This is a genomic window from Paenibacillus sp. JT22N12, assembly GCF_056269365.1.
Map to the genome: position 1 here is coordinate 747,549 of NZ_JBWDNU010000001.1, position 57,671 is coordinate 805,219.

General features: G+C 53.1%; 45 protein-coding genes and 1 pseudogene (1 of these 46 only partly in view). 13 read left to right on the forward strand and 33 right to left on the reverse strand.

Features of this window, described 5'->3' with window-relative positions; all coding sequences use genetic code 11:
- The 5 genes in view from AC0YOA_RS03105 to AC0YOA_RS03125 are tightly spaced (at most 30 nt apart) and all read right to left on the reverse strand, a layout consistent with a single transcriptional unit that may run on beyond the window.
- Positions 1-1,069, reverse strand: the 5' portion of a protein-coding gene (locus AC0YOA_RS03105) for an AMP-binding protein (RefSeq protein WP_475785355.1). 614 nt of this gene lie to the left of the window's left edge; 1,069 of the gene's 1,683 nt are visible here — the first part of the coding sequence; its start codon is at positions 1,067-1,069; its stop codon lies beyond the left edge, outside the window.
- Between the two features lie 30 nt (positions 1,070-1,099).
- Positions 1,100-2,881, reverse strand: coding sequence for an acyl-CoA dehydrogenase family protein (locus AC0YOA_RS03110; RefSeq protein ID WP_475785356.1), 1,782 nt, complete (start codon positions 2,879-2,881; stop codon positions 1,100-1,102).
- A gap of 25 nt (positions 2,882-2,906) precedes the next feature.
- Positions 2,907-4,091: an acetyl-CoA C-acyltransferase gene (locus AC0YOA_RS03115; protein ID WP_475785357.1), complete on the reverse strand. Its 1,185-nt coding sequence runs from the start codon at positions 4,089-4,091 to the stop codon at positions 2,907-2,909.
- A gap of 29 nt (positions 4,092-4,120) precedes the next feature.
- A complete protein-coding gene (locus AC0YOA_RS03120) occupies positions 4,121-6,517 on the reverse strand; it encodes a 3-hydroxyacyl-CoA dehydrogenase/enoyl-CoA hydratase family protein (protein WP_475785358.1) in 2,397 nt (798 codons plus the stop codon).
- A 29-nt stretch (positions 6,518-6,546) separates the two neighbouring features.
- A complete protein-coding gene (locus tag AC0YOA_RS03125; RefSeq protein WP_475785359.1) occupies positions 6,547-8,724 on the reverse strand; it encodes a heterodisulfide reductase-related iron-sulfur binding cluster in 2,178 nt (725 codons plus the stop codon).
- A 169-nt stretch (positions 8,725-8,893) separates the two neighbouring features.
- Between AC0YOA_RS03125 and AC0YOA_RS03130 the strand changes: the two genes are divergently transcribed.
- From AC0YOA_RS03130 to AC0YOA_RS03150, 5 genes are all read left to right on the forward strand, one after another.
- Positions 8,894-9,478 (forward strand): TetR/AcrR family transcriptional regulator, encoded by a 585-nt coding sequence (locus AC0YOA_RS03130; RefSeq protein WP_475785360.1) that lies wholly within the window; start codon positions 8,894-8,896, stop codon positions 9,476-9,478.
- A 41-nt stretch (positions 9,479-9,519) separates the two neighbouring features.
- Entirely contained in the window at positions 9,520-10,287 is a 768-nt protein-coding gene (locus tag AC0YOA_RS03135; RefSeq protein WP_475785361.1) for an electron transfer flavoprotein subunit beta/FixA family protein, read from the forward strand.
- Positions 10,287-11,267 (forward strand): electron transfer flavoprotein subunit alpha/FixB family protein, encoded by a 981-nt coding sequence (locus AC0YOA_RS03140; RefSeq protein WP_475785362.1) that lies wholly within the window; start codon positions 10,287-10,289, stop codon positions 11,265-11,267. The genes AC0YOA_RS03135 and AC0YOA_RS03140 overlap by 1 nt, the downstream gene beginning before the upstream one ends.
- A gap of 4 nt (positions 11,268-11,271) precedes the next feature.
- Entirely contained in the window at positions 11,272-12,126 is an 855-nt protein-coding gene (locus AC0YOA_RS03145; RefSeq protein WP_475785792.1) for an SDR family oxidoreductase, read from the forward strand.
- Between the two features lie 164 nt (positions 12,127-12,290).
- Positions 12,291-12,758 carry a hypothetical protein gene (locus AC0YOA_RS03150; RefSeq protein ID WP_475766015.1) on the forward strand — a complete coding sequence of 156 codons (468 nt, stop codon included), beginning with the start codon at positions 12,291-12,293 and terminating at the stop codon, positions 12,756-12,758.
- A gap of 100 nt (positions 12,759-12,858) precedes the next feature.
- Here AC0YOA_RS03150 and AC0YOA_RS03155 read toward each other — a convergent pair whose 3' ends face one another.
- A complete protein-coding gene (locus AC0YOA_RS03155) occupies positions 12,859-14,289 on the reverse strand; it encodes an MFS transporter (RefSeq protein ID WP_475785363.1) in 1,431 nt (476 codons plus the stop codon).
- Positions 14,290-14,502: 213 nt separating this feature from the next.
- Between AC0YOA_RS03155 and AC0YOA_RS03160 the strand changes: the two genes are divergently transcribed.
- Entirely contained in the window at positions 14,503-14,868 is a 366-nt protein-coding gene (locus tag AC0YOA_RS03160) for an ArsR/SmtB family transcription factor (RefSeq protein ID WP_475785364.1), read from the forward strand.
- Positions 14,869-15,264: 396 nt separating this feature from the next.
- Here the strand turns inward: AC0YOA_RS03160 and AC0YOA_RS03165 are convergent, their stop codons facing one another.
- On the reverse strand, positions 15,265-16,620 hold the full coding sequence (locus tag AC0YOA_RS03165; RefSeq protein ID WP_475785365.1) for a PDZ domain-containing protein: 1,356 nt from the start codon (positions 16,618-16,620) through the stop codon (positions 15,265-15,267).
- Between the two features lie 236 nt (positions 16,621-16,856).
- Between AC0YOA_RS03165 and AC0YOA_RS03170 the strand changes: the two genes are divergently transcribed.
- Positions 16,857-17,366: a Crp/Fnr family transcriptional regulator gene (locus AC0YOA_RS03170; RefSeq protein WP_475785366.1), complete on the forward strand. Its 510-nt coding sequence runs from the start codon at positions 16,857-16,859 to the stop codon at positions 17,364-17,366.
- On the opposite strand, the gene hmpA is transcribed toward AC0YOA_RS03170, so the two are convergent.
- The 3 genes from hmpA to AC0YOA_RS03185 all read right to left on the reverse strand — a co-directional run bounded on the left by hmpA (position 17,363) and on the right by AC0YOA_RS03185 (position 21,992).
- On the reverse strand, positions 17,363-18,619 hold the full coding sequence (gene hmpA / locus AC0YOA_RS03175; RefSeq protein ID WP_475785367.1) for an NO-inducible flavohemoprotein: 1,257 nt from the start codon (positions 18,617-18,619) through the stop codon (positions 17,363-17,365). The two genes, AC0YOA_RS03170 and hmpA, sit on opposite strands and share 4 nt — an antisense overlap.
- An 86-nt stretch (positions 18,620-18,705) precedes the next feature.
- Entirely contained in the window at positions 18,706-19,599 is an 894-nt protein-coding gene (locus AC0YOA_RS03180; protein ID WP_475785368.1) for an NAD-dependent epimerase/dehydratase family protein, read from the reverse strand.
- A gap of 2 nt (positions 19,600-19,601) precedes the next feature.
- Complete coding sequence (locus AC0YOA_RS03185) at positions 19,602-21,992, reverse strand: glycosyl hydrolase family 95 catalytic domain-containing protein (protein ID WP_475785369.1); 2,391 nt, start codon at positions 21,990-21,992, stop codon at positions 19,602-19,604.
- A gap of 230 nt (positions 21,993-22,222) precedes the next feature.
- Here AC0YOA_RS03185 and AC0YOA_RS03190 point away from each other — a divergent pair, with 230 nt between their 5' ends.
- A complete protein-coding gene (locus tag AC0YOA_RS03190) occupies positions 22,223-23,095 on the forward strand; it encodes a helix-turn-helix domain-containing protein (RefSeq protein WP_475785370.1) in 873 nt (290 codons plus the stop codon).
- 286 nt (positions 23,096-23,381) lie between these two features.
- On the opposite strand, the gene AC0YOA_RS03195 is transcribed toward AC0YOA_RS03190, so the two are convergent.
- From AC0YOA_RS03195 to AC0YOA_RS03275, 17 genes are all read right to left on the reverse strand, one after another.
- The gene (locus AC0YOA_RS03195; protein WP_475785793.1) at positions 23,382-24,590 is read right to left on the reverse strand and encodes an MFS transporter; all 1,209 of its coding nucleotides are present in this window, start codon (positions 24,588-24,590) and stop codon (positions 23,382-23,384) included.
- A 250-nt stretch (positions 24,591-24,840) separates the two neighbouring features.
- On the reverse strand, positions 24,841-26,451 hold the full coding sequence (locus AC0YOA_RS03200) for a response regulator transcription factor (protein ID WP_475785371.1): 1,611 nt from the start codon (positions 26,449-26,451) through the stop codon (positions 24,841-24,843).
- An 18-nt stretch (positions 26,452-26,469) separates the two neighbouring features.
- A complete protein-coding gene (locus AC0YOA_RS03205) occupies positions 26,470-28,212 on the reverse strand; it encodes a sensor histidine kinase (RefSeq protein ID WP_475785372.1) in 1,743 nt (580 codons plus the stop codon).
- 24 nt (positions 28,213-28,236) lie between these two features.
- Positions 28,237-29,820 (reverse strand): ABC transporter substrate-binding protein, encoded by a 1,584-nt coding sequence (locus AC0YOA_RS03210; RefSeq protein ID WP_475765980.1) that lies wholly within the window; start codon positions 29,818-29,820, stop codon positions 28,237-28,239.
- 129 nt (positions 29,821-29,949) lie between these two features.
- Positions 29,950-30,351, reverse strand: coding sequence for a GNAT family N-acetyltransferase (locus AC0YOA_RS03215; protein WP_475785373.1), 402 nt, complete (start codon positions 30,349-30,351; stop codon positions 29,950-29,952).
- A gap of 271 nt (positions 30,352-30,622) precedes the next feature.
- A complete protein-coding gene (locus tag AC0YOA_RS03220) occupies positions 30,623-31,201 on the reverse strand; it encodes a cupin domain-containing protein (protein WP_475765976.1) in 579 nt (192 codons plus the stop codon).
- A gap of 67 nt (positions 31,202-31,268) precedes the next feature.
- The gene (locus AC0YOA_RS03225) at positions 31,269-32,111 is read right to left on the reverse strand and encodes a sugar ABC transporter permease (RefSeq protein ID WP_475785374.1); all 843 of its coding nucleotides are present in this window, start codon (positions 32,109-32,111) and stop codon (positions 31,269-31,271) included.
- Between the two features lies 1 nt (position 32,112).
- Complete coding sequence (locus tag AC0YOA_RS03230; RefSeq protein WP_475785375.1) at positions 32,113-33,417, reverse strand: sugar ABC transporter permease; 1,305 nt, start codon at positions 33,415-33,417, stop codon at positions 32,113-32,115.
- Between the two features lie 87 nt (positions 33,418-33,504).
- A complete protein-coding gene (locus AC0YOA_RS03235; RefSeq protein WP_475785376.1) occupies positions 33,505-34,842 on the reverse strand; it encodes an extracellular solute-binding protein in 1,338 nt (445 codons plus the stop codon).
- Between the two features lie 343 nt (positions 34,843-35,185).
- Complete coding sequence (locus tag AC0YOA_RS03240) at positions 35,186-36,253, reverse strand: undecaprenyldiphospho-muramoylpentapeptide beta-N-acetylglucosaminyltransferase (protein WP_475785377.1); 1,068 nt, start codon at positions 36,251-36,253, stop codon at positions 35,186-35,188.
- 78 nt (positions 36,254-36,331) lie between these two features.
- Entirely contained in the window at positions 36,332-37,321 is a 990-nt protein-coding gene (locus AC0YOA_RS03245; protein ID WP_475785378.1) for an LLM class flavin-dependent oxidoreductase, read from the reverse strand.
- Positions 37,322-37,423: 102 nt separating this feature from the next.
- Entirely contained in the window at positions 37,424-38,071 is a 648-nt protein-coding gene (locus tag AC0YOA_RS03250) for an HAD family hydrolase (protein ID WP_475785379.1), read from the reverse strand.
- A 39-nt stretch (positions 38,072-38,110) separates the two neighbouring features.
- Positions 38,111-38,674: a 5' nucleotidase, NT5C type gene (locus AC0YOA_RS03255; protein WP_475785380.1), complete on the reverse strand. Its 564-nt coding sequence runs from the start codon at positions 38,672-38,674 to the stop codon at positions 38,111-38,113.
- A gap of 334 nt (positions 38,675-39,008) precedes the next feature.
- Positions 39,009-40,214 carry an MFS transporter gene (locus AC0YOA_RS03260; RefSeq protein ID WP_475785381.1) on the reverse strand — a complete coding sequence of 402 codons (1,206 nt, stop codon included), beginning with the start codon at positions 40,212-40,214 and terminating at the stop codon, positions 39,009-39,011.
- A 71-nt stretch (positions 40,215-40,285) separates the two neighbouring features.
- A complete protein-coding gene (locus AC0YOA_RS03265; RefSeq protein ID WP_475785382.1) occupies positions 40,286-40,567 on the reverse strand; it encodes an ArsR/SmtB family transcription factor in 282 nt (93 codons plus the stop codon).
- 90 nt (positions 40,568-40,657) lie between these two features.
- Positions 40,658-41,893, reverse strand: a complete 1,236-nt coding sequence (locus tag AC0YOA_RS03270; RefSeq protein WP_475785383.1) for a winged helix-turn-helix domain-containing protein — start codon at positions 41,891-41,893, stop codon at positions 40,658-40,660.
- Between the two features lie 161 nt (positions 41,894-42,054).
- Positions 42,055-43,182 carry a stalk domain-containing protein gene (locus AC0YOA_RS03275; RefSeq protein WP_475785384.1) on the reverse strand — a complete coding sequence of 376 codons (1,128 nt, stop codon included), beginning with the start codon at positions 43,180-43,182 and terminating at the stop codon, positions 42,055-42,057.
- 238 nt (positions 43,183-43,420) lie between these two features.
- Here AC0YOA_RS03275 and AC0YOA_RS03280 point away from each other — a divergent pair, with 238 nt between their 5' ends.
- A complete protein-coding gene (locus AC0YOA_RS03280) occupies positions 43,421-43,699 on the forward strand; it encodes an ArsR/SmtB family transcription factor (RefSeq protein ID WP_475785385.1) in 279 nt (92 codons plus the stop codon).
- 332 nt (positions 43,700-44,031) lie between these two features.
- On the forward strand, positions 44,032-45,201 hold the full coding sequence (locus tag AC0YOA_RS03285) for an MFS transporter (RefSeq protein ID WP_475785386.1): 1,170 nt from the start codon (positions 44,032-44,034) through the stop codon (positions 45,199-45,201).
- Positions 45,202-45,340: 139 nt separating this feature from the next.
- On the opposite strand, the gene AC0YOA_RS03290 is transcribed toward AC0YOA_RS03285, so the two are convergent.
- A complete protein-coding gene (locus AC0YOA_RS03290) occupies positions 45,341-46,801 on the reverse strand; it encodes an MDR family MFS transporter (protein WP_475785387.1) in 1,461 nt (486 codons plus the stop codon).
- Positions 46,802-46,940: 139 nt separating this feature from the next.
- Here AC0YOA_RS03290 and AC0YOA_RS03295 point away from each other — a divergent pair, with 139 nt between their 5' ends.
- Positions 46,941-47,498: a PadR family transcriptional regulator gene (locus AC0YOA_RS03295; protein WP_475785388.1), complete on the forward strand. Its 558-nt coding sequence runs from the start codon at positions 46,941-46,943 to the stop codon at positions 47,496-47,498.
- A 219-nt stretch (positions 47,499-47,717) separates the two neighbouring features.
- Here AC0YOA_RS03295 and AC0YOA_RS03300 read toward each other — a convergent pair whose 3' ends face one another.
- From AC0YOA_RS03300 to AC0YOA_RS03320, 5 genes and pseudogenes are all read right to left on the reverse strand, one after another.
- Positions 47,718-48,935 (reverse strand): MFS transporter, encoded by a 1,218-nt coding sequence (locus AC0YOA_RS03300; RefSeq protein WP_475785389.1) that lies wholly within the window; start codon positions 48,933-48,935, stop codon positions 47,718-47,720.
- Between the two features lie 397 nt (positions 48,936-49,332).
- On the reverse strand, positions 49,333-51,837 hold the full coding sequence (gene uvrA / locus AC0YOA_RS03305; protein WP_475785390.1) for an excinuclease ABC subunit UvrA: 2,505 nt from the start codon (positions 51,835-51,837) through the stop codon (positions 49,333-49,335).
- 243 nt (positions 51,838-52,080) lie between these two features.
- Positions 52,081-52,951: pseudogene (locus AC0YOA_RS03310) on the reverse strand (AraC family transcriptional regulator).
- Positions 52,952-53,260: 309 nt separating this feature from the next.
- On the reverse strand, positions 53,261-53,872 hold the full coding sequence (locus tag AC0YOA_RS03315; protein ID WP_475785391.1) for a GNAT family N-acetyltransferase: 612 nt from the start codon (positions 53,870-53,872) through the stop codon (positions 53,261-53,263).
- 319 nt (positions 53,873-54,191) lie between these two features.
- Positions 54,192-55,073, reverse strand: coding sequence for an SDR family oxidoreductase (locus AC0YOA_RS03320; RefSeq protein ID WP_475785392.1), 882 nt, complete (start codon positions 55,071-55,073; stop codon positions 54,192-54,194).
- Between the two features lie 97 nt (positions 55,074-55,170).
- On the opposite strand from AC0YOA_RS03320, the gene AC0YOA_RS03325 reads away from it, so the two are divergent.
- A complete protein-coding gene (locus AC0YOA_RS03325) occupies positions 55,171-56,079 on the forward strand; it encodes a helix-turn-helix transcriptional regulator (protein WP_475785393.1) in 909 nt (302 codons plus the stop codon).
- Between the two features lie 72 nt (positions 56,080-56,151).
- A complete protein-coding gene (locus AC0YOA_RS03330) occupies positions 56,152-57,105 on the forward strand; it encodes an alpha/beta fold hydrolase (RefSeq protein ID WP_475765938.1) in 954 nt (317 codons plus the stop codon).
- Positions 57,106-57,671 lie beyond the last annotated feature (566 nt).

Genomic DNA, 57,671 nt, shown 5'->3' on the forward strand with positions numbered 1-57,671 from the left:
TCAGCCCGTAGCCTTCAATGAGACGCCCGCCGGACATCTCCTCAAAGCGCTGCTGGACCTCATGCGGCAGGGAGGCCGCGCCGCTGATGCACATATTGATCGAGGACAGATCGTAATTATGAATCCGGCTGTGATTAATAAGCGCAATATACATGGTAGGCGCTCCCGGAAATACGGTTGGCTTCATCCTGGAAATCAGCGGCAGAAGCTGGTTCACATCGAAACGCGGTACGAGAATCAAACTGCCTCCAAGCAGGACGGACTGGTTGAGCAGAACCGTCAGGCCAAATACATGAAAGAATGGAAGCGCTGCCAGGTAGCGTTCTTTGCCGGGCTTGCTCCGGTAAGCCCACAGACTGGTTTGGATCGTGTTGACGATCACATTGTAATGCGTAAGCATGACGCCCTTCGCCAGCCCCGTCGTCCCGCCCGTATACTGGAGCAGGGCCAAATCATTCTCGGCATCCACATCGGTATGCACGGGCGATCGGGAGGAATCATGCATCAGCTTGACGAAGGAATGGACCCCGTCTTCATAGGCGACATCGAGATTCATTCCGTCCTTCTTCGCCTTGAGCGGGTACAGCAGATTCTTCGGGAACGGCAGATAATCCTTGATCGATGTGATGATAACATGCCGAAGCCCCGTTTGCGGTAAAATATCCTTCACCTTCCGGTGCAGCAGATCCAGCGTCAGAATGACGGAAGCGCCGGAATCCCGCAGCTGATGCTGAAGCTCCCGCGGCATATAGAGGGGATTGGTCATCACCACGACGGCTCCGGCCAGCAGAACGCCATAATAGGCAATAACCAGCTGGGGACAATTGGGCAGCATAATGGCCACCCTGTCCCCCCGTGCGACACCCAGCTTGCGGACGACATGAGCGAACCGGTACGCCCCCTCGAGCAGATCGGCATATTTCATGTCCTTCCCCATAAAATGCAGCGCCGTATGATTCGGATAATTGGCCGTTGACTGAATGAGAAAGTCGGCCAGATTTTTTTTGGGATACGGATAGGTTGACGGTACTTCCTTCGGATAATGAGACAACCACGGTCTATGTGCCATGCCCCTTCACCTCATTGGTATGGAATCGGGTTAATGCACGTAGCTTTCTGACTGAATGACCAGGGCTGCGATCTGACGTTTCTCCTGAATGGTGTTCAGGGATGTGCGGCGCGTCAGCTTCTTGAGAACCGAGAGCTGGGTGCGGAGCATATCTCCCACCTCAATGGCGGACAAGGTTTCCTTGGCATAACCTTCAATCGCCTGGAAAGCCTCGTGAATAAAGATCCGGGTCATCCGGATTGCCGCGGCCGACTTCTCTTCGCCTCTCCTGGCGATTCTCTGCTGCGTCCGAAGAAGCGCGCTTTCCATGGCATAAAGCTGAATCATGATATCCGCCAGATGGCTGAGCACCTCCTGCTCCTCCTCGAGCTTCATCTGAAACTTCTGAACGGCCGCTCCGCCTGTCATCAGAAAAATTTTCTTCGCCATGGAGAGCAGATGGACTTCCTCCCCAAGGAGACTATCGAACATTTGTCCCGGCACCAGCTGCAGCAGCTCCGCTTGAAGCGCCTGCGCCTTCTGGAGCAGTGGAAGCTCGCCCTTCATCGCCCGCTTGATCAGCGTCCCCGGAATCAGCAGACGATTTATTTCATTCGTGCCCTCAAAAATGCGGTTAATGCGGGAATCGCGGTAGATGCGCTCGATGGCATATTCCTGAATGAAGCCGTAGCCGCCATGAATTTGTACGCCTTCATCCGCGATTTGATCCAATGTTTCGGAACCGAACACCTTGTTGATCGAATACTCCAGCGCATACTCGGCAATGGCTTTGGCGGACTGGACACCGGCTTCCGGGCTGTCGTGATCGATTTCACTGAGTCCGGCATCCATCAAGCCTGCGGTCCGGTAAACCATGCTTTCCAGCACATAGGTTCGGATATTCATCTCGGCCAGCTTCTTGCCGATCAGCGGGAAAGAGGAAATCGGTTTGCCGAACTGCGTGCGCTGATTGGCATATTGGGCGCTGATCTCAATCGCCTGCTTGCATGCGCCGAGGCATCCGGCTGCCAGCTTGAAGCGTCCGATATTCAGAATATTGAAGGCGATCAAATGGCCTTTGCCAACCTCCCACAGCAGGTTTTGGACCGGCACATGCACATCCTCCAGAATAAGCGGACGCGTTGACGAGCCCTTGATGCCCATCTTCTTCTCTTCGGGACCGAAGCTGACACCCTCCATGGTGCGCTCCACGATAAAGGTGCTGAAATCCTTGCCGCTTACCTTCGCATAGACGATGAAAATATCCGCAAAGCCGGCGTTTGTAATGAACTGCTTCGTGCCGTTCAGCACGTAATGAGTGCCGTCCCCGGACAAGCGCGCCGTTGTTTTGGCGCCAAGCGCATCCGATCCCGAGGAGGGCTCAGTCAGGCAGTAAGCGGCGATCTGCGTGCCCGCCGCCAGATCCGGCAAATATTTCTTCTTCTGCTCTGCCGTACCGAAGTAGACGATCGGCAATGTTCCGATTCCCACATGGGCGCCGATCGTGAGCGCGAACGATGACGCCTTGGACAAACGCTCGCTGATCAGCGTGGAGCTGACCTTATCCAGGCCCAGCCCCTCATAGGCTTCCGGCACATCCGCGCCCAGCAGGCCGAGCTCGCCGGCTTTTCGCATCAGCTTTACGGTCAGCTCGTAATCCAGCTTTTCGATTTGACCGTCGACCGGAATGATCTCCCCCTCCACAAAATCGGACGTCGTCTGCGCGATCATGCGCTGTTCCTCCGTCAGCTCATCCGGGGTAACGATCAGGTTGTAATCCAGATCGTCAATGACGAAGCTGCCGCCTATCACTTTCTTGCCTGTTTGTTCCATCTCTTTTCACATCTCCCTTCTATGGTTATTCGGGATACACTTCAAATACGCCCGCCGCGCCCATTCCCCCGCCAATGCACATGGAGACCACGCCAAATCCGCCTCCGCGGCGGCGCAGCTCATAAATAAGGCTTGCTGCAAGCTTCGTGCCCGTGCATCCCAGCGGATGGCCAAGCGCGATGGCTCCCCCGTTCACATTGACCAGCTTCTCGTCAAGCTCAAGCTCTCTGATTATATGCAGGCACTGCGATGCGAAGGCTTCATTGATTTCAAATAAACCGATATCCGATGTGCGGAGTCCTGCCCGCCGGAGTGCTTTCGGAATAGCCTTCACCGGTCCAACTCCCATGATTTCAGGGTCCACGCCGGCCAGAGCAAAGGACTTGAAGGCTGCCAGCGGCTTCAGACCAAGCTCTTCGGCCTTCTCCCTGCTCATCACCAATACGGCTGCCGCTCCGTCGCTCATCTGGGAGGCGTTGCCTGCCGTAACCGTGCCGCCCTCCTTGAAGGCAGGCTTCAGCCTTGCCAATCCCTCAGGCGTGGTATCTGCACGGACACCCTCATCCTTCTCCAGAATAAGCGGTCTCACCCATGATTTCCCGTCCTCGCCGAAGCCTCTCATCGATGTGGCTACCGGAATAATCTCTTCCCGGAAAATGTCCAACCCCAGAGCCGCCGCCGCTTTCCGGTGGCTTTCCGCCGCAAAACGATCCTGATCCGCTCTGGAAATACCGAACCGCTCGGCAACATTTTCCGCCGTGTGGCCCATTGCGATGTATACCTCCGGCATCTCGTCCACGATAGCCGGATGGGGAGATGGCTTGAAGCCCGTCATGGGCACATGGCTCATGCTTTCCACCCCCCCGGCGATGACAATATCGGCGCCGCCCGTCATGATCCGTTCTGCTGCGAATGCGATGGACTGCAGGCCGGAGGAGCAGAACCGGTTAATGGTCAGAGCCGGTACGGTTGAAGGAAATCCGGCGTACAGCGACATGATGCGGGCAAAATTCAAGCCCTGCTCCCCTTCGGGCATCGCACAGCCGATCATAATATCCTCGACGTCCTCCTTATTCACGCCTGGAGCGCGGTCGATGACGGCCTGAAGCACAATTTTCCCCAGGTCTTCCGCTCTCGTATGAATGAAGCTTCCTTTCTTCGCCTTCCCTACCGGGGTTCGTACAGCGGATACGATAACAGCCTCTCTCATTTGTGAACTCACCTTCCTTCTTAAGTGGATTAATTGCGGAGGGCCTTGCCCTTCGCAAGCATATGCTGCATCCGGTGCTGCGTCTTCGGTTCCCCGCACAGGCTGAGGAAGGCTTCACGCTCCAGGTCCAGCAGATACTGCTCGGTTACCATTGTTCCGGCGGGAACGCTGCCGCCGCTGATGACATGGGCCAGCTTCCCCGCAATGAGCAGATCGTGGTCGCTGATAGTTCCGCTCTGCTTCATGGCAATCGCACCCAGCTTCAGCACGGCTTTCCCGTCTTCGCCGATGACTCTGATCTTCTCCGGCCGGGTTGCCCGATAGCCGGACTGCGCCAGCCGCAGCGCAGACTGCTTCGCTTCATGAATCAGATAATCCTGATTGGCGACAATCCGGTCGCTTGGGCGCAAATACCGCAGCCTCTTCGCGTCATGGGCACTGGTAGAGACCTTCGCCATCCCGATGTTCATATACATCTCATTGATGTAAGGCTGAAGATCGATCTCCGGCTGCGGATGAGCCTGGCTGATACGCAGAGCCATTTCCTTGCAGCCGCCTCCGGCCGGTATGAGTCCGACTCCGACCTCGACCAGTCCGTAATACGTTTCCGCATTCGCGCATACTTCGTCCGCCGGCAGACAGACCTCGACGCCTCCCCCGAGTGTCATGCGATGCGGCGCGGCAACAACCGGCTTCTCAAAATGCTTGAGCTTCATCATCGTGTCCTGGAACAGCCGGATGATATGATCGACCTCATCCCATTCCTCATCCTGCGCTTCCATCAGAAGCAGCATAATATTGGCTCCGACGCAGAAGTTGCGCCCTTCGTTGGCAATAATCAGCGCATCATAATTGCGGCGGACCTCTTCCACGGTTTGCTGGATCATCATCAGGATGTCAGCGCCAATCGCATTGTTCGGCGAATGGAATTCCAGACAAGCCACTCCGCTGCCCACATCGATCAGACTGGCTCCGCTGTTCCCCAGGATCACCCTGTTCTGCTGCTTGAGGCGGGCAAGCGAAATGATTTCCGGAGGCTGCTCTTCCTGGCGGTACCGTCCTTCATGAACATAGAAAGATGCTCCCGCTTCCCGCCGATAGAAGGAGCTGTTGCCCGCCGCAATCCAATCCTTCACCCAGGCGGGAACAGCCGTCCCTTCGGCTTCCATACGGGCAGCGGATGGAATGAGGCCGATCTCATCCCACAATTCGAATGGCCCCCGCTCCCAGCTGAAGCCCCATTTCATCGCCTTGTCGACATCGGCAATCGAGCCTGCAATTTCATTGGCCCTATCGGCGGCATACACAAGCGTCTGCTTCAGAATCTCCCATGCCAAGCCGGAGTAGCGGTCCTTCCCGCCAAGCAGCGCCTTCGTCTTGCTGCCGGCTCCTTTGGCAGCTCTTGCCGCTTCCAGAGAAGCGGAGGTTATCCTCCTGCTCTTGGCATACGTCATCGTGCCCAGATCGAGCGACAGGATCTCACTGCCCTGTTCCCCCTTGATTTTCTTGTAAAAGCCCCCTCCCGCTTTCTCGCCGATCCAGCCGCGCTCCACCATAACCTTCAATACCTGCGGCAGCGCAAAAGCTGTCTTCTCCGCTTGGCTGTCCGTTCTCTCCGCCACGTTATTGGCCACATGCACGAAGGTATCCAGCCCGACCAGGTCAAGCGTCCGGAAAGTGGCGCTCTTGGGCCGTCCCATCGCCGGACCGGTCACGGCATCCACTTCATCGACGGAAAAGCCTTTCTCCTCCATAATCTGCATCGCCGCAAGCAGACCATAGGTTCCAATCCGGTTGGCGATAAAATTAGGCGTATCCTTCGCAATGACGACCCCTTTGCCAAGCGTTCTTTCCCCGCATTCCACAATCCTGCTCACAATATCGGGATCGGTGCTTTCACCCGGAATAACCTCCAGCAGCTTCATGTACCGGGGAGGATTAAAGAAATGAGTGCCGAGAAAATGGCTCTTGAACGCCTCGGAACGGCCTTCCGCCATCGCATGAATGGAGATGCCCGATGTGTTGGAGCTGACGATGATTCCCGGCTTCCACCGGCTTTCAATCTCCCGCAGCAGCTCCTGCTTGATGGCCAGATTCTCCACAACGACCTCAATGACCCAGTCCACTTCCCCGATCCGGTCCAGATGATCGTCGATGTTCCCGGGTGTTATCAGGCTCGCCAAGGAATCATCATACAGCGGGGACGGTTTGATCCCCGCGAGCTTCGCCAGCGCGCCTGCCGCCAGCCGGCTGCGGACCTGCGGCTGCGCAAGCGTCAAGCCGCGGGCCTCCTCCTCCGGCGTCAATAGGGTCGGAACGATATCAAGCAGCAGGACGGATAGGCCGGCATTGGCCAGATGTGCCGCTATGCTTGCGCCCATAACGCCGGAGCCGATAACGGCGGCTTTGGTGATGTTGGCTGTCATATGTTCTCTGCCTCCTTATAGAGTTTTGGTCACTGATTCAACAAAGTCTGGTGAGACACAGGCCCGAAAACGGCCAGCTCCAGAATTTCCGCGATATCCCGCGCCTTTATATGCTCATCCGCCTCCTTCTGCTTGGTGCCGTCCTCCAGCATCGTGAGGCAGAATGGACAGGCGCTGCTGATAAGCGTCGGCCTGGTTACGAGCGCCTGCTCGACCCTGGCCAAATTCACCCGCTTGCCCGCGGTCTCTTCCATCCACATCATGCCCCCGCCCGCTCCGCAGCACATCCCGTTCTCCCGCGAACGCTCCATCTCCATCAGCTCCACGCCAGGAATCGCCCGCAGAATGTTCCGCGGCTGGTCGTAAACATTGTTGTAGCGGCCCAGATAACAGGAATCATGGTAAGTAATCCGTTCATGCACAGCATACTCCGGCTTCAGGATACCGGTACGAATCAGCTCGTCAAGAAGCTGCGTATGGTGAAGCACCTCTACCCCCTCCATCCCGAATTCGGGATATTCATTCTTGAGCGTATTGAAGGTATGAGGACAGGCGGTGACAATCCGTTTGACGCCGTATTTGCGGAAGGTTTCTATATTCTCGGCGCATAGCTGCTGGAACAGCAGCTCATTGCCCATCCTGCGCGGCGTATCGCCTGAATTCTTCTCCTCATTGCCGAGAATGGCAAAACGGATGCCTGCCTTGTGCATGAGCCGGACCAGCGCGCGGGTAATCTTGCGGGAGCGGTTATCGTAAGAGCCCATGGAGCCGACAAAGAAAAGCAGCTCGAAATCCGGCGCATCCTTAACCGTCGGGACGGCTATCCCTGCAAGCTCCTCCACCCATCTGCTTCGCTCGCTGCGGCTGATTCCCCATGGATTCCCCTGCCGCTCGATGTTTTGCATGGCGCGCTGACCTTCCTGGGGGATGCTCCCTTCCATGAGCACAAGATGACGGCGCAAATCGATGATTTTATCCACATGCTCGTTGCCCACGGGGCATTGATCCTCGCAGTTGCGGCAGGTTGTGCAGGCCCATATCTCCTCCTCCGTCATTACGTCGCCGATCAATGCCAGCTCCTCCGGCTTCTTCTCCGAGTGCTGCCAGCTTTCTTTATGCCAGTCCATGGTCGGGGAGATATCCGTTATTTCGGCCGTATCCATCATGAAGCGCGGCTGCTCTCCTTCCTGTCCGCCTGCGGCAACGGCATGGGCTCCTCCTCCTGCCGGGAAGGCGAAAGCTGGCACCCAAGGCGATTTGGAGGTGATTGCTGCGCCCTTCTCCGTCAGATGGTCGCGGAGCTTCACGATCAGATGCATCGGGGACAGCGCTTTGCCGGTATTTGAGGCCGGACAGACATTCGTGCAGCGCCCGCATTCCACACAGGCATAGAAATCCAGCATCTGCTTGCGGGTAAAATCTTCGATTTTGCCAACGCCGAACGCTTCTGCCTCCTCATCCTCCAGATCAAGCTTGCGCAGTCTTCCCGGAGGCCGGCTGCGGCCAAGAAACAGATTGATCGGTGCGGTAATGAGATGAAAGTGCTTGGATTGCGGAATATAGACAAGGAATGCAAGCAGAATGATCAGATGCGCCCACCAGAACAGGAAGAATACAGCCTTGGCCGCCCCCGGCGTAATTCCGGACGCAAGCTCTGCGATTAATGAGGATGCCGGTGCATAAGCGGAAGCTTCATAACCAAGCCAAACGCGGTGAAACCCAAGACTGAGCAGAACCGACAGCATCAGAAAAAAAATCAGAAACAAAACGATGCTCGGCTTCCAGTCCTTCTTCAGCCGCTTCAGCTTCTCGCCGTATCTCCGATAAGCGGCGTAACCGGTCGCGAGCAGAATAAGCAGAACGGTGACTTCCTGCGATAGCCCAAAGACGGCGTGACCGGGAATCGGAAGCGGGTGCCCCCCGGACAGCCCCGTGTAGATCAGATCAAGCGCCCCGAACTGCAAAATAATAAAGCCGTAAAAAATAATCAGGTGCATGATCCCGCTCCTCCGGTCCTTCAGGAGTACGCGGTGACCCAGAGCCTGGGAAACAAGATCCCCCACCCTGCTTTTCCAGTCAAAAGGACGGTTCTCCGGCTGCCCCAGCTTCACATACAAATAACGGTGATAAACCGCTCTGTAAAAGAAAGAAAGGGCAGCCCCGACAACAGTCAAAAATAAAAGATAATGCAGCCACGACCAGAACATGAGCACACGTCCTTTCGCATAGTTATGGATGTAAGCGCTTAGAATCGGGCTTCAAAAAAATCTTATGTTCTCAGGCGTTGACAATACGCGAAGGATTTCATAAGATGGAACCAGAAAATGAATGACGATTCATTCAGTTTTGTTTAGATTCTAGCATCGGGGTGAATGCATGACAAGTAAAAAAATGGATAAATTCGAAAGGATTATCGGCGCCGCCGTCAAGGTGTTCGCCGAGACCGGCTTTCACGGCTCCCAGGTATCGAAGATCGCCCGTGAAGCCGGCGTTGCGGATGGAACCATATATTTATATTTCAAAAGTAAAGAAGATATACTTGTGTCGCTTTTCCGAGAGCGTCTTGGCGAGCTCATCGGCAAGCTCAAAGAAAGCGTTGCGGACTCCGCAACCGCAGCCGATGCGATCCGTAAAATTTGCGAGCTTCATTATACCGAGCTTGAGAAAAATCCGGATCTGGCTTATGTCACCCAGATTGAGCTCCGCCAAAGCTCCCTTGAGCTTCGCAAATCGATCGGCCAGGCGGTCAAACCGTATATTCAATTGATTGAAACCGTTCTGATTCAAGGCATGGAGGAAGGAACCTTCCGCAAAGAACTGGACGTTAAATTGACGCGCCTGCTCATATTCGGCGCCATGGACGAAGCCGTTACCTCCTGGCTTATTTCCGGCCGGAAGTATTCCCTCAGCGCCCAGGTGAATAAGTCTGTAGAGTTCTTTTTGATGGCGCTGCGCCCTTAAACGATCTGCCCATTTTCGCAAATTGGAGAGGAGCATCCCTAATGAATGTGTATGTGATTCTGAAGCAAACCTTCGATACCGAGGAGACAATCACCATTCAGGACGGCAGGATATCCGAGGATGGGGTGAAATTTGTCATAAACCCCTATGACGAGTACGCGGTTGAGGAAGCCATCCGGATCAAGGAGCAGGAAGGCGGGCTTGTTGTTGCCGTTTCCGTAGGCCCGCAGCGGAGCGCCGAGGCGCTGCGAACCGCTCTTGCCATGGGGGCGGATGAGGCCGTCCTGGTCTGCGATGAGCGCATTCCAGCTGACGAGTATTCAATCTCGTCCGTGCTTTCTGCCTATTTTGCCGGTCAATCGTACGACCTTATCCTGGGCGGCAACTTCTCCGTGGACAATGGCGCAGGGCAGGTTGCTATCCGTCTTGCCGGACTGCTTGGCATTCCCCATGTATCTTCCATCACCAGCCTTGCCCTATCGGACCGGAACGCAAAAGCAGAGCGGGATGCCGAAGGCGATCTTGAGCTGATCGAGATCTCCCTTCCCGCGCTGTTCACGGCGCAGCAGGGTCTGAATGAACCCCGTTACCCCTCCCTCCCCGGCATTATGAAAGCAAAGAAGAAACCTTTTTGGCAGCTCACGCTGGATGATCTTGGAATCACCCCTGAGCAGCTGGCGCCGAAAACATTGCGGATCGATCTGAGCCTTCCTCCGGCGAGGGCAGTTGGCCGGATTCTGCAGGGCGAGCTGCCGGAGCAGGCGGCCGAGCTCGTCCGGATGCTCCACAGCGAAGGAGGAATTCATTAATGGGCAGAACATATTTGATTGTTGCGGAGCACAGGGAAGGAAAAATTCGTCAAGTGACGCTGGAGGCGCTTCAAGCCGCTGCAAGCTCAGCCGCAGACGGGGACCGGATGACCGCTGTCCTCATCGGAAGCGGACTTGATTCCATGGCAAATGAGCTGTCCGCCTACCCTTTATCCGAAATTCATCTGATTGAGCATGCAGGTCTGCAGCATTACAACCCTGAGGCTTATACGGCGGCTCTTCTTCCCGTCATAGAAAATATCTGCCCCGACGCGGTGTTCCTGGGTCATACCGCTCTGGGACGCGACCTAGCGCCTGCCTTGGGAGCGAAGCTTCAAGCGGGCCAGCTTTCCGATGTGATTATGCTTACTGGTACCGGCGAGGATACAGTTTTCACCAGAGCGATCTATGCCGGCAAAGCATTCGAGAAGAAACGGTTTAACGGTTACCCCTGGGTCGTCACGGTCCGCCCGAACAATTTCCCTGCACTGCCTCCCTCCTCATCCCCGCAACCGGCGCAGATAGTCAAGGCCGATTATGCACCTTCCTCATCATTGCGAACGATCGTACAGGATGTTGTCAGACAAACCGGCGGCAAAATCGATCTGACCGAGGCGAAAATCGTCGTGTCCGGCGGGCGCGGCGTCAAAAGCCGCGATGGCTTCAAGCCGCTTGAAGAGCTGGCTGGCGTCCTGAACGGCGCGGTCGGCGCATCGCGCGGAGCCTGCGATGCCGGTTACTGCGATTACGCGCTGCAAATCGGTCAGACCGGCAAGGTAGTCACGCCCGAAATCTATATTGCATGCGGCATCAGCGGGGCGATCCAGCATCTGGCCGGGATGAGCCAATCGCGGGTCATTGTTGCGATCAACAAGGACCCGGAAGCCCCAATCTTTAAAGTGGCGGATTACGGAATTGTGGGTGATTTGTTCGAGGTTGTTCCGCTATTGACCGAGGAATTCCGGAAGGCATTGGGCTGACGTGATGGGACCATTCGATAAAGACCTTCTGGCCGGCAAAGTCGTTCTGATCACCGGCGGCGCTACCGGCCTGGGCCGCGCGATGGGCGAGAAGTTTCTCTCACTCGGGGCCAAGCTTGCAATAGCCGGCCGCCGGGAAGAGGTTTTGCGGACGGCTGCGGCAGACATGACCGCGATGGGCGGCGAGGTTTTCCATAAAAGCTGCGATGTGCGGGACCCGGCTCAAATCCATGAGCTTGTCGATGCGGTGGAGCAGCGGTTCGGCCGTATCGACGTGCTTGTCAATAATGCGGCGGGAAATTTCATTAGCCCGACAGAGCGTCTGTCCCCGCGCGCGGTGGACGCTGTCTTGAATATTGTGCTGCACGGCACCTTCTATATGACGCTGGAAGTTGGAAAACGCTGGATTGAACAGGGGATCGGCGGCACGATGCTGAATATTGTGACCACTTACGCTTCCACCGGCTCGGGCTATGTCGTTCCGTCCGCAGCGGCCAAAGCCGGCGTACTTGCCCTCACCCGCTCCCTTGCGGTGGAGTGGGCCCGCTACGGCATCCGCCAGGTTGCTATTGCTCCGGGACCCTTTCCCACGGAAGCCGCCTGGTCGAAGCTTTCCCCCACGCCAGAGCTCGCGGAAAAGCTGATTGGCCGCGTTCCCTTGAAGCGGGCCGGAGAGCCGGATGAGCTCGCGAATCTTGCGGCGTTCCTGATCTCTGAATATGCCGGATACATTAATGGCGAGGTGATCACGATTGACGGCGGTGAATGGCTGCAGGGAGCCGGTGAATTCAACGGGCTAAGCGGTGTTACGAAGGAGCAGTGGGACAGCTTGGCTGAGCTTACCAAACGCGGGAAATAACCTTTTTCCGTTACGGCAGCGGAACTCTGAACATTTTCCCGTGTTTAATGACAAAAAAAGTTATAATCATGATCCAGAATACAGCAAACTTTTCAGGCATAGTTATATAGAATGAACAGCGGATCAAAAAATATACGCAGCCGAAGGAGTTTGTTGTCCACACGATGATGAAAAATGAAATGATGGAGCACGCAGCGCTGAATGTGACCGTTTCTTATCTGGTAAAGGCGAAAAGCAAAGCACATGCCCTCGACATGGCCCGTTTTCAACTCAATGAAGAGACGATCAGTCTGGATCGGATCCAGCTGGTGAACGATCAGGGAATGAAAAGATTGCTCAAGGTCGAGCATGTGGAATTCATTCATTGGATGGCTGCCGAGTCCTCCGAATTCTGCGATCAATTCAAGGTCATCGGACATTTCCGCCTTGCACTGCGCCTCAGTCATGCTGAGGAGCCGTATGAAGAAAACATCCACAAGCATCACTATCGTCTCCCCAGATCGGCTATCCAGGATAAGACCGTATGGGTGATTCCGACGCTGCATCAGCCCGCATTCACGCAAGTAATCAGCCAGACGCTGGAATGGAAAACGAAAGCCAGGGAAACAACAGCCTTAATAACAGCTGTGTAAAATAGTTCCGTGTCCGCAAAAAATCCCCGCCGGCAGAAACAGAAACCGGCGGGGATTTTTGTTTTTCAGACCTGACAATCGTCCAGGGCGAGTTGCTCCTTCACGCTGCAGCTGCTTTTCTCTGCCGCCTGCCTCCGCGCTGTCTCAGGTACAGGAACGAAAACAGAACACCGAGAGCCGACACGAGCGACATTCCCCAGAAGATATCGGTATAGGCCTGCGAGAGCGGCAGCGAGCCCATCCACACGAGGGCGGTCCCGATAATGGCTGTTGTCAGCGCCCCGCTGAAGAACTGGGCCAGCTGGAATAATCCCATGCCTGCTCCGACTTCCCCTCCCGTCAGCAGCACGGACATCTCGTTGGAAACTCCTGCGGTCAGGGCAGACACGGCGAGACTGAGCGGAATATAGATGATCAGAATAGCTACATAAGCATGAACGGCCAGTACAGCCAGCAAAATGGCGGAGGCCGTCAGCAGCCACGGTCCGAACCGCAGCATGACACCGTTGCCCTGGCGGTCGATTATCCGGCCGATGCTTCTGGCAGCAAGCATCGAGAGAATGGCCCCGGGAAATATAATCAGTCCGGATTGCAGGGAAGACAGACCAAACAGATGCACCAGAATTTGCGGCATCAGAAACAGCACCGCGAAATTGTTCATATAGGAAGCCATGCCAAGCGCCGCGAGGCTCAGATATGGACGGTTGCCGAATAAGGATGGAGCGACGAACGGATTGCTGGCGCTCCGGATGCGCAGAATGAACAATCCTACTGCAACAAGGCCGATAACAAGCATTTCCCATCTTTGCGTCGTCAAAAACAGCAGCAGGCCCGTTGTTCCAATACCCGTCAGCAGAGCGCCCCATGCATCGAATGTGCCGCTCCCCGCCTTCTCCCGCGGCAGCAGAATCAGGTACAGCGGAATTAGGGGCAGCACCAGCGCTGTGACCCCAAATAAGTCATTCCAGCCCCAGAATTGCATAATTGCGCCGCCCAGCACCGGACCAAGACCAAAGCCGAGCGAGCTTGAGGATATGACGAACGAAATCGCTTTTCCCCTTCGCTGCTCCGGAACGTTGCGGGTTATCAGAATAATGGACATACTGAGAATGGAGCCCGCGCCGGAGGCTTGCAACAGTCTGGCAAGAAGCAGCACGGGAAAGCTGCTGCTGAACAAACCAATGAGCGACGCCAGGCCCAATAATAATAAACCGATGGTAAAGAGCGTCCGTAATGGAACAAAATCCGAAAGCCGGCTGTAGGTGATGGACGATATGGCAAATACGATGGAGTATCCCGTTACGATCCATGAGGCTACAGTTGCCGTAAGCTCGAATTGCAGCGTAATGGAAGGCAGGGCCAGATTGAACATCATCGTATTCATAATGACAATCATAACCGTCAATGCCAGCAGCGGCACCGTCCATTTTTCATTAAAAACCCGCTTGCCCATTTGTGCCTGGGCCTCTTCATCCGGCATTGTCCGAGGCGTGATCGTCTCCGCTTCTGCCGGTGCACTTGTCTGTGACATGTCAAACCCACCTCCAGATTGGTTCTCTTCTCCAATTCGCTCAGCCGCCCTCTAGACGGGCAGTCTGATTTCATAAAGGTCATCCTTTATGTAAAGTTCGATAATTAACGAACAATAGAAATATAGCATGGGAATATGGTATCATTCAAGTATTGATTTATTCGAACGCTTGATCATGATCAATCCTCTTCTATATGAAAGGTGGCCGTTGCCATGAAATATTTATTCCATCCTGAGCCCGAAGATATACAGCTGTCGTCGGTCCTTAATGCCTTAAGCGATCCGATCCGGCTGAACCTTGCGAAGGAATTGAGCATTTACGGGGAAATGGCCTGTGGCGGCCTGTCTGCTCCGGTTGTCAAATCGACGTTGTCGCATCATGTGCGTACCCTTCGGGAAGCGGGAGTGGTCCGGGTCCGCAGCCAGGGGACGCAGCGGCTGGTGACGCTTCGGGACGTTGAACTCGAGCAGCGGTTTCCCGGCGTCCTCTCCGCTATTCTCCGCTCTACCGAATTCTCCCGGAATTTGACTGCCGATCCCGAACCGGTGGATGTCGACGCGCATCCCCGGCAGCATTAATCAAGGACTGCCCCTGCATATGGGCAGTCTTCATTATAACCGCAATATGAATTATAATTTGCACCAAGATGGATTCCATTATGGATGCGCTTCGGCCGGAAAGCCCTTTTTTGCCTTTGCTAACTATTCCCACTGACATAAATTCGCAGTAAGCAGGAACGGCTAAAGCCGTCCCCGGGCTGCTGAAGCAGATGTCTTCCCCTCAGAAATAAGCTAAGGTCTACGGGATGTTCATTTCGCTTATAATTGCAAAAAAAGACGCTCCCATCCCACCGATAAGGCAGTTTTGGAGGCGTCTTTTGCATGTTGACAGAAACTGAAGGGTTCACGATCAGCGTAATAATATTGAGGTAAACAATCTGCTTATGACTGTTACGGTGAGACCGTTCCTGGAAACTATTCACTGGTCCTGGGATGTGATTTCAGCCAATTCAGGATCTCATCCAGGGTGTGAACAGGCACAATATTCAGGTCCGGCGCCCCTTTGCGCGCATCCTGCTCCTGACCGGCAGGCACGAAGAAGACGTCGGCGTCCGTCTGGTCGACAGCGTAAGCCTTCTGTTCAATTCCACCAATAGGCCCGACCGCACCTGCCGCGTCGAGCGTGCCCGTACCCGCTACCCGATTGCCGTAGGTCACACCGCCGGGCGTGAGCTGATTGATCAGCGTAAGGGCCAGAATCGCGCCATGCGAAGGACCTCCCTGGTAAACCAGGTAAGAGCGAAAATCAACTTTCTTCGGCAGATCGGCCTGAACCCGGTCCTCTACCTGAATGCCGAATACCGCCCGCTCCGGATCGTCTGCGCTGGCCATCGTCTTCACGGCTGCATCCATGGTATTCCCGTCCCGTTTGAGCTTCACGGCCACCTCTGCACCCGGGTTCACTTCCCCCATACGGGCAGTCAGCTCTGCCGCGGACCGAACCGGATGTCCATCGATCGCCAGCAGCTGATCGCCAGGCTTGAGCTGCCCTTCGGCCGGACTCTCCGGCATCACTTGTGCAATCTGGACACCGGTCGGAATGATGCCCCGTCCAATTCCAAGCTTCCGGAACGCCACCGCGCTGCTGATCTGGTTTGCATCGGCCCGCTGGTCATTTGCCGCCCGCTGCATCTCGCCAAGCGAGATGCTCGTATCCCTTTTCCCGATCTGAATATGGGGAAGCAGGGCTGCGTACAGCCAATCGATTGGAAAAGCCGGGCGGTCAATGACCAGAACACCCTCGATGGAGCCTTGGGGCACACCGCCCTCCACATGGGCGAAACGGTTCATATTCAATGTAAAACCCGGTGAAGTAATCCCGTAAGGCGTTGGCCAGAACAACCCTGCCGCGATTATCACAAAGGTAACCAGCAAAGCTGTGATCCGCCGCAGCCATCGAACACCGCGGCGCTTCTCCATGACGATAATATCGAGCATAGTCAGCAGCAGGGTAATCAGAATGATCAGCAGCGCGGCTGCCAAATGGTTCGGAATCTGAAAGATGGCAATTCCCGAGGCTATACTGCCGGCTGCGATCAGGAATCTGAGCGCCAGCTGCCACAGATGCCCGCGGCGTTCAGCGGCTATGCCGGCCGCAGCGCCAAGCAGCCAAAGCAGGGGAATCAGCGCCAGCAGGTTGACCAGCCATTCGATCCGGTCAATCCAATAGATATCTCCCGAGCGGATCGGGTCCCCCAGCCAAATCAATTCACCGATAACGGATATAATGGCGGCAAGGCCGTATCCGGCGATGTACAAGCGCTTTCCCATCTTCACCATACTCCCCCTTTTATCCATTAAATGTATCATGATCGGAGCTGACATACTAATACCCCGGATGATTTCAGCCAAAAACGCGGCGGGTTGAGGAATCGATGCTGTGCCTGTCCGCTTCAGGTGTCATTCAATAGTTTGGTTATTTTCGTCCATATGTACTAGTATAGAAAGAAAAACGCCCGGCGCAATCAAGCGCTGAGCGTTCTGTTATGAGGAAGGTGAGCACTGGCATGCTGCTTCACAAAGGGGAAACCCTTTTTCGCCAAGGAGAGACCGGGCCGCTTTATCATGTAAGGAAAGGCCTGCTCAAAATTATCCGCATTCACGAGGACGGCAGCCCGATCCTCATGAATATTATTGTAGCCGATGAAATGATCCCGCATCATTCCTTAATTACACACAAGCAGTATCATGGAACAGCAATCGCACTGGTCACCTGTGAAATCGACGTCATCCCGTCCCGGGACTGGTATGATACCCTGAAGCAAAATCCTCAAAAATGCCTGGATATCGCGCTGCTCCTGCAGAACAAGCTCCGGATGATGCAGCAGCGGATCGACCAATTGACCCAAACCTCCCCTGCCGAAAAACTGCGCAGCCTTCAGCAATGGTTTGAACTTTATATTGGCCCGGCGGCTTTGGAGGATGTCCTCACCCAGGACGAAATCGGCCAATTGATTGGACTCCGCCGGGAAACGGTCAATCGCCTGCTGCGGGCGCAAGCTGCTGGCGGCCGTTAAGAACTGACTGCGGATTGAGGCTCTTGCTCATCTGTTTCCTCCAGGCTTCCGGAAGGTCCAAAAAACTCATAATGCCTGTCATCGGCCCCCACCCCGCAGGCGGTCAACGCCTGGTTCACCACCTTCATGAACGGCTGCGGACCGCAGAAGTAAAAGCCCGCATCCATCGTAGGAATAACGGATTTCAGCCAGGGCAGGTCGATAGCGCCTTCACGGTGATAGTCCTGCGATTCCCTGTCCCGCCCCGTCGGCTGGCGATAGCAATAGTGAACCGTCAGCTGCGGATGACGGCGGGCGAGCTCCGAGACATGCTCCTTCATGGCATGAACGTCCCCGTTTAATGCGGCATGGATGAACGTGACCTGACGCTGCGGATCACGGTGCACCAAGGTATTAAGCATGCTGATCAACGGCGTCAGCCCAACGCCCCCGCTGATGAGCACCACAGGGCGCCGGTCCTCGCGGTCCAGTGTAAAATCCCCGGCCGGGGCCGACAGCCACAGCACATCCCCTTCCTGGAGCGACTGATGCAGCATCACGGAAACCTTACCTGCTGGCCGGTCCTTATTGGCATCCTCACGCTTTACGGAGATCCGGTAATAGGGTTTCCCCGGCGCATCGGACAGGCTGTATTGGCGAATATGCGTAAACCCGTCTTCCTGGGCATCCGTCTTGATGCTGACATACTGCCCGGGCTCAAAAGCTGCAATGGCACCCCCGTCCCGGGGAACCAGATATAATGAGGTGATGATTTCGCTTTCTTTCACCTTGCTTTCCACTAGGAAGGGTCTGAACCCCTCCCAGCCTCCAACCTGCGCCTTCGTCTCTTCAACCATCGCTTGTTCCACGCCGATGAAGGCGTCCGCAATCATGCCGTAGGCTTCAGACCAGGCTTGCAAAATATCGTCTGTCGCAGCAGCTCCGAGCACCTCCTTGATCGCAGCCAGCAAATATTTTCCCACGACCTGGTAATGCTCCGGCTGTACGCCCAGGCTGCGGTGCTTGTGCGAAATTTGTCTGACCGCCGGGAGAATGTTCTCCAGATGGTCAATATGAAGCGCCGCGGCATATACCGCATTGGCAAGCGCTGCCTGCTGTTTCCCCTTTTTCTGGTTCGCATGGTTGAAGATATTCAGCAGCTCCGGATGGTTCAGAAATAATAATTGATAAAACCGGGTCGTAATTGCCGTTCCATGGACTTCCAATACCGGTACCGTCGACTTGATTATAGCTATGCTCTCATTGCTCAGCATCTTGCATTCTCCTCACTTGGCTTTGGCTGATCTTTCTAAACCCATTATAGGCAGCAAGCGAGGGATGCCCTGTGATCGAGATCACATCAAAAGTCAACGATCTGTGACATTACAGCAATGCTGTTATCTTCAATAACCCGTGTCAGCTTCACCGGAGAGAAGCCAAACTCTTGCTTCATCCGGCGCATATCATACAAAGGCAAATATTTGCCCTCCGGCTCCCTGTACGCGGAAAGATCAAAATCCGCCGCTTGATCCCCAAGCAGCGCCTCCAGCATCTCAATCGATGAGACGGTTGATCCGCTGTCGGGACCGACAAAATTGCAATTCAGCACCCTGTCTGCAGGCGGCGCCTCCACGATACGTACAAGCCCCTCCACAATATCGCTGGCAAAGACCCGTCCAAGCAGCACATACGGAGCATTCAGCCTGGTATCCGTTCCGATCACGGGAGGAGTCCAGCTCTCGTCGGGCACGACTGAGCCAAAACGCAGGTTGATGAACTCGCTCCCCGGCGTGATCCGGTGGAAATACCGGGTCACCTCTTCTACCATAGCTTTGCTCAGTCCGTAGGCATCCTTGGCCAGGCACGGGTGATCATCAGGTATCGGAAGCTGTTGGGGAATAAAACCGGCGTCCAGACATCCCACCGCCGCAATCGAGCTGGCTGTTATAAATCTCCGGCAGCCTTGACCGATCAGATACCGGTACAATCTTCTTGTGCCCTGCACATTGACGGCCAGGCCATCCTCTTCGGAGCAGCCCCCGGTCACGGCGGCCAGATGAATAACGGCATCGATCTGCTCGCCGTCCAGCTTTTGCAAATCCTCCGGATTATCGAAGGAGCCCTGCACGAATTGCATGGAAGCCGGCTCTTCAATCGGACTTCGGGCCATTCCCAGAACCGTGTGCGTTCCGGCCAGCCTTCGGGCCAGTCTCTCGCCGATAAATCCGCTTACGCCTGTAATCAAAATTTTCATCTTCATGCTCCCCTTGAATCAGATTGGCTGTGTTTCACAATGCGGATGGTCTCGCCTGCCGTTGTCGGAAGCTCGCCGATTTCACCGCTCATGTGCTTCTCGCCGAAGGAACCGGTGCAAAATGCCCCTTCCGGCCAAGGAATGTGAAAGGTCAATGTGGAGCCGGCTTCGCTGATGATCTCCACAGCCTGCACTTCACCTGCCTCAACAGACGCGCTCACCAGGAAACCGCCAACGGCCCGGAGCGTATGAAACTCCGCTCTCTTGTCCTTGGGCCAGTTCGGGAACAAACGCAGCTCGCCGTTATAGCTTTGCAGCAGGCATTCATTAATGACCGCCGGAAGGGCAAAATTCTCAAACCAGATTCCCATTCCCGACATAAAATCAAAGTTGGTTGCAGCGGCGTAGCGCCCCCCGGTCATCAGCACCCGGTCGGTGCAGGTGCCGTTCGGCAGCAGGCAGTAATGAATTTGCCGCTTGAACCGTTCCAGATCGAGGATGCCAAGCCTGGCTCCGGCAAAATTATAGAATACAAGTTCATTGCCGCCTTCGTTGCGGTGATTCAGGAAGGAGTTGACGGCAATTTGATACGCTTCAGGATCGGAATGCAGCCCATGCTCTTCCCCGGGAAATACCGTCGTGATCGGATTCGGCACATTATAGACCACCTCGGCATCCTCGCCTGTTACGGAGACGAATACGGTCCCCCTGGAGGATTCGGCTGTCGGATAGTCCGGGAAGTTCGCCAGAATGTCCTTCACATCGTGCAGCAAGGCAGTCTCGGCTTCCTCTTCGCCAAGAACGCCGCAGGCCCGGACAAAAGCATGAAAAAGAAACTTCGTCAAAGTCAGGTCCACAAGACAGTCACTGTTCTTGGCAAATCCGGGCGACAGCTCATACAGCTCCGGTACTACGGTAGGGAAAATGTGATAGTTGTCATCCCCCCAGCGCCCGCCCCGGGCTTCGGGCCGTTTCATATAATCAACCATGAACAAGGCCGCTTCCTTAATCGGGACAAAAGCCCGCTCGCGAAGGAAGGTCTCGTCCATGGAATACAGGTAATGCCACCAGAGGCTTTGCACCGTCCATGGCGTTTCACAGATCTCCCATCCCCAGTGGGGCACGGGATAAGGCATCATCGTCATGTCAACCGGATAGGCGGAGTGCGGATAATAAGCGCCGCGCAAGCCGTAATATTCCTGCGCCCATTTGCGGCTGACCGGCAGCACATGATCAACCATATCGACATAAGGCAGATGCTTGTCCAGGTGGTTGCTGGAGAAAGCCAGCCAGAACGGCTGCTGCGTATTATAGTTCATATGATAATCGCCATGCCAGGCGGAGCCGATCGAGCTGAAGCTCCAGTTGGCGAACAACCCCGGACAGGTCACGCCCTCTTTTACCGAACAGTTGAAGAAATACAGATTCCAATACCAGGTGCGCTCCAGCAGTTCATCCTCCAGCGCAACCGCGGAACGGCTCCAATAATCTCTCCAGCTTTCCTCCGTGCCTGATTCGGCGTCGTTCCAGGCATCCTGACCGGGGGGCAGCTTGTCTGAAACAGCAGCGATTTCGGAATTCAACCCTTCCCACAGCTCGACACATGCGGAGAAGCCGTTTTGCATGTCCAGCTTCAGCGATAGCGGCTGATCCTTGGAGGAAGCAGTGAAACCGCCGGATGTCCTGACTGCCAGCCGGAAGGCTTTGTCTTTAACATGTCCTGCGTAATCAGCACCAGGCTTCTCCACATAAGGCAGATGCTGCGTAAATGCCGCAGTGCGGGCATCGCCGTCCACGAAGGAAGCCGCTCTGGGGAATTCCTGCGGCGTTTCGGGATCCGGAATGAGCGTCATCGCATGGAACAACGGAATCTCTCTTCCCGTTGCCGTTTCTGCCGCCCGCAGCCAGAGTCGGTCATGCTCCTGCTCAACGAATAACTCCAGCTGCGCGGGATTTCCGCCGACCAGAAAATCAATCCTGCACCGCCCATTGGAAATATCAAGGGTATGTCCGAGCACTTCGGTTTCGCGCCGGTCGAACTGGAGCAGCAGCGAGCCGCAGGGCATGGGTCTCGGATAGGATTTCCGGTAATTTTCTCCTGTCATTTCACAGTATTCCCGGTACCAGGAATCTTCTGTCAGCGAGGACAAATGGTCCGGAATGTCCTTAAGCCTGTTGTATACGTCCTGGAAGGTGCCGATCTCATCGGCATGATCCTCCGCTATACGGATATCCCATACATTATTATGCCCGAAGTGGATCATGACGGCATCGGGCCGGGTGGTAACCACTACGCCAAGTCCGCCGTTCCCGAGCAGCGCTCCTTCGAAGAAATCCGGTGCGGGACCGATGAACGTAATGGGATGCTTCCTGGCTTGTTCTAATGGGTTCATCTAAGCATCTGCCTTTCTTAACTGGATATAAATTTGTCTTAAAGCGCTCTCATGGATTTGTTCCCCAGTCCCCGATTACGGGCAAGCTTGCAATCTGCATTCTATCTGCGATAGTCTTGGAGTACAGTATTTAATCTATCTGAACTGCAGAACAATGTATTTAGCAGCCGGTCATTTATTTGCACAATCGTCAGATCAATTCTGATTTTCAACCATCTGGGGGCAGCCGCATGAATTTTTCCGCATTCCATCCGTATGTCTATTATGCATCCCGCTATCCATTCTCCAAGGGCCAGTCCAGCGCTCCCCGGATCTGTTATTCCAGCTCCATTTATTTGGTCAGCGAGGGCTATGGCGTTCTGCTGACAGAAGGAGAAGCCTATCAGGCCGGTCCGGGCTCGCTGATGTATGTGCCTGCCGGGCAGCCGCATGAGTGGGTAGCGGATTCCATCGATCCGATGGTGCATGTCTGCTGTTATTTTGACTGGAGTTATGTGGAGAGAAGAGCTCTTTCCGATTGGTCCACACCCATCTGCTACAACCCGGAAGAGCTGCAGGCTGCTTTCATTGGCCCGGACTTCCCTTTTCCAATCCCCGTTGCTGCTGCCGTGGACTCCCTCCGCCCGTGGATCGATCTGTTCCAGAGCTTCTACAAGTCCGGCGATTACACCAGCGATCGGACCTTCATTAGGAGTTTGACGACGCAGCGGAATTTCCAAAGCTTCATTGATCATTTCCTGCAGCATATGCTGAAGGACACCCATATCCCGGACCCCAGAATCAGCCATATGCTGGATCGAATGGAAAGAGATCTGCTGAGCATTCCGCCGAAGCCGCTGGAGCAGTACTACAGCAGCCTGAATATGAGCCGGGGGCATTTCTTCGAGCTCTTCAAGCAGGCGACCGGATATTCCCCCGTCCAGTATATGAACGGGTTCCGGATCGGCCGGGCCATGGAGGATTTGCTCCGTACCTCGTTAACCATTACGGAAATCGCCGACAAATATCATTTCAGCTCCGTACATTACTTCTCACGGTTGTTTCACAAACAAACCGGACAATCCCCGCGGGAATTCCGTGCAGCGGGCAAGCTGAATAAATGAGAATCAGCCTGGTGAAGTTCGTCCCGCTGCCATAACAAAGACCGCATGCGGATATTAAGCATGCGGTCAGACACAGAGATATTTATAGTAAATGTGTGTTGATTATTTGTTCACCTTCAGTTATTGGCTTTCAATCTCAGCGGACTCAACGAAATAATCTTTAATCAGCGGATCATTAGCGGAGATCTTCCACTCGTCCGCCTGTTTACTTACATCGGTTGCGCTACAGATTATAGTAGGAAGATGCGCTAGGTACCATATATAGGGAATGCCTGTTCCATATTAGCTACAGCGTTTGTGAATGATTTTGAGCGGTACGTTTTTTTTGAATGAGGGGAGCTAACAGAAGGGCACCGATTACAAGCAGGCAGCCGCTTGCGGCAAACACCGCAAGGAGAGAAAATGCATTCTTCAAATAGCCCGAAGCAGCCATGCCCACGACCATCATCCCCATAAATATCGGTGTAATCGCTCCCCCTACACGGCCAATCAGCGCACCGTCTGTATTTGTCATAATAAGCGTCTGGATGCCGACTTGAATACACGGATAAAATAAGCCATTCATGATCTGCAGCACCAATGTCAATGCAATGAATGTCGATATACCAACTCCAATTGTACAAAAGGCAGTCACAAGCAGACCGGCCGAAAGCAAAATCTGCGGTTTGACCTTTTTTGCGATGCCCATGATGACAATCCCGCCTGCCAGCATCGCCGCACCGTTCGCCATAAGCAGATACTGCAGGAACTCCTTGCCTTGTCCCAGTTTCTCAATCGATATAAACAGCATCAACGGCTGGATCATGCCTGCTGCAAGTCCCGCAGCTGCGAATGTTGCGCTCAGCGTTCTTAGCGGGCGATTGGTCCATAAATATCGGAGGCCTGTCAGCATTTCCTGCATCAAACTCCCGGATCCGTTTGACTGCGGTTCATCCGTATCCCGCGGCAGGCGCGACAATATAAAAGCCGATCCCAGGAACATAATAGCCGTCAGGATGAGAGAAACCTGAATGCCGAACTGCAAAAAAATAAAAGTGCCGATAACCGGTCCCAGAACCGTAAACACAGCCACCAGGGATTGGGACATCGCCATAACGCCCTGCAGCTGTTCAGCAGGCACATGACTCATATACAGCTTCATCGCGGAAGGCTGCGAGAATTGGGATAAGCTTGCGGAAACAAACGTGCCCGCCAGCAGCGTATACCATGTGCCGCTCTCCAGTACAAGCAGCACGATGAATACAGACAGAGCAGATATCAGATCGCTTCCTGCCATCGTTCGTTTGGGCTTCCATCGGTCGGCGAATGTTCCTCCGATGATGGCAAATATAAAGATCGGCGCAAATTCAACAACGGAAATGAGAGATACATAGTGCGGGTTATTATTTGTCAAATCCGTTACATACAGCAGGATAGCAAAATTTCTGATCCAGATTCCTAGCTGCAAGAGCACCCTGGACAGGATGATGGTTCGCACATAGCTGTTTTGAAGCATTTTGTTCATTCCCTTTTCTTCGATTTAACAGACATCGACGGCCGTCATACAAAAACCAAACAATCTATCAATATATCGTAAATTATATAGACGTTTTAATATATTGTCTATATATTTATCCGAATGCCTAATCAATAAAATAGAAAACGATTCACATTTTTCAGTAAAATAACAAACAACTCCATCTATTGTTTGGTTTTTTTGCTCAATCATGTAAAACAAAAGCCGCCATTAGCGGCGGCTTCGGGATTTATGATCTTCTGAAGGGCTTGCGGTAATCATGTGGAGTTACGCCGTGCACCTTGCGGAATAATCGGGCGAAATAGGAAAAGTTATTGTAATGAAGACCGTCCGCAATCTCGCTGATGCTCCGGTCAGTCGTCGCGAGCAGAACAGCCGCTTTGCGCATTTTCTCCTGAAGGATATAATCCGTCAGCACGATCCCCGTCTCCTTGCGGAACAATCGCGACAGATATGCGGGATTGACGAAGGCGACCGCCGCCAATTGTTCACGGGTCAGGTCCTCATCAAGATGCCCGGAGATATGGGCTTTCACCTTCTGGACCACGGGACTTACTGCCAGCGGCTTCGAGAACAGACTGCCCGCAGCCTCGCCAATAGAGCGTACCCATGCTTTGAACTGAATCACAGAACGGGTAGCCGGCTCTACCTCCGGGCTGTTCAAATTCTCATAAAGCTGCTTCGCCTGAAGACCTTTGCGGTGCATGGCATAGTAGATCACCTGCAGAAGAGCGTGATAGGCACCAGTCAGCGTCTCGACCGTTGCCGGTCTTGAGTCGAGCCGGCCGGCCCATTCCTCGAGCTTGGCGGTAAACTCCATTAATAAGCCCTGCTCTAGCAGATCCGCCCAATCCAGCATGGAATCTGTCATCATAGGAGCAGGCTTCGGCACAGCGCTTTCCTCCGCGTCCCCGCTCCATATAATTTCATTGGTCAAGCTGACATTGCGGTATTCCCTGTTAAGGAGGGCCAAATAACTACTCAACACCGCTGTCACAGCTGTCAGTTCTCCAATGTAGCAGGACAGCCTGCAGTAGAAATAACGGCTGCTGGCATTCAGGTATTCACGGCACCGGGCCTCGATTTCTTCCCTCGCTGCCTCCCGCTCTCCGAGATGCAGCACTACCAGGATATTGCCCCGGTTATCCTGAATGACATTACCCGGCACGCCGGCGAGCAGCAGTTCTTCCGCCGCTTTGCGCAGGGCGAATTCCATAATCAGCTCATCCCGCTCGTTCAGCGGTTTGTCCCAGCTCTCAACACTTATCAGAATGAGCCTGATCGTGGCTACCGAGCTCAGGCTCATCCCGTATGGGGCAAGCGAGCTCTCGATCGATGTTGTATGCGAAGGTATCCGCCGCTCGAGAAGATCCTGCCAGAACCTCTCCACCAGCATGGGCCTGCGGCTGTTCCACAGCTCAACGATCTTGTTGTACTGATCGTCCGTCTTGCTTACCCTCCGCTTCTCCGCCACCTTGCCGATTGCCGTCAGCAGCACCTGCTCCAGCTCGGAATAGATGACCGGCTTCAGCAAATAGTCGAAGCTTCCCAGATGGATCGCCTTCTGCGCATACTCGAATTCGGAGTGGCAGGTCAGCACGATGGTTTCCGGCGCAAGTCCGGCCCCCTTCACCCACTCCATCAGCTCGAGTCCGCTTGTCTCCGGCATCTCGATATCGCAGATGACGATATCGATATCATGCTCCTGAAGCACCTGCCGGGCCATCGGAGCATGATAAGCCTCATATACCTCGTCAACTCCGACCAGCTCCCACCGTACTCCCGAGCGGAGGCCCTTAACGGCGTAGAGTTCATCATCCACAATCAATACCCGTATCATATTTGCTTCACCCCGCCCCTAATTCGCTTTGCTGCCCGGCAGCTGCAATGTAATAAGCGCGCCCTGCGGATCCGCACCGGCGAACTGCATCCTGACCGGACCATTGTAATAGAGCCTGCATCGCCGGACGACATTCCACAGCCCCAGGCTTCCATCGCCCGGCTCCTGCTCATGAACCTTATCCTGCAGCCGGTCAGCCTGCCCCTCAGACAGTCCTTTTCCGTTATCCTCCACCTCGATGAGCAGCCCCTTCTCTTCCCCATTCCCCATTGACGATATTTTTACCCGAATGCGGAACGGGCTTCCGGTACGGATCGAGAAGCCGTGCACCATGGCGTTCTCCACGAGGGGCTGGATGATCAGCGGAGGAATTCCGGCTGATTCCACGGAAGGATCCACTTCAAAATCAAACGCCAGCGATTCGGGAAAACGGTATTTCTGAATCGAGAGATAGTGAAAAATATGCTCGACTTCTTCCTTGACCGTAATCGTGGATAGCTGTGTGCGGGTCGTGTATCTGAAATAACGGACCAGATGCAGGGCCATGCTCTGTATGACCTCATAGTCGCGGATTTGCGCAAGCTGGTACACAATATTCAGGGAATTCATGAAGAAATGGGGATGGATCTGCGCTTGCAGATGCTTAAGCTCGGCCTTCTGGGTGCGGATCTGCTCCTCGTAGATATCGATTTTCAAATATTCGATCTGCTGGGCCATGCCGTTGAAGGTTTCCTTGAGCGCAATAAACTCCAGCAGCTTGTTGTCCTCCATGCGGACGCTCAGATCCCCGGAACGGATTTTGCGCATTCCTTTGATGAACTGGTGGATGGGCTTCACAATCGAGTTTTGCAGAAACAGCAAATACAAGCCCAGTATAATTGCGGCCAGCATCGGGATCAGATAAGTCAGATTGCGAAAGAACGGCAGGCCCTCCAGCAGCGTCCGCTCCGGAAGCATAAGCAGCAGATCCATGTCCGCCATCCTTGAGCTTTTGGCCACAAGCAGATAGGGTTTATCCAACTTCACGATATTATAGGCTGCGCTTCCGTCGTCCAGATAGCCGCTTAAATCCAAAGACGCAAGCTCGCCCTGAATATTGGCGCCGATCCTCGACAGCGGCATCCCCCCGCCGGAAACAAGCAGCGCTTCGCCTTTGCCTCCTTGACTGAGCAGCCGCATCGGCTCCATGAGACTGTTCAGATCGACCCAGGCTCCGATATAGGAGTCATAATTCGTATCCACCACTCTAAGCAGGGCGTAGCCGCCGTTCTGCTCCACCAGCTGCCAGCCTCTGCGGCTGCCAAGCTCCTTCCCGGGAAGCATTTGCTTCAGCTTCTGCTGAATGCTTTGCTTGCGTTCGTAGGTGACGGACTGCTGCTGGGCGGTGAACAGCTCCCCGTATTTGGAGCTGTAGGCAAACAGAACTTCAGCCGCTTCGTAATAATTGATATTCACGTTCAGATCATTCGCCGCCTGCGTCGTGGACAAATAATACTCCCAGCTGTCCCTGTCGTATTGGCTTAGCGAGATCAGGCTTTGGTCCTGTTCGGCCGTCTTGTATAAATAATTCTCGATTTCCCCGAGCACCTGGTCCATATCGTTCATGTACATGGTGAGCATGTTCCGATTGGATTGCGCCACCTGCGAATGGACCACCTTCGTTGCGTACAGGTTATTCCACAGCAGCACGATGACAAGAGGGACTGTGACAAGCCCAAAGCCGAGGATCAGTCTGGAACGTATTGTAGCTTGCCTCATCATTTTCCCCTTCCCTTGCCCGGTCATCTACCTGCCGCCAGCCAGCCACTGGTCAAGCTGGCGCTGTTTTTCCGCCACGACCTTTGCCGAGCCGGCAGCCTTCAGCTTCTCCAGATACATGGGCATAATCTGATCGGGATCAATTGCACCCGTATTCAAGGCGGGCATAAATTCCTTCTCGACCAGGATGGAAGCCGCAATCTCCGCCTTGACCTTCCCGGGATTGAAGACGAACCCGAGCGCTTTGGATTTGTCGGCCTGCTCGTTGAAGCGGCGGTATTCTTCCCATAAGCCCGGATTCTCGTTATCCCATAAGTAGGAGTTCAACTGATTGCCGAACATCCATGGCTGGTTCAAATTGTAGCCGACCGTCTTGGCGTCCACGCCGGGGGGATATTCGATGACGTTGTTATCTTTCTTGATATAATGGACGCCCTCCACTCCCCAGTCGAGCAGATTCAACAGATAGGGATCGGTATACAGCAAATTCAGCAGCATCATCGATTTCTCCGGATACCTGGCGCTTCGGGTAATAGCGAACATGGCGCTGGTCGTATCGGCTGTTGTCGTGTACGGCTTGGTCAGCTCCACGCTCACCATCGGATAGCCCGTATCCCGCGAAGCTTGGATCTCAAAGCCGGGCTTGATCGACTCCGCGTAAGAGAATGCATTGCCTGCCTTGACGGCATCGTACTCGTTGTCCTTGGACGTGGTTGCATCCGCGTTCAGGTAGCCGGCACGGTTCCATTCATACATCAGTTTCACGTATTCCCTGAATTCGGCCGTCTCGGCCATATTCACAACCTCCGTCGTATTGCCGCTGCGGTTAAGCACGCCGGGTCCTTCGCCCAGCATATCGAATATGCCGTACTGCATCATGAAGGTGAGCGGGCTTCTGTCCGCACGCACCTGCAGGGGAGCCATGCCCGGCTCCTTCCTCCTGACCTCTTCGAAGACAGGGCCCAGATCAGCCAGCTTCCTGACCTGCGTCAGGTCAAGATCCAGCTTTTCCACGATATCCTGCCGCAGGACCAGCCCTTTGCTGGAGGCAAACTCCTTGTTCGTCACGATCCCGTAGAGGCTGCCATTGATTCTGCTCGCCTCCAGAATGGAAGGATCGAGAATTTCGCGAATCCCTTCCCCATACCGGTCAAGCAGGTCATCAAGCGGCAGATACCGGCCCTTCGCCACCTCGTCTCCGAAGCGCATCCATCCCGCCGTGAAGAGGATATCGATCTGTTCGCCGGAAGCGAACATAAGGCCCGTTTTGTCCCACCAGGCACCCATATCGATCGTGCGGATATCCAATGCTGCATTGATTTTTTTCAACAAATACCGGTTAATCGTCTGCTCGACGAGTGCAAGATCCTTCGGCTCATTGCCGGCGGGAAATACCATGACCAGATTGTCCGGAGGACCTTCGGAATGGATTGCCGTCCCGCTCGCGACCGATGCGGCGGCTGATTGAGCGGCTGACGGCATCGCCGGTTGTCTGCCGCTGCCCGAGCCGGGCCACTGCCCGCCCAGCATGAAATAAACGGTTAGGATTGAAGCGATAAGTACCATCGCAATCGCATATGTAAACGTTTTCCTTTTAGTCCTGTTGAACATCACGATCCCGCCCTTATATCACTTCGCTCCATCCACCCATCATACAATGGCCCTTCATGATACGGCTACTATAATTGTAACTCCCTATGCTAAGATTGTGACTTTCGCCAAGCGCTGCCGGCTATTGTTCTACAACATTAGTGACATGCCGTATAATTCCGGATACACAAGCTTAAAATCATGCTTTTGATAAAAGGCAAGGTTCGCCGCATCAGCCATTACGATAATATCGGCATCTTTTGGAGCGTTATGATTCAAGTACCCCTTGATCTCATGGATGATGAGTTCGTTCAGCGCCTCATCCCGGAATGCGGGATTGACGATAATATCCACAATTTGAAAGGTACAGCCTCCATCGCCGACGACCCGGCCCATCCCCATAAGCGCGGATTCATCGCTTCTTATGACTATTGAAAAAAGCGAATGGCTTAGAGCCCTCGCCGCTGCGGAGTCGTCCTTTGTGCTGAGGCCGGCAGCCGTTCTTAACGCATGATATTCCTTGACGTCCGGAGCTTCATAATAAAGTTTCATTTGGTATTCTCCTTTTTACCCAAAGTTTGTTACTGCTCTTTTTTTTCCCTGCTGCCTCTATTCTACAACACTCATGCAAGTGATAAGATTCCGCTCCATACTGCCTGAAGCTGCATGTAATTAGATGAAATAAGTTTGTCTATGCACTTTAAGCTTTTTCTGCAGAGATTATCCGGCTTGAATGAAAAAGAAACGAAAATCAGCCTGACGGCGAGATTCGTTTCTCTCTCAAGACCTATTCGGATTGCTAACTCCCCCGTATGGATGATTTCTATGCGTAGGGGCCGGCATAAATTGCTTGCTGGACGCCCATCGTATTCTGGAAGCATCCGGGGGGAGGCCCCAGAATGACAGATTCCCTGATTGGCGCGACCGCTTTGGCGTAATCCTCCTCATTGATGCAATAAGCCCGCTGCATCACTTCCTTGGGTATACTGCGCAGGAAATCCGATCCAAAAACAATATCAGGAGTTGGCTGATCAAAAATAGTAAGAATATGAGCGTGGTCGGATTCGCAAATAATCCAGTGGAACCAGCCTTTGGGGAACAAGGACACCTGTCCCGGCTTCAGGCAATAGGTCATCAGCTTTTGTGTAAAGGGGTTAAAAACCGATGTAATCACTTCTCCGCTAATGACAATAACCATCTCCGTCACATTGGTGTGCCAATGAGGCTGGACTATAATCCCCTTGCTCACATGGACGTTGAAAAAACCGTTTTTTATTGCGGGAAACTGCGCGCCGAACAGCTGGGTTATATAATTTTGCGGATCGCGTTTATAATTGAGCACCCGGTTGGAATCGGCCGCCAGGCTTAAGTCGGGGGATTGCAGAACTGCATCTGTCATCATGGTGTTTCCTCCTTAATGGGTATACGTCTATTCAATGTATGCCCTGAAGGGTTAAAACGAAACAACATTAACCTTTCGTGGCCCCGTCGGCCAGACCCGAGATGAGGAACCGCTGCAGCAGAAGGAATACCGTCGCAATCGGAATGGCAATCAGGATCGTTCCCGCCGCGAAAATAGTGAAGTTGTTGGCGAACTTATCATTGATGAAGTTATACAAACCCAGCGCCAAAGTGAATTTCTCCGGACTGCGGATAATAATCCGGGGCGTGAGAAAGTCGAAGAACGGCGCCATGAAGGTGAACAGGGCGACGACCGCGATGATCGGCCTTGCGAGCGGGACCAGTATGCGGAAGAATATCGTCAGATAGCCCGCTCCGTCCATTTTGGCGGATTCGTCCAGGTCGCGGGGTATCGTGTCCAGGTACCCTTTTACAAGGAATACGTTCATCGGCAGCCCGCCGAATACGTAGATCAGAATCAGGCCGGTAAACGTATCCAGCAGATTCACTGTATTGAGGAGCAGATAAATCGCCACCATCCCCATCAGCACAGGGAACATCTGCAGAAGCAGAAATGTATATATGCTGTTCTTCCGGCCGACGAACCGGAATCGCGAGAATACATAAGCGATAATGGACACGAGACAGACCGAAGCCAGGCCGTTCGCGGAGGCTACGAACAGCGTGTTTTTGTACCAGAGGGTGTAGTTGCTCTGCGGATCTGTAAACAGCCAAATGTAATGCTCCAGCGACCAGTTGTCGGGAATAAGCTTCAAGGCGAACAGGCTCGTGCCGGGATTCAGCGACATGCTGAACGCCCACACCAGGGGATAGAGAATAACGGCGAACATAATCAGGACCACCAGGTAAATCCCCGACACTTCCACAGCGGATTTCAAGGAGCGTTTCATATCAGTACATATCCTCCTCTTTGAAAGAGCGGGTTTTGCGGAACTGGTAGAAGGCGAACGCCGCGACGACGAGGCCCATTATAATGGAAATGGCCGCTGCCATTTTGTAGTTGTTCTCATTGAAGGTCAGGCTGTACACCCACGAAATCAGAATATCCGTGGCGCCCGAGTTCTGGCCCGGGACAGGCGGACCGCCTTTGTTGAACAGGTAAATAAGATTGAAATTGTTGAAATTGAACGAGTACTGCATGATGAGCAGCGGCGCAGTCGCATATAGAACATGCGGCATCGTGATGTAGCGGAATTTTTTGATGCGGGAGCCCCCGTCCACATCCGCCGCTTCGTACCAATCCTTGGAGATGCTTTGCAGCACGCCGGTAATAAGGGTGAATACATAAGGGAAGCCCAGCCATACCTGAATTCCGATTATCGCAATTCTCGCCCATAACGGGTCCGACAGCCATGGAATGGCCAACCCGAAGCGGGAGAAAATATCCCGGTTGATAGTGCCGAAGGTATCGTTGAACATCGCCGTGAACACGAGGACAGTCATAAAGGAAGGCACCGCCCAAGGCAGAATGAGAACGGTGCGGATTGCCCGCTTGAATTTCACCCGGCTGTCGTTGACCAGCACGGCCAGGAAGAAGGCAAGCGTGATTTGCAGCGTTGTCGCGACCAGGGTCCAGACGACCGTCCAGGATAATACGGAGAGCAGGCTTTTGCTCCAGACCGCTTCCGTGAACAGGGCCTTGAAGTTGGCGAATCCGACCCAATCCAGCAGATGCGCAGGCGGAGAGTTGTACAGGTTATAGTTGGTGAAAGCGAGCGAGATCATAAACAGCAGCGGGAAAATAATGATCAGCGTCATCATAATAAAATTCGGGATGACGACGAAATACGGGAAGCCATGCTCCCAGCTGTCCAGGAACGCCTGCCGTACGGACGGGGTGCGGATACCCTCCTGCCGCTTCCTCGCGTCCTTGTGCGCATCCAATAAATTGAGCGCATACAGCCCCAGAACAATGACAAGCAATATTACGGATAAAATGCCCTGAACAAGCAGACTGCGGGAATCATCCGTTTCCTGACTATCGCCAAGACTTATTAAGCCTGCGATGCCGTTGAATACCGGTACAGAGAGAGAATAGATCAGGCTCAAGCCCAATATGAGGAGCAGAATCCCCTTGATCCAGCGGCGGTTGTACAGCTGCCCAAGACCCGGAATCAGGGATAGCAGCGCGGCCATTGCCGGACTATGGTGGCTATAAGTGAGCGTATTCTGACCGGTTGCGTGCTTGATGTTCATGATGGTTGCACCTTTCATAGCTTTCGCAGATAGAGGAAAAGGGACTGCGAAAGAGCCCCTTTTCCCCGCCTGCGGTTCGCAGTATCGTTATTTCACGCCGGCCATCTTCATCTTGTCGTTAATCAATTTGACCGCATCATCGAGCGAAGTTTGTGTATCCTTGCCGTCCGTGATGAATTTCAGGGCGTTCGCCATGGGATCCCATACATGATCGAGCTCAGGGACGGTCGGGAACGGCTGGCCGTATTGGATTTGGCTGGAGAATCCGGAAACCAGGGGATCTCCCGTCAATACAGGATTGTTCAGCACAGTCTTCACGGGCGGTACCTCTCCCGTCTTCTTGAAGTATTCGAGCGCGTTCTCTTCGTTCGTCAGGAATGCGGCGAAGTCGCTTGCCCATTCCGGATTCTCGGAGAATTTGGACAGCATCCAGCCCTTGACGCCGATGAAGGAGGTCGGGTGAGCGCCGTCTTCAAGCGTCGGAAGCGGTGCTACCGCGAGGTCGTCGCCCAATGCCTTCTTGTAATCCGTAATGGCCCACGGCCCGTTGACAACGGCAGCCACTTTACCCTGGGTGAATAGGCCGCCGACCGTATCGCCGTTGATGCCTTTGGGCAGATAGCCTTTCGTGAACCAGCTCTGGATCAGGTTGGCGCCCTTGACGACGCCTTCCTTGTTCAAGCCGATATCGCTGATATCAAATACGCCTGCATTGTCCTTGAAAATATAGCCGCCGCTGCCGCCCAGAAAGCCCCAGGCAAAGTAGAAGTCAGTTGCAGCGAACAGGAAGCCGTACTCTTGCTTCTTGGCATCCGTTTTCTCCTTCATGATGGTTTCAAGCTCGGCTATCGTCGCCGGAGCCTGCGGAATCAGCTTCTTGTTATAGAATAACGCGTAGGTTTCGGTCACCAGCGGAAGACCATACAGCACGCCATCCTGGCTCAGCGCCTGCAGAGCTTCCGGCGTATACAGCTCCCTGGCGGCATCATCCGTTTTGACCTCCTGCACGAGACCTTTCACCACAAGACTGCCGATTCCCGGCTGATAGAACAGATCCGGACCTTTGCCGGCCGGCCCGTCAAGCGCCAGCACATCCGGCTGGTCGTTCATCGCCACCGGCTTGATATTGATAATGATGCCGGTCTTCTCCGTGTATTTCCTGGCCGCCTCTTCGATAACGGCAACCTTGTCGGCATTGTCATCCGGCCAGATCGTCAGCTCAGCCGGCTTGGCTGGACCGGTGCTTTCAGCCTCGGCTCCGTTCGTGGCGGCATTCGCATCCGTGGGCTCGGCTGGAGCCTCTGCCGTATTCGCAGGCTCCTGGGGACTGCTGCCGGATTCGGCATTATTGTTCGTTCCGCCGCAAGCCGCCATCGTTAACGCGACGAGCATCAGGCACAGTGTTACAATCATCTTTCTCTTCATGAACATGTTGGAACTCCCTTCTCTTTGCATACCCGTTGATGTTGTCGCTCCCCGGTCATTGCCGGAGTTCTTGTATATCATTGTAAGATCCAGGCGAACCCCCAAACCACCAATCTCGTGACCTGAAAGGCTAAGATTGTGACTTGTCGATGGATATCGAACTCCACTGCCATGAAACAGAAAAAAGCCGGGGAAACCCAGGGTTTTGGCGCCTTGGTTTCTCGCGGCTTAATAAAAGAACAGAAAGATATATGGCATGATGCAGTTGGATAATTGGATGACACCGATACTGCTGTTTCAAAAAAACCTTTTCCTAAAATTCCCTAGATGTTTACTGGACCGATCAGCTCTTGGCAATTCCCTTAATGAAACCAAATACGTCCGCTAAAGCATCCCTTTCGGGATAGTCATTCATTCTGTCGATGAACAGACGACGTTCATTAAACAATTCCTTGACCCCGGCTGTTAAGGTCTCTGCGGATAATTGTTCTTCATACAGCACTTTACTGAAGCCTGATTGGTGAAACGATTGCGCATTCAGCAGCTGGTCTCCGCGGCTCTGATTCCGTGTAAGGGGGATAAGCAGCATCGGCTTGCGAATAGCCAGAAACTCAAAGATCGAATTCGCGCCTGCCCGGGAAACCACGACATCCGACATAGCCAGAACATCTGCCAGCTCCTGATTGATGTATTCATATTGTCTGTACTCGCGAATCTGCAGGGATGGATCAAGCTGCCCTTTGCCGCAGAGATGCACGATATTAAAGGTTTGGGCCAGCTCTGTCAACGATTCGCGCACGGCTTGATTGATGGCTCGGGACCCCAGGCTGCCTCCCATCACAAGCATAACGGGCTTATTCGTACGGAAGCCGCAGAATTCCCTTCCCCTGCGGGCATTCCCCCGTTTGATCTCCTCACGGATAACAGCGCCGACATACCGGGCCTTGCCGCTCTTCAGGTGACCGGCTGTCTCTTGGAAGGTCGTACAAATCCTGTCGGCAAAAGGCATGCACAGCCTGTTCGCCAATCCCGGGGTAATATCCGATTCATGAATAATAACCGGGACCTTGTTCAGCCAGGCGGCGAACACCACGGGCACCGATACGAAGCCGCCTTTGGAGAACAGGACATCGGGCTTGCTTTTGCGGATCAACCGATATGCCTGATAAGCGCCTTTTACCACCTTGAAAGGATCCTTCAGGTTCTGCAAATCAAAATAACGCCTCAGCTTGCCGGTCTTGATCGCATAATACGTGACATGCTGAATCGGAGAAACCAGCTGTTTCTCGATTCCCGTCTCCGAGCCCATGTATTCGACAGACCAGCCTGATTCAAGAAAACGCGGAATAAGCGCCAAATTTACCGAAACATGACCCGATGAACCCCCGCCGGTAAACAATATTTTTTTCAACCGCGTTCACCTGTGAAGAAGTTAATTCCCTCGTACCATGAACTTGAATCCTCCGGCACAACTCCACCCGGCTCAGAATTACCGGCCATTAAATCCACCTCTCTCTTTGTCTTGATTCTGCAACCCGCCGCTGCTCCACATACTGCGTGCAAGCAGTTCGAACGACCGGAGCCGCTTGCAGTAATCGGGAATCATCGTGACCAGCATAAATTCATCCACCCCGTACTGGAGCGACATCTCCTCCAGCCGCATTGTCAGAGCTTCGGGCGTGCCTGCCAATAATTTGCGGGCTGCAAGCGCAGCAAGCTCTTCCGTGCTGATATTACTCTGGAACAAGCTCATACCGGCAGTTGCCAGCTCCCGGGCTTCTTCTTCCGTATCCGCACAAACAAAACCGACCGTCACGATCGTTCTGGGCATGGGGCATCTGGGGGAAGGCTTGAACGCATTCCGGTAGGACTGCAGAACCTCTGCTCCATCCCGGTCGCTCATGAATTGGCCGAACACATAACCCATTCCAAACTCGGCCGCATAAGCCGCGCTCTTGCTGTTCGTCCCCAGCATCCACAATTCCGGCGGCTCCGGAGGGATCGGTCTGGCGGTTACCGGATAGCCGTCATATTCATAATTCTGCTCCAGCAGCTCCGTTATCGCTCTCAGCTTATCCGGTATCTGCGCTACATTCTCAATGAAATTCCCGCTTAACGCCATGCTTGCATGCGCCTGGCCGCCAGGTGCCCGGCCCATTCCGAGATCGACACGCCCGGGGTACAAGCTGGCCAGCATATGGAAGGATTCCGCCACCTTGAGCGGCTTATAATGCGGCAGCAGCAGCGCTCCCGAGCCGATGCGGATGCGCTCGGTTCTCGCTCCGATATGGGAGAGGAGCACCTCCGGCGAGGTGCTGGCCAGACCCGGCATATCATGATGCTCGGCTGTCCAGTAGCGGGTGAAGCCAAGCCGTTCGGCTGTTTGGGCAAGCTCGGCCGCCTGGCCGAGCGCATAAGCGGCGTCCTTATTTTCGAATAAAGGGACAAGGTCCAGCACACTAAGCTTGATGGATGGCATGGTATTCACCCCTCCTGTTCTTCCATCTTCGTATTCCGTCTTCGTTAAGAAGAAACGGTTTTCTTATACTTTCAGTCCAGGGAAGCTCCCGCTTCCTTTCCATCATATAAATTGAAGAATGTCACGGATGTGCCCGATCCATCCTTCCGGGAAGACGCCTGCTTTATTCATATGTTCCAGCTCAGTCTGATAGGCAATAAAGGTCATCCCCGCCTGCTCCGAAGCCTTCCCGTCTATCCATGCATCTCCAACAGACAGCCATTCCTGCGGCTCCGTATCCGGATAAGCGTTCAGAAGATAGAGAAAACCGTCCGGCGACGGCTTCAGGCTGTTTACCATTTCCCTGCCTACAATATGATCAAAAAAATGCAAAATTTGATGATCCGAGAGCGCCTTATGCGCAGCCTGGCAGGCATTGTTGGTGACGACGGTCAAATGGAACCGGCCATGCAGCTCCTCCAGCAGCTTCGCGACTCCCGGCTCAAGCTCGGCGCCCTCCATCCCAATCCATTCGTGTCTGCTGACCGTGCTCCACATCTCCTCCATAAGCGCTGCGCTCATTGCCGATGTCCGGACAGCTGCCTGGATCAGGGTTGCGGTCGTATGGAGTGCCAGCGGAAAATCTTCCGGAAGAATTCCTTGGCTAGCGAGGAACCGGAAGGTCTCCGCCTTCATTAATGGAAAGTCAATATGTGACCGCAGCAGGGTATTATCCATATCAAACGCAATGCCTTTATATTTTGACTCCATAAGCAGCCTCACTTTATCGTCTTTCGTGAACCATGGACCTTATTCGGGCAGCAGGCTCATCAATTCATCCCAATTCGTAATCCGTGGAATATCTACATGCCTGTTGTAGGAATTGTCTTTGACGTAAACATTCATTGCCAAATCTGTGAGCGTCTCCAACACGGCAGGCTTATCGTCAAAATAATAATCCAATCCCAGCCTGCGGATAATATGCACCTTCTCGGTATCGCTCATGCCGCAATAAAAGCGGCCATCCTGTACCGGGAAACCCGCCTGAATGAGCCATTTCTTCGTTCTTTCGCAATGCTCGGCCGTCCGTGCGGTAATATAATAGACCTCGTGGCCATGGCGTACGAGCTCATGCAGAGCCTCTACCGCGTCCGGGAAAGGCGGACAAGAGGAATAATAAATTTCTTCCCTGCTGCTGTTCCACATTTGTTTTCCCTCTTCAGCCGTCATGCCGAACAGCTCATGGATGGGAATCATATTCAAAGCCTGAAACTTGTTCAGCGCTACCTGCCTGTTCAGCTTCTTATTGTAGAGATGAAAGGCATGTTCCCTTAAATTGATGAGTGTGTCGTCAACGTCAAAGCCAAATTTCATCCAGGGCTCTCCTTCTTCTGCTTCTTTTCCATTTAAGGTCATACTGTTATCTTATCAGAACTCTTTTCCATTTAGTATCGTGCGTGGAACCATAGTCAAATACCTCCAGTCTTCATCAGCAATAAAAGAGCATGCAGCCATCTTCGCGGGAAGAATGGCATGCATGCTCTAAAAGTGCGCTAATCGTTATTTTTCGATTCGAGAAATGATTCATATCATAAATAACGACCCCGCCGCCTGTGTGTCAAGGGCGACACCGCTGATTTCAAGGAACAAGGCCCAGCCGTTTGAACGGCTGGACCTTGTTCAAGGTTTCTTGTCCGGTGGATGAAAATCAGGCACCCAGCTCCTGCAGGCTTTTCTCCTCCACAGTCTTCTGGAGGGAAGCTGACCGGCTGCGGGAAAGTCTGAGCGATATGGTGGCAATACCCGCAGAGACGGCGACTCCCGCTGCTCCTATCCAGCTGATGGAGGCAAGCGAGCTCTGCTCGACGATGACTCCCCCAATTCCTGCACCCGCGGCCATGGCCAGCTGCAGCACGGAGCTGTTCAGACTAAGCATAATCCCGGAAGCCTCCGGAGCAAGCGAAATTAAGTGATACTGCTGGGTTGGCCCTGAAGACCATGCCGAGAATGACCAGAGCATAAGCAGCATGAACACGATAACGGGAGAATGGGCTGCGAGCGTCAGCAGCACCAGAGCCGCCGCATGAAACAGCATTCCGCCGATCAGCGTGCGGGGAGCTCCCCATCTATCTGTACTGAAGCCTCCGAGCTTGGATCCGATCAAGCTGAAGATACCAAAAGCGAACAGGCCGATGCTGACCCACTTCTCACTCATGCCTGTTATTTCAAGCAAAAATGGTGAAATATAAGTGTAAACGATGGAGTATCCGCCAATCCAGAAGAAGGTCACGGTTAGAGCGATAGCAATTTTCGGCTGCTTCAAGAGCGCCAGCTGCTGCCGGATAGGTACAGGCTGCTCGCTCTCCGTCTGCGGAATGGTGATATAAATCATGAGCATGGCAAGGATCCCGAGAATGCCGATGCCTCCGAAGATCAACCTCCAGTCATAAGCGGAGGCGACTACCCTACCCAGCGGAACGCCGATAATGAGTGCGGTGCTGAAGCCCATAACGAGAGTGGCAATCGCGCTAGCCTGCTTGCCCGCGGGAGCTATCTTGGCGGCCACAGTCAGCGCCGTTACGACGAATACCCCAGTGCCAAGAGCCAATATGATCCGTGAGCCCATCAAAAAGCCAAACCCGGAGAAGGCGATGGCTACTCCGTTTCCGATCACGAATACAAGCAGCGAGTACAGGAGCAACTTGCGCCGATCCATTCGGGCCGTAACGCCCATCAGGAGCGGCGTGCCAAAAGCATAAGCAAGGGAAAAAACGGTGATGAGCTGTCCGGCTGCGGACAATGAAACGCCGATATCCGACGCCACTTTATCCAGAATGCCCGCGATGATAAACTCGGATGTGCCAACCAGAAAGCTAACAATCGCCAGCATGTATATTTTCCATGTATTCGACATGTTTTTAAGTACCTCTCTCCACTTTGTTGATTTTTATATTTCTAAAAATATAGAAATTAGGAATAAAAAAATTATGCCAGCAGATACGGCGCATATTTATGGGCCATCTCGTAGTTTACACTGTAATAAATATAGGTTCCATCCTTACGGAGATTCAACAAGCCACAATCGGTCAACTGCTTCAGATGATGCGAGAGCGTCGAGCCGGCGACCGTCTCCAGCTTGCTTCCAATATCGGAGCAGCATAAATTTCTCTCTTCTGTAAGCAGCATGGCGATTTTGAGACGGGTCGGTTCGCCAAGAGCCTTGTATACCCGTACAGCCTGTCGTACTTCCTCCGTATCTTCAAGCATAAATATCTCCTCCTTTGTCTAAGCCTATATTTCTAAAAGCATAGAAATAAGATAGCACATCGGACTGTGCAAGTAAATAGCTTTTGTTTATTATTTTTCCCGAGAAAACCGCTCTACCGATACGGTTGATGCCCCGTGTGCATGAGCAAACGCTTCGAGCTTCCTGTGCACGTGTTGGCTAAGACGTTTCGTAAAGTCAATTTCCGGATCGATTTGCAATAATTGAACCGATAAATGTCTTTGCTTTTTATCCAGGCGCGGGTCCATGCGTCCGATCAAGCGGTCGCCGGCTAATATTGGCATCGCGTAATAACCGTACTTACGCTTGATGGCTGGCGTATAGATTTCCCACCGGTATTCAAAATCGAATAAATCCTCCAGCCTCTTGCGGCTCCACAATAAGTTGTCCAGGGGCGGAAGAAAGTGAATCGGCACATCATCATCTTCCCCGCTTGTCCGCACGCCATCTTCTTTCTGATGCACGGAGAAGCTTTCTACATCCGAAGCCAACAGGTAATAGTGCCGTTTAAGCCCTTCGACCTCGACAGGTACAACTTCTCCGAATTCAATGTACCGGTCGATGGCTTCCCGCCGTTCTTTTGCGCTTAACCGCTGCCAGCCAAGACGCGGGTCGCTTGGTTCAAATACTCTGTAGGCTTGAAAATATTTGCGCAGCATCCTGTCATGCGCTTCGGCGGGGTCGATTTGGTCGGCCAGCTGCTGCAGCGGGGCAGGGATACTGCGGCTGGTCACATCGAAAAGGCGCTGGTTTCCTTCTCTGCCGACGATTCTGATCTGCGCGGCGTCCATTAATAAATTCAGCGCATGGGACGTAGCCTTGGTCTTGGCGTTCACATTATCCCAATACCCGTATACCCGCTCATCAGATTCGAACGACTTTGCCGGAAGCGGGCCTTCGATCTCCAGCTTATGCAGCACTTGTTCAATGACCGGCTGAATCATGTCGATTGAAGCACTTGTCCGCTCCCGCAGACGCTGCCGGACCGGCTCAAAAATAGGGTAATGTTCCATCGGAATAATACAGGCCGCGTTTGCAAAATATTCAAAAACCTCGTTTTCCCGCAGCAGCTCGTTTAGTATTCCCTGCTCATAACCGGCAATTCTTGCTGCCAGCGTCAAGTGCTGATTGGGACTGACGGCAGACACCGGATCGATTTGAACGCATTCCAGCTGTCTGATCACATCCATAACACGCTTGCGCAACTCCTCCGTAGAGCTTGCGCGTTCTTCACGGGGATAAAGCAAAAGCTGCTTCTCAAGCAAAAATCGTCTGAGCGCACGTTTTGTCGTCTGTATCGGTTTCATCCCTTCACCTCCGAATCGCATATTTTTTACAATACGGCATGTTATCGAATTCTGCAAATAAGAAACTTTGTTATATGACAAAAAAAGACCACACAGCAGGCATTTGCCGCATGTGTGGTCTTCCTCTGATCCATAATAACTATAGTGCCGGCCTTCTAAAATTAACGTCTTGGAAAATATCCGATAAATTCCTTCGTATTAAAGTTGAAGGCGAGCGTAACGGGACCCAGCAGGGCATCCTGATCCGTGTTGTACGTTACCGTTACCAGCTTGCCGCCCGCGGCTTGAAGAGCTTCCAGGCTTTTCTTCTGTGCATCCGTAGCGGCAAGAACTCCCGAGCCTTGAGCATCCACCAGTTCTACTTTGGCTTCATTTTGCTTCGTGGTCAGATGGGATTTGTCTTTAACCAGATGCCATGCCATTCCCCGGTACGCTTTGATCGCGTCCGCGGTCAAAACATTGTTGTCCATCACATGATTGTCCAATACAACCATATAGTAAAGCGGGCCTTCCGGCATTTTGCTGTCGGTGTAGTTCGGGCCATAGTAGACACGTACTTTGTTTCCGACCTTCACATCTTCCCATTTAACCGCTTGCCCGTCCGGAGACAATACACTTGTTTCCTTGCCGGAATTTACGGTCAATGTTGGAATCAGCGTGCCGCCTTTGGCTTCGCCGAACTGTACGACCCATCCATCAGCAGTATGCTTGATCGCTTGAATAACATCTTCACGGATCAGGGATTGGCTGCCGACATTAATTTGTGCGGCGTGGGATTCGACCGGGAAGGTCATCGCTACATTCGGACCGTATTGCACATCGATTTTCAGGCCATTCTTGAGGTCTTTGGCGCTGATGGCTTTACCGGCACTATTCTTAATGACCGTATCCTTGTCCGCATAAAGGATTGCCCAGCTGTTGTCGCCTTTGCCGAGCATCTCGATCCGGTATTGTCCGTCAGCAGTTTGCTTGACGTCAACGATTACGCCCGTATTGCGCAAATATTTCACTGGAGCGACCACATCCGTTTTATTGATAGTAATAGAACGGTGACGCGAATCATAGTTCAACGTATATCCGAGCGCTGAAGCCTCGCTTTTGGCAGGCAGATAAACTTGGCCGTTGATAATGACCGGTTTCATGGAAGTAGCTTGTCCATTAACCGAGACTTTAATATCACTGCGCAGCAATCCGCTTACTTTATAGAAAAAACCTGAGGCGCTCGCAGCCGTCGTAACCCCGAGCAACCCAATCATCGTAATGAGTGCAACTTTCTTCTTGGTGTTCATTGTTATTGCTCCTCCTACCCCTTAAGGGTTATTTTTTTATGGTAACAAACACTCAGACGGCAGTGGCCGGAAAAAGGTTTCACTCGATAATAAAGTTATTATTTGGAAGAACACCTCCGGCTTCGACGTTGGTGCAAACGAATCCCGGATGGATTCTTGAGGTTGACCAGGTATGATATGATACAAATAATCCTGCAACGGTGCCGCCGTTTATGATCGGAAGGAAAGGAGATTATTTATGGATACCTTATCTGACCAGCAGTTTTCGAGGATCTCCCGCGCTCTTGCCGAGCCGCGGCGTTATCAAATGCTCAAAGAAATAGGCGCCTCCAAAGAGCCGCTTCACTGCAGTACGTTGCAGCAATCCCACCAGGTGAGTGCCCCCACCATCTCTCACCATATTAAAGAACTGGAGACCGCGGGCCTGATACAATGCATTCGCGAAGGCAAGTTCAAGAGCCTCATCCTCCAGCACGAAGTGCTTCGTGCCTACCGTGATCAACTCTCGGAAATTTAATTCGTATACTTCGTAATACCTCAAGGAGCCGCCGGCTCCTTTTTTTTGCGCCGCATTCAGGCATACCGATTTTTTGGTGAGCTGCGTTAATAATGCACTTGACGAATCTATTTTTCAATGAGATAGTTATACATGCATCTAACAGTTATACGGTTATCTAACTGACAAAAAAGGAGGATGTCTCGACGTGATCAAGCTGTTTGTACGGCGATAGCGACTTCAAGAGCTGGCGCCATAACCAAAGGAATCATTCTGCACGCGATCAAATTGATCATACCGGGATTTCCCTGACTTGTTTACCATTCCAGACCTCCAGGAGATGAAATAAAAACGTGATTAAATCTAAAGCTTTAATTGTATACATTCTCGCTTTCGGTATTTTCGGCATCATCAATACTGAGATGGGCATAATCGGCATTCTGCCTCTGATTGCCGAGAACTTTGACATAAGCGTATCCCAGGCCGGTCTGCTTGTCAGTCTTTTCGCACTGGCTGTAGCTATAGCCGGGCCGTTCCTGCCATTGCTTTTCTCGGGAATGAATCGCAAGTCGGCGATGTTATTGGTACTCGGATTGTTCGTCGCCACCAATGTCATTTCTATTTTTGCCCCTAACTTTACCATTGCCTTGATCGCCCGGGTTATTCCTGCATTCCTGCATCCCGTATATTTCTCGGTAGCCTTTACGGCAGCCGCCAGTTCCGTCAGCAAGGATCAGGCTCCCAAGGCCATATCCAGAGTATTTATGGGCGTTACTGCCGGAATGGTAATCGGGATACCGATCACGTCTTTAATCGCAGAAGTGTCATCGCTGGAAATAGCCATGTTATTCTTTGCGATCGTTAATGCGGCCGCGTTTGTGGCTATCCTTATTTTCGTTCCGTCTATGCCGGTAACAGAAAGACTATCCTACGGGGCACAGCTCGGCGTCTTGAAAAAGCCTCTTACCTGGATTGCCATTGCAACCGTCATTTTCATTAATTCCGGCATGTATGCTGTTTACAGTTTTTTTGCCGAGTACATGGATGCCGTCACCCGCATGACCGGAGGTCAAGTCAGCCTTATGCTGGTTTTATTCGGCGCAACTGGCATTGCGGGCAATATTCTTGCCGGTAAATTGCTGACTAACAATGCCATGAAAACAGCAATTGTATTTCCTTTTGTGTTCGGAGCCATCTATCTGCTCGTCTATTTTTTGGGGAATTTCACGGTTCCGATGGCGGTTCTTATTGCGATTTGGGGCGTCCTATTCACCTTTGGACTCAATATCTCGCAATACTGGATTACTTCTGCAGCTCCGGAAGCACCGGACTTCTCGAACGGCTTGTTTGTCGCTTTCGCTAATTTAGGCGTTACGGTCGGCACGTCGGTCGGGGGTTTATTTATTTCTGGAATGGGAACACGGCATGTCATATGGGCCGGAATGATTTTCCTTGTGCTTGGTTTCTTGACCATTATGCTGAGAACCTCGATTTATCATCCCAAAAAAGTGAAAACCGTTTAAAGCATCATCTTGGCAACTCAGTATTTCCCTTCACTATCCGGTTGAATTTCATCAGGAAATCGCCTTATTGTCTTCCTGCCCTCCCACAAAATAAAGGCCGTTCCTCAATCGGAACGGCCTTATTTTCATGATATGGAACTTATGATTGAACAGCTTTCTTCTGACTTAATACCGACTTGGCCCTGCTTTGCCGGATAAAATAACTAAGCGGCAGAGCGGCAAGCACGATCACGGTAGCGATGAGATAGACGTCGTCGATACTCAGCGTATAAGCCATACCCGGGATTTGCAATTTGTCGGTCGTGCCGCCGGCGGCAAGCTCCGAGGCATGTTTGCCGGATTGGGAAGAAAGCAGCGAAGTAAACAGCGCAATTGCAAACGAACCGAATACATTGCGCAGCCAGTTGGAGATGGAAGAGGCGTGACCGCTGAGTTCCGGCGGAATCTCCTCCATGCCGGCATTGCTTGCGGGCATGATCATCAGCGAAACTCCCACATTGCGTACGATCATCCAGAACAGAATATAGCCATGCGAGATGTCGACGCTGAGCCAACTGAGCGGCAAACTGCCGCCTGCGAGCAGCACGGTGCCGACAATTAACAGCACCCGCGGGCCAATTTTGGCGTACAGCTTACCGGTAAACATCGTAATGACCGCCATCATAAGCGAGGCCGGAAGCAGAACAAGACCTGTGTCAAGCGGTGTGACCTTTTGTACATTTTGCAGAAAAACAGGTGTCAGCAGCGTGCCGGAATAAAAGCTGATCGTCGTAATGCACAGAATGGCCGATGTTAAGGTGAACCGTGCATTCTTCAGTACACGCAGTTGAAGCAGCGGCGATTGCGCAGTAAGCTCGCGCCAGATGAACAGGACCAGAAATACAAGGCCCCCTCCAAGCAGCAGCAAGGTCTTCGCCGAGCCCCAACCCCATGAATTTCCTTGCGACAACGCAACAAGAATAGTGGAGCTGCTGATAATGACCGTAATCAGTCCGATGAGATCAAGCTTCTTGGGAACATTAAGCCGGTAATAAGGTATAAACACAAGAACCATGGTGATGGCAATCAATCCGAACGGCACGTTCACCCAGAACAGCCACTGCCAGGTGAAATGCTGGAGCATCCACCCCGCGAAAGTCGGCCCGATTGCCGGAGCAAGACTCGTTGCAGCTGCCCAAAGGCTTATGGCGACCGGCTGTTTTTCCCGCGGGATAATCTGATAAATGATCGCCATGGCGGTTGGAATAACCACGCCGCAGAAAGCACCCTGCAGAATTCGGAAAGCAATCAGCACCGGAGCATTCCACGATATCGCACAAAGTATGGACGCAACCGTCATCCCGATGAGCGCAGTTAGAAATAAACGTTTATAGCTGAACCTCTCGCCAAAATATCCCGTCACCGGAGCGAAAGTGCCCATTGCAAGCATAAATCCGGTCAGCGTCCATTGGACAACGCTGAGCTCGGCGGCAAATTCCTGCTGCAGCACCGGAATAACGATATTGATCGTACTAACGTTCAGGACAGAGACAAAACTGCCAAAAAATATTGCCAAAATAATGGGAGTAGTCTTGATCTGCCTGCCTTCTTCCTGATGCATCGGATACTCTCCTCGCCCTTGTTAGTATGTTGATTTTCACATATAATCAACTGTAGGCAACATCATAACTCCATATCTACTGTTATGTCAATATTAACATATCCTTTACAAGCTAAAATTTTTATTAGGGGATGAATATATGAGTATAAACACACTTTCATATGGCCTGCTCAGCGCGATTTCTACCGATTCATGCTCCGGGTATGACCTTATAGCGCGAATGAAGCTTTTCTGGAAAGCTGACCATAGTCAGATCTACCCCCTTCTCGCCAAATTGGTGGATAAGGGTTATGTCCATTTTGAAACCATGCAGCAGACTGGTAAACCGGACAAAAAAATATACTTTATAACCGACAGCGGCTCGGAAATCTTGAGAAATTGGATGGCTGAACCAACAGCCGAGCCCGTGATCCGCGATGAATTTGCTTTGAAAATGTACAGCATCCGGATGTTTGATGACGAACAGGCTGTGCGGCTGCTGGAGGAAAGGCGCACGCTGTATAAGCAGCGGTTGGCGGAGCTGGAAGAAACAGCGGAGAAGATCAGGATCAAGCGGGCAAGGCTTTCCGAGGAAGGAAGCGAGCCGGGATCGCATGTATTAGGCGCTTATTTTCTGTTCGACCGGGAAATACGAAATGCGCAAACGGAGCTGCAATGGTGTGATTGGGCATTGGAGACCATACGTCAGGGGATATAGGGGCTGCCTGTTGGCCCTCTTTTTGCTGTGGAAGCAATGATGAATAAATTTCCGACGAAGCTGTATACAATAACGGTAGCCCTGATTTTTTTCAAAGCAATATAACAACCATCACCGCTTTATCGTGCATGTCCGTCTCTCCGCTTCGCTGCCCATTGAGTCTGGAACAGGATGATTGAAAGTGAATACATCCCCGTCCCTCGAAAAGACCTCCAAGATTTATACTGTATCGGGATCCGTCCCCTTCGTTTCCTTCCCCAGGAACAAGATCGCAAGAGCCCCGATGACAATGGCGATGAAAAATATCATAAACACCGTCGTAATGGCAGTCCCGCCAGCCACGAGAATTCCGACCAGATAAGGGCCGATCACTCCTCCAATACGTCCGAAGGAGGCGGCAAAGCCTACTCCGGTCGCCCGGACGGAGGTCGGATACAGCTCCGGCGTGTAGGCATACATCGCACCCCAAGCCCCGAGGTTGAAGAAGGACAGGCTGATGCCGGCCCCCAGAATCATACCGGTTGTATCCGCATTACTGAACCATACAGCGCTCGCAGCGGTCAGCAGCAGGTATGTAACGAGTACGAATTTCCGTCCGAATTTCTCGATGAAATAAGCGGCTGTAAAGTAACCGGGCAGCTGGGCGAGGGTAATAATCAGGACATATTGAAAGCTTTTGACCAGATCAAAGCCCTTCAGCACCATAACGGTCGGCAGCCATAAAAATATCCCGTAATAGGAAAAGACGACAGTGAACCATAAAATCCAGAGCGCAATCGTCGATTTTCTGTATTTTTGCGACCATAAGGAGCTCATTCTTACCTTTAGCGAAAGCTTCCTGTGCCGCTGCTCCAAAAAACGCGGCGAGTCCTGAATAGCTCTTCTGAGGTAGAGAGCATACAACGCGGGCAAAGCGCCGATGACCAATGCGATTCTCCAGCCGTATACCGGAATGATGAAATAGGATATCAGCGCAGCCAGAATCCAGCCGCCCGCCCAGAAGCTCTCCAGCAGGACTATAGCTCTTCCTCTTTCCTTTGCGGGAACCGATTCGGATACCAAAGTCGAGGCCACCGGAAGCTCCCCGCCAAGCCCGAAGCCTGTAACGAAACGCAGTATACAAAGCATCACAAAACCTGTCGCGAGTGCGGATAGCCCGCTGGCGGCAGAGAAAATAAGCAGGGTCCACAGCAGAATCGTCCTGCGCCCGAAACGGTCCGCCAGTGAACCGGCCACGGCGGCGCCTGCAGCCATCCCGATGGAATTGATGGCCGTCAATAAACCGACCTGCTCGGCTCCAAGCTGCCACTCTACGCTTAGCGCGGCTACGATAAACGAAAGCAAACCCACATCCATCGCATCAAACAGCCAGCTCAAGCCTGCACTGAACAGCAGATTGCGTTGTTTTTTATCATGAAGCAGAGTTGGTTGGTCCACGCCGCATCATTCCCCCTTAAACGCGATTTATGGTTATCGTCCATTTGCCGGGCGCTGCAATGGTGGACAGCCTTTAATTCAAAATTCACGCACAGCGATCTTGTCCCGCATAATGCCCATCGGACGTCGCCTTTTACTATTCCTATTTTTAGTATTCCTTAAAAAGGGAATTTCAACAAAGCTTAACCAAACTTCGTTCAATCAAGTGCGGCAAGGCGGACCAGCTGAACAGCAGGACTGGTTTTCCCATATGCTCGTAATTCACGCCTCTCAGGGCAGGAGCTGACGGTGCCCGAATTACAAGACTTCGACCATCCCCGCATTTCGTCGTACTCTCACAATAAAAATAAAGCCCCCGCTCCGTCGGATGCCGGAAACGTGGGCTTTGCAAGGATTGTTATTGAAGCAAGGCTTCACGCAGGAAGCGTCCGGTATGAGAGGCGCTGACGGCCCCAACCGCTTCAGGCGTGCCTGAGGCAACGACTTCACCGCCCCCGTGTCCACCTTCGGGGCCGATGTCCACGACCCAGTCGCATTCGCGGATTATATCGAGATTATGCTCTACGACGATCACGGTATTGCCGGCGTCGACCAGCTTGTTCAGCAGCACCAGCAGCTGCCGGGTATCGCGCGGATGGAGACCGGTCGACGGCTCGTCCAGCAAATACAGCGAGTGGCGTTTGGTTTTGCCGCCCAGCTCCTTGGCGAGCCGGATCCGCTGGCCTTCCCCTCCCGACAGCGTCCGGACCGACTGGCCCCAATGCAAATATCCGAGCCCAACCTCGTTCAATAAAGCGATCTGTCCATCCATCTTGATCAGGCCCTGAAGCAGCGGCAGGCTCTCCTGGACGGTCATGTCCAGCAGATCGGAGATCGAAAGCCCGCTGCTGGTGATGCGCAGCACCTCTTCCTTGAAACGTTTGCCCCGGCAAACCGGGCAGCGGACCTCCAGCCCGGGCATGAAGAACATATCCATCGGCACGACACCAAGCCCGAGGCAATGCTCGCATCGTCCGCCCGGCGTGTTGAACGAGAAATGCTTGGGAGTAAGCCCCGCCCGCTTCGCTTCCGGCAAGCCTGCGTACAGGTTGCGCATGGAGGTGAACACGTCGGTGTAAGTCGCAACATTGGAGCGGCTCATCCGCCCAATCGGCGACTGGTCAACCGTCACAATATTGCCGATGCCGCCAAAGCCGGTGATGCTCCCGCACCCGCTCCGCTGCTGCTCGTCGCGTCCGCCCGCAGCCACGAGATCGAAGAGCAGCGTCGATTTCCCGGAGCCGGATACGCCGGTAACAGCGACAAGACAGCCAAGCGGAAACTTGACGTCGATATGCTTCAGATTCCGTTCATAAGCATCGCGGACATTCAGGAATGTGCCGTTTCCCGGCCGTCTTTCACGCGGTCCTGTCCGGCTTCCCGCTTCCCGCAGGAAAGCGCCCGTGACCGATTCCGGATTGTCCATCAGCTCGCGCAGCGTCCCTTCCCCGACGACGCTCCCGCCAAAGCTGCCCGCGCCCGGCCCCATGTCGATCACATGATCTGCAGCTTGCATCATTTCGATATCATGCTCGATCACAAGCACGGTATTGCCCAAATCCCGCAGCTGCTTCAGCACATGAATCAGGCCCGCCGTATCGCGGGGATGCAGCCCAGCGGTCGGCTCATCGAGAATATACAGCACCCCGGTAAGACCCGATCCGAGAATGGAAGCGAGCCGAAGCCGCTGCGCCTCACCGCCGGACAAGGACACCGACTGGCGGCTGAGCGAAAGATAGCCGAGTCCCACATCGACGATCCGCTTCGTTCGGACGGTCAGATCATGCAGCAGCGTTTCCACCTGCTCCCTTTCATCAGACTGCAGCCTCCCCATCAGTCCGTCCAGCCAGACGAGCGCGTCCTGCAGCGCCCAACTGGAAATATCGGAGATGGAAGCGCCGGCCACCGTTACCTGGCGGATTTCCTCCTTCAGCCGCGCCCCCTGGCATGCCCCGCATATTTGCTCGCGGAACAATGCCGCTTCGCCTGATTCGCCGCCTTTCTCCTTGTACCTCCTCCAGATTCCGGTAATAACACCTTCAAATTTGCCCCCTGTAACTGACTTGGGCGGTTTTACGCCGGGATAATGAGCGGAGAATGCCTCGCTCTCGACGCCGTAATACAGCAGATCGCGCTGCACAACGTCAAAATTTTTGAGCAGAAGGTCGGCATCGAATATAAAACCGTAATAATCGGCAGCCGCCTTCAGGATGGAGCTGTTGTATTTGGCGATCATGTCGTACCAGATCGTGACGCAGCCTTCGCTGAGACTCCGCTCTTCATCGAAGACGGCCTCCAGGTTCAGTGTGACGGTGTGACCGAGTCCGTCGCATGTTCCGCATGCGCCTTCCGGTGTGTTGTAGGAGAAATGCCTGCGCGTCAAACGCTCCGTCTCTCCCCCGCAGTGCGGGCAGCGAACGGCGGACTGCCTATCATCCCCTTCCCCATCCCCGATAGGAGCGCCGGCCGCACCGCTCTCCGGACCGGGAACAAACCGACTGCCGCAGTGGGGACAAAGCCGTTCGCCCAGCTTCTCGTAGATGACGCGCAGATACGTATGGATATCCGTTATCGTGCCGACCGTCGACCGCGGATTCCGGTTGGTAACATGCTGCCCAACGCTGATTGAAGGGGACAAGCCCACAATCGCGTCGACCTTCGGCTTGGCCACGGCTTCCGAAGTCATTCCCATCGATTCCATGTACTGCCGCTGGCATTCCCGCTGAAGCGTATCCATGGCGAGCGTCGATTTGCCTGAACCGGATGGGCCGGTCAGGACAACCAGCTTGTGTTTCGGGATGCGGAGCGTAATATCCTTCAAATTGTTTTCCCGGGCTCCCCGGATCTCGATGGCGCTGTTCATCAGTAAATCCTCCATTCCATTTGTATTGTTTCGATCTTCACCTACAGAGTCCATTTTATAACACTAATGCAAGTGAGAAGGTAAGGATTGATTTCCCTAAATACAATCCAGTTATGATCTGGGAACCCTGTCATAGGACTTTATGGTTTTTCTATACTGTTTCTCTATGCTTGAGCCGAAAAAAACAAAGACCAAGGAAGGCAGAAGCCATCCCTGGTCTTGTAATGCTGCTCTGAAGCGATCCTATTTTTTCACAATGGGGGTCCAAATCTCGCAGCGGTAGTCATCTGCAGCTACATCACCCGGCAGATATACCTCCATTTCCGGCGCCCCGGAATGTTCATATCCCGTGGCCGGAAACCACTCTTGATAGATTCGGCCGAACATATCCTGAATCGCTCCGGGCACCGGCCCGACACAGACGAATATCGCCCAAGTGGAAGCGGGGATTTCCCCCAATGTGAACCCTTCTGCAGGTGATGCGCTGTCTGCTGCTTTGGTGGCAATCATGTAATGATAATCCTCTTTACCCGCTTCCATGCCCGTCATAATTCCAAACAGGATCCCGTCCGCACTCATGGAAGCAAGTCTGTCAACGGTGCCGTCCCGTTGACATTCCTCCCAGAAGCTCGAGATCTGCCTCATATGCTCATTATCCTGGCATGTGACAGCAGCGGACTTGCCCACAACAGCAAAAGCCTCTTTCTCCTCAATGCGATAATCCACGTTCGTATCTCCCTTCAGTGATAATTGGAAGGAAATGCGGGGAAAAGCTTTAAGTACAACTCCCGGATTACGTGCCTCCGATGGAGCGATGCCGTGAATTTTCCGAAAAAGCCTTGACGAAGGACTCGGGCGAGTCATAGCCGTATTTGAGCGCTACATCCACTACCTTCGAGGATGAGACCGCGAGCTCCTGCGCGGCCAAGGTCAATTTGCGTTTACGCATATACTCGGCCACCGTCATTCCCGTCAACATATGAAACATGCGCTGAAAATGAAACGGGGACGAATAAGCCGCTTTCGCAATTTCATCGATTCCCAGAGGCTCCGCTATTCTATTCTCCATCAGGTCCAGGGCATTTTTCATCCGTGACAGCCAATCCAACCGCATAACCTCCCTTTGTTATTCATTCTATCACCGACTTATCGGGCATGCCTGTCATTGCGTGCTTTCCGCGAACCGGTTCGGCTTCCACAAGCATGAAGCTTCTTGAAGCTTCTTTACGATAAACAAAAAAATCCTGTCTCCCTATTTTCACTCACAAAGGGTGCCAAGATTTCTTCTGAATTGCGGTATTTCGTCCCGGGAACACAATTTTTGCCCATTTAGTCAAAATATCAGATCTACTAATTTTCGGCTCCGCACCGACGAAGCTGCCCAGAGTGTACGAGTCGATTCTGGTTCAGCCTCAAAACCGGCTCAATCCTGATGGTTACCATCAAACGCAGATTCCGGTTCCAAGCTGCGTTTCCCGAGCAAATCCTTCAGCACCGGACTCACAAAGTCCGCTGCCTGGCAGCTCATCGTAAGTTGATAGGACGCTTGTCCATCGATATCTCCAGCTGGTGCTCGTTTACCTTCCTCTTTGAAGCCTGCTTTCTTGTATGCTTGAATAGCCCCGGGATTGGATTCATCCACGACTAATGAAACCTGCCGCAATCCCAATACCGTGAAAGCATAATCCAGTACTAATTGAGCGGCTTCCGTACCAATTCCTCTGCCTTGATGCTCTTCTTCGCCAATAATAATAGCAAACTCCGCGAGAGCATCTTCCCTTTCCAGATACGCAATTCCGATCGGGAGCGCTGGTTCTTTGTCATAGATTGTGAAGAATATGTAACGCGGATTGGACGAAAAATCACGGAAGGCTTCCTCCTGCTCCTCCGGCGTTAACGGGTCCGGTTTGTCGATGTTCCGGTCATGGACAAAATGCCTGTTCCATCTGTAATACAGCTCTATATACTCCGCACGCAGCGGTCCCAGTCCGACCTTCGAGCCGCCAAATTGGATAACAGGATGCTTTCCCTTCATATGGAACCCCCTTGTTGTACCCTTTTTTCAAGAAAAGTCGAGTGAAATGAAGACTCCGGTTTATCACCGGCCTTTCCAGAGCAGAGCCTGGAGGGTTTGTGCTGCAATTAGAAGAAGAAACCGCTGAAGCCATCCTTGACGGCCGAGTTAGTTTCTTCCCTCAAACCGTATAGAACATTATAGGCGTGAACCCTATACATTTTATCTAGCCAAAAAGAAACGGCTCCGCCGTCCTATGGTGGAGCCGCAAGCTTCTTCCCTAAGAGATATAAGCAAAGGTTAATGGAATTTTATCGTTCAGGCTGCTCCAGGCTCGAGTCTACTCCGTATGAGGAAAGCCGTGCTTTTTGGCATAATTCCCCCAATGGGGTTTTCTGCCGTCCACATCAACAAAGCCATACTCGTCGGATAGCTGCCAGCTGCCGAAGACCTTCCCGGACTTTTCCGACACGTTAGGATCCGCAGCCAGCGCGGCGACTCCTTGTCCGAGAAGATACGGCGTTTCCGATTCCGCGTAATGGGGCTCCTGCTTAACCGCATCCATCCAGTTCGCTTCTTGTACCCCAAAATGCTCCAGCATCTGCTCCGAGCGAAGAAATCCGGGTGTGACAGCAAGCGCGGTGACCTGGTAGGGACGAAGCTCTTCAGCCATTGCAGCCGCCAGGTGAATGGCCGAGATTTTGGCCAGGCTGTAATATAAATTCACACGGTACCCATATCCAATCCCGTCGGTCACCTCAATGATTAATCCCTGTTTTCTCGCAGCCATCAAAGGTGCGGCATAATAACTGGTAATCATATGCGTGCGGACGCCGCGGTCCTGCATCAGCAAGCCATTGGACAAGGAATGCTCCCAGAACGGCGTGTTCCATTCAAACAGCTTTTCCCCGCCCCAGATATCATTAACGAGGATATCCAGAACACCGTTTTGTTCTGCTTTCACCCGTTCGAACAATAACTTCACTTCTTCCTCCACGGTATGGTCCACCCGAACCGGAATTCCCGTACCGCCGGCAGCCGTCACCATCACCGCCGTTTCTTGAATCGTTTCCGGCCGGTTAATGTCCGACGGATTTCCTCTGACGCTGCGGCCCGTGCAATACACCGTCGCACCCGCCGCTCCAAGCATCACCGCGATCGCCCTCCCCGCCCCGCGGGTCGAACCGGCCACTACGGCTATTTTACCATGCAAAGGTTTCATCGGCATGTCCTCCTTCATATTCATCCTTCATCGCTCCCTTCAGAAATTTATGTTACAGTATATCTACGACAAATTATGACGTAATTAGGTGATGGAAATGAACAAAAGAAGAATAGCCATGATGCAGATCATCGATTCCCGGAAAAAATTCACCGCCAGAGAGCTGGCTGAGCGCTTTGACGTATCGGTCCGCACCATTCAGCGGGATCTCGACCATTTGCAGCAAATGGGTTTCCCGCTTTACACGGAGGTTGGGCCCCACGGTGGCTACCGCGCCCTGCCCAACCGGATTCTGCCTCCTCTGCAGCTTACGCAAAATGAAGCCTTCGGCTTGTTCCTGATGCTCCAGGCACTGGAAAAAATACCGGATTTCCCGTTCGAATCCACCCGCTTCCATTTGGCGGAGCAGTATTACGCCAGCCTCCCGGTCGATACCCAGGACGGCATTGATCGGATGAGAAAGCATATTGTCTTCAATCAGCAGCGGCCGCCTGCCGCATCCCCGTTTACGACAGTGCTCCTGCAGGCGGCCATGGACAAGAGATCCATCGAGTTTCTCTATCATTCCCGGGCAGGCAGAAAGAAAACGCAAGTGTATCCGCTGGGCATCTACTATGAAAACGGACTTTGGTACATGCCTGCCCGGAATAAGGAGCGGATACTCCTCTACCGCGTTGATCGAATTGAACAAGCCGCCGTGCTTGCCGGTACGGATGACAGCCTTCCCACGCTTACAGAATGGATGGCTTCCAGCGATAATCGCCCAGGTGTTGAGGTTCTGCTGCATTTCACTGCCGAAGGAGCAAGGCTCGCCCAATTCGAACAGCTTTTTCATACAGTGGCCGACAACGGCAAGTGGCGGGAGGATGTGCCTCTTGAGGAGCTGCCGTTCCTGGCACGTCAGCTGCTCAAGTTCGGACCTGAAGTGAAAGTTGTTCTGCCAACACAGCTACAAGAGCTTGTTGTGGATATGCTCCAGCGTAATTTGAGTCAATATCTGCGTTAAGAGAATATGAATAACCGACTGGGCGATCGCCGCATATATTGAAGCATCTATCCGCGAAGGGATTAAAAGCTTATGAATCGATATGTACCATCAGGGTACGGCGGCTATCACCGGAATTCCTTGATGCCGCTGCCTGTTTCTCCATATTTCTGGCCGTATCCATACTACCCGCTATATCCCGGCGATTTGCGCCTCAATTCCCGCTTTCCCTTTGCTCCTATGCCGACGTGGTCTGCGCCGGTTCCTGAATCGCTGCCCTCTGCGGCATACCAGGAGAAATGGTCCGCGCAGCGCCTTACTTTTGTACTGATTCATGGAGCCTGGGCCGATGCGGGCTTCTGGAACGGGATTGCCGCGCATCTTCGCAAAATGGGCCACACGGTTTATACACCTGACAATCCGGGTCATGGCCCGGACACCAATAAAGATGTCACACATGCGATGATTACCCGATCCGTTGCCGATTTTATCACGTCAAGAGATCTTCAGAATATCGTCCTTGTGGGACACAGCTTTGGCGGTTCGGTCGTCCAAACCGTTGCCCAGCTTATGCCGGAACGCATCAAGCGGCTGGTCTTCTACAACGCCTTCATTATCAAAGACGGAGAAGCGGTAGCCGATGAGTTTCCGCCCGATGCGCTCGAGGTCTTCCGGAAGCTGAGAGAAAGCTCAATGGACGATACGATTATGCTTCCCTTTCCCTTCTTTCGCGAAACCTTCGTCAATCTGGCCAGCCTGGAAACAGCCCGCCGCATTTACAGCGGCATCGCGCCCGAACCGGCCAAGCCTTCTTACGACAAGCTGGACCTCAAGAAATTTTACTCGCAGAATTTCCCGGCAAGCTATGTATACTTTACGGAGGATAATGTGCTGCCTCAAGGGAACAGCGAGTACGGCTGGCATCCCCATATGTCCAGCAGGCTGGGGCTGTTCCGTCTCCTCAAGGGCCAAGGCGACCATTTGACCACAGCCAAAACAGACCCGGGCCTGGTAGCTGCCCGGATCTATGAAGCCGGAAGGGATTAAGCTGCCGGAGAAATTATTGAATGACGCCCGCTTTTTTCAAATCGTCCAGCATCGCTTCGCGCACTTCATTGCCTTTATACTTCTCGTCATGCGTCGTCTCTCCCACTGGCTGCACAAATATTTCGGCGTGTCGGTCCTATTCAGCGTCGGTCCGGCTGCTTCCTGCATCGATTCGCTTCGAAAAATGCATGCCTGAGCATGCGCTGCTGCGAAGTCCCGGCTCAGCAAACGATGATGGTGAAAGCGGCGCCTCGTGCATCGCTTCATGACGACTGCCGACCGCTTTTTAATTAAAATGCCCGAACGACCGCTCCAGCAAGGAATTTCCGGCTTGCATCCCTTTCAGCCTCGAGAACGAGCACTGCTAAAAGGAAAAATCGTGCTGTATCATTAATTCCTTTGCTGTCTCCTCGCCGACCGCAAAAAAATGAAACTTATAACTCCTTTATAGTGAAAAAAGCACCCTCGTCTCCACGTTATACGTGGTTCCGAAGGTGCTTTCGTTTATTTTATCGGGTTGTCTCCGGTTGTCTCCGGCTGACTCTGGCTGACTCTATAAGATCCTG

Excerpts from the sequence above, each read along its gene's own strand:
- hmpA (WP_475785367.1), bottom strand. The coding sequence starts at position 18,619 with ATGCTGAGCAATGAGAGCATAGCTATAATCAAGTCGACGGTACCGGTA.
- AC0YOA_RS03130 (WP_475785360.1), top strand. The coding sequence starts at position 8,894 with ATGACAAGTAAAAAAATGGATAAATTCGAAAGGATTATCGGCGCCGCC.
- AC0YOA_RS03150 (WP_475766015.1), top strand. The coding sequence starts at position 12,291 with ATGATGAAAAATGAAATGATGGAGCACGCAGCGCTGAATGTGACCGTT.
- AC0YOA_RS03200 (WP_475785371.1), bottom strand. The coding sequence starts at position 26,451 with ATGATACGGGTATTGATTGTGGATGATGAACTCTACGCCGTTAAGGGC.
- AC0YOA_RS03215 (WP_475785373.1), bottom strand. The coding sequence starts at position 30,351 with ATGAAACTTTATTATGAAGCTCCGGACGTCAAGGAATATCATGCGTTA.
- AC0YOA_RS03145 (WP_475785792.1), top strand. The coding sequence starts at position 11,272 with ATGGGACCATTCGATAAAGACCTTCTGGCCGGCAAAGTCGTTCTGATC.
- AC0YOA_RS03320 (WP_475785392.1), bottom strand. The coding sequence starts at position 55,073 with ATGAAACCTTTGCATGGTAAAATAGCCGTAGTGGCCGGTTCGACCCGC.
- AC0YOA_RS03160 (WP_475785364.1), top strand. The coding sequence starts at position 14,503 with ATGAAATATTTATTCCATCCTGAGCCCGAAGATATACAGCTGTCGTCG.
- AC0YOA_RS03125 (WP_475785359.1), bottom strand. The coding sequence starts at position 8,724 with ATGTTCTGGTCGTGGCTGCATTATCTTTTATTTTTGACTGTTGTCGGG.
- AC0YOA_RS03210 (WP_475765980.1), bottom strand. The coding sequence starts at position 29,820 with ATGTTCAACAGGACTAAAAGGAAAACGTTTACATATGCGATTGCGATG.
- AC0YOA_RS03230 (WP_475785375.1), bottom strand. The coding sequence starts at position 33,417 with ATGAACATCAAGCACGCAACCGGTCAGAATACGCTCACTTATAGCCAC.
- AC0YOA_RS03325 (WP_475785393.1), top strand. The coding sequence starts at position 55,171 with ATGAACAAAAGAAGAATAGCCATGATGCAGATCATCGATTCCCGGAAA.
- AC0YOA_RS03120 (WP_475785358.1), bottom strand. The coding sequence starts at position 6,517 with ATGACAGCCAACATCACCAAAGCCGCCGTTATCGGCTCCGGCGTTATG.
- AC0YOA_RS03225 (WP_475785374.1), bottom strand. The coding sequence starts at position 32,111 with ATGAAACGCTCCTTGAAATCCGCTGTGGAAGTGTCGGGGATTTACCTG.
- AC0YOA_RS03170 (WP_475785366.1), top strand. The coding sequence starts at position 16,857 with ATGCTGCTTCACAAAGGGGAAACCCTTTTTCGCCAAGGAGAGACCGGG.
- AC0YOA_RS03155 (WP_475785363.1), bottom strand. The coding sequence starts at position 14,289 with ATGTCACAGACAAGTGCACCGGCAGAAGCGGAGACGATCACGCCTCGG.
- AC0YOA_RS03315 (WP_475785391.1), bottom strand. The coding sequence starts at position 53,872 with ATGAAGGGAAAGCATCCTGTTATCCAATTTGGCGGCTCGAAGGTCGGA.
- AC0YOA_RS03245 (WP_475785378.1), bottom strand. The coding sequence starts at position 37,321 with ATGCCATCCATCAAGCTTAGTGTGCTGGACCTTGTCCCTTTATTCGAA.
- AC0YOA_RS03265 (WP_475785382.1), bottom strand. The coding sequence starts at position 40,567 with ATGCTTGAAGATACGGAGGAAGTACGACAGGCTGTACGGGTATACAAG.
- uvrA (WP_475785390.1), bottom strand. The coding sequence starts at position 51,837 with ATGAACAGCGCCATCGAGATCCGGGGAGCCCGGGAAAACAATTTGAAG.
- AC0YOA_RS03140 (WP_475785362.1), top strand. The coding sequence starts at position 10,287 with ATGGGCAGAACATATTTGATTGTTGCGGAGCACAGGGAAGGAAAAATT.
- AC0YOA_RS03115 (WP_475785357.1), bottom strand. The coding sequence starts at position 4,091 with ATGAGAGAGGCTGTTATCGTATCCGCTGTACGAACCCCGGTAGGGAAG.
- AC0YOA_RS03205 (WP_475785372.1), bottom strand. The coding sequence starts at position 28,212 with ATGATGAGGCAAGCTACAATACGTTCCAGACTGATCCTCGGCTTTGGG.
- AC0YOA_RS03255 (WP_475785380.1), bottom strand. The coding sequence starts at position 38,674 with ATGAAATTTGGCTTTGACGTTGACGACACACTCATCAATTTAAGGGAA.
- AC0YOA_RS03270 (WP_475785383.1), bottom strand. The coding sequence starts at position 41,893 with ATGAAACCGATACAGACGACAAAACGTGCGCTCAGACGATTTTTGCTT.
- AC0YOA_RS03195 (WP_475785793.1), bottom strand. The coding sequence starts at position 24,590 with ATGCTTCAAAACAGCTATGTGCGAACCATCATCCTGTCCAGGGTGCTC.
- AC0YOA_RS03260 (WP_475785381.1), bottom strand. The coding sequence starts at position 40,214 with ATGTCGAATACATGGAAAATATACATGCTGGCGATTGTTAGCTTTCTG.
- AC0YOA_RS03235 (WP_475785376.1), bottom strand. The coding sequence starts at position 34,842 with ATGAAGAGAAAGATGATTGTAACACTGTGCCTGATGCTCGTCGCGTTA.
- AC0YOA_RS03180 (WP_475785368.1), bottom strand. The coding sequence starts at position 19,599 with ATGAAAATTTTGATTACAGGCGTAAGCGGATTTATCGGCGAGAGACTG.
- AC0YOA_RS03165 (WP_475785365.1), bottom strand. The coding sequence starts at position 16,620 with ATGGGAAAGCGCTTGTACATCGCCGGATACGGCCTTGCCGCCATTATA.
- AC0YOA_RS03190 (WP_475785370.1), top strand. The coding sequence starts at position 22,223 with ATGAATTTTTCCGCATTCCATCCGTATGTCTATTATGCATCCCGCTAT.
- AC0YOA_RS03135 (WP_475785361.1), top strand. The coding sequence starts at position 9,520 with ATGAATGTGTATGTGATTCTGAAGCAAACCTTCGATACCGAGGAGACA.
- AC0YOA_RS03280 (WP_475785385.1), top strand. The coding sequence starts at position 43,421 with ATGGATACCTTATCTGACCAGCAGTTTTCGAGGATCTCCCGCGCTCTT.
- AC0YOA_RS03295 (WP_475785388.1), top strand. The coding sequence starts at position 46,941 with ATGAGTATAAACACACTTTCATATGGCCTGCTCAGCGCGATTTCTACC.
- AC0YOA_RS03185 (WP_475785369.1), bottom strand. The coding sequence starts at position 21,992 with ATGAACCCATTAGAACAAGCCAGGAAGCATCCCATTACGTTCATCGGT.
- AC0YOA_RS03110 (WP_475785356.1), bottom strand. The coding sequence starts at position 2,881 with ATGGAACAAACAGGCAAGAAAGTGATAGGCGGCAGCTTCGTCATTGAC.
- AC0YOA_RS03250 (WP_475785379.1), bottom strand. The coding sequence starts at position 38,071 with ATGGAGTCAAAATATAAAGGCATTGCGTTTGATATGGATAATACCCTG.
- AC0YOA_RS03330 (WP_475765938.1), top strand. The coding sequence starts at position 56,152 with ATGAATCGATATGTACCATCAGGGTACGGCGGCTATCACCGGAATTCC.
- AC0YOA_RS03275 (WP_475785384.1), bottom strand. The coding sequence starts at position 43,182 with ATGAACACCAAGAAGAAAGTTGCACTCATTACGATGATTGGGTTGCTC.
- AC0YOA_RS03290 (WP_475785387.1), bottom strand. The coding sequence starts at position 46,801 with ATGCATCAGGAAGAAGGCAGGCAGATCAAGACTACTCCCATTATTTTG.
- AC0YOA_RS03220 (WP_475765976.1), bottom strand. The coding sequence starts at position 31,201 with ATGATGACAGATGCAGTTCTGCAATCCCCCGACTTAAGCCTGGCGGCC.